This is a genomic window from Acinetobacter chengduensis, from assembly GCF_003664645.1.
Taxonomy (GTDB): Bacteria; Pseudomonadota; Gammaproteobacteria; order Pseudomonadales; family Moraxellaceae; genus Acinetobacter; species Acinetobacter chengduensis.
Genome location: NZ_RCHC01000010.1, coordinates 57,672 through 115,342, shown reverse-complemented (window position 1 = coordinate 115,342; position 57,671 = coordinate 57,672). Strand labels below are relative to the sequence as shown.

Annotated in this window: 48 protein-coding genes and 8 tRNA genes (2 of these 56 cut by a window edge); 38 read left to right on the top strand and 18 right to left on the bottom strand. The window is 40.3% G+C overall.

What is annotated here, in order from left to right:
- Positions 1–1,702, top strand: partial view of a DUF6160 family protein gene (locus D9K81_RS10650; protein ID WP_120375123.1) — the 3' portion only. The gene continues 596 nt to the left of window position 1, outside the view; the window shows 1,702 of its 2,298 coding nt (coding positions 597–2,298); the start codon falls outside the window, past its left edge; the stop codon is at positions 1,700–1,702.
- Between the two features lie 63 nt (positions 1,703–1,765).
- A complete protein-coding gene (locus D9K81_RS10645) occupies positions 1,766–3,127 on the top strand; it encodes a hypothetical protein (protein WP_328587675.1) in 1,362 nt (453 codons plus the stop codon).
- 54 nt (positions 3,128–3,181) lie between these two features.
- Here the strand turns inward: D9K81_RS10645 and D9K81_RS10640 are convergent, their stop codons facing one another.
- The 4 genes from D9K81_RS10640 to D9K81_RS10625 all read right to left on the bottom strand — a co-directional run bounded on the left by D9K81_RS10640 (position 3,182) and on the right by D9K81_RS10625 (position 9,943).
- Positions 3,182–4,897, bottom strand: coding sequence for a proline--tRNA ligase (locus tag D9K81_RS10640; RefSeq protein ID WP_120375125.1), 1,716 nt, complete (start codon positions 4,895–4,897; stop codon positions 3,182–3,184).
- Positions 4,898–4,993: 96 nt separating this feature from the next.
- On the bottom strand, positions 4,994–8,098 hold the full coding sequence (locus tag D9K81_RS10635; RefSeq protein ID WP_120375126.1) for an efflux RND transporter permease subunit: 3,105 nt from the start codon (positions 8,096–8,098) through the stop codon (positions 4,994–4,996).
- Between the two features lie 23 nt (positions 8,099–8,121).
- The gene (locus D9K81_RS10630; RefSeq protein WP_120375127.1) at positions 8,122–9,249 is read right to left on the bottom strand and encodes an efflux RND transporter periplasmic adaptor subunit; all 1,128 of its coding nucleotides are present in this window, start codon (positions 9,247–9,249) and stop codon (positions 8,122–8,124) included.
- Between the two features lie 49 nt (positions 9,250–9,298).
- Positions 9,299–9,943: a hypothetical protein gene (locus D9K81_RS10625; protein ID WP_120375128.1), complete on the bottom strand. Its 645-nt coding sequence runs from the start codon at positions 9,941–9,943 to the stop codon at positions 9,299–9,301.
- 289 nt (positions 9,944–10,232) lie between these two features.
- On the opposite strand from D9K81_RS10625, the gene pilG reads away from it, so the two are divergent.
- From pilG to D9K81_RS10595, 6 genes are all read left to right on the top strand, one after another.
- A complete protein-coding gene (gene pilG / locus D9K81_RS10620; protein ID WP_106985073.1) occupies positions 10,233–10,616 on the top strand; it encodes a twitching motility response regulator PilG in 384 nt (127 codons plus the stop codon).
- Positions 10,617–10,644: 28 nt separating this feature from the next.
- Positions 10,645–11,013, top strand: coding sequence for a response regulator (locus D9K81_RS10615; protein WP_120375129.1), 369 nt, complete (start codon positions 10,645–10,647; stop codon positions 11,011–11,013).
- Between the two features lie 6 nt (positions 11,014–11,019).
- Positions 11,020–11,556: a chemotaxis protein CheW gene (locus tag D9K81_RS10610; protein WP_120375130.1), complete on the top strand. Its 537-nt coding sequence runs from the start codon at positions 11,020–11,022 to the stop codon at positions 11,554–11,556.
- Between the two features lie 46 nt (positions 11,557–11,602).
- Complete coding sequence (locus D9K81_RS10605; RefSeq protein WP_120375131.1) at positions 11,603–13,675, top strand: methyl-accepting chemotaxis protein; 2,073 nt, start codon at positions 11,603–11,605, stop codon at positions 13,673–13,675.
- A gap of 174 nt (positions 13,676–13,849) precedes the next feature.
- The gene (locus D9K81_RS10600; RefSeq protein ID WP_120375132.1) at positions 13,850–18,391 is read left to right on the top strand and encodes an Hpt domain-containing protein; all 4,542 of its coding nucleotides are present in this window, start codon (positions 13,850–13,852) and stop codon (positions 18,389–18,391) included.
- Positions 18,384–18,842, top strand: a complete 459-nt coding sequence (locus tag D9K81_RS10595; RefSeq protein ID WP_120375133.1) for a hypothetical protein — start codon at positions 18,384–18,386, stop codon at positions 18,840–18,842. The genes D9K81_RS10600 and D9K81_RS10595 overlap by 8 nt, the downstream gene beginning before the upstream one ends.
- 60 nt (positions 18,843–18,902) lie before the next feature.
- On the opposite strand, the gene dapE is transcribed toward D9K81_RS10595, so the two are convergent.
- The 3 genes from dapE to D9K81_RS10580 all read right to left on the bottom strand — a co-directional run bounded on the left by dapE (position 18,903) and on the right by D9K81_RS10580 (position 21,319).
- The gene (gene dapE, locus D9K81_RS10590) at positions 18,903–20,039 is read right to left on the bottom strand and encodes a succinyl-diaminopimelate desuccinylase (protein ID WP_120375134.1); all 1,137 of its coding nucleotides are present in this window, start codon (positions 20,037–20,039) and stop codon (positions 18,903–18,905) included.
- Between the two features lie 130 nt (positions 20,040–20,169).
- The gene (locus tag D9K81_RS10585) at positions 20,170–20,319 is read right to left on the bottom strand and encodes an entericidin A/B family lipoprotein (RefSeq protein ID WP_120375135.1); all 150 of its coding nucleotides are present in this window, start codon (positions 20,317–20,319) and stop codon (positions 20,170–20,172) included.
- A 136-nt stretch (positions 20,320–20,455) separates the two neighbouring features.
- The gene (locus tag D9K81_RS10580) at positions 20,456–21,319 is read right to left on the bottom strand and encodes a DUF1853 family protein (protein WP_120375136.1); all 864 of its coding nucleotides are present in this window, start codon (positions 21,317–21,319) and stop codon (positions 20,456–20,458) included.
- 120 nt (positions 21,320–21,439) lie between these two features.
- Here D9K81_RS10580 and D9K81_RS10575 point away from each other — a divergent pair, with 120 nt between their 5' ends.
- The 11 genes from D9K81_RS10575 (at position 21,440) to D9K81_RS10525 (ending at position 24,225) form a co-directional block, all read left to right on the top strand.
- Positions 21,440–21,841: a YbaN family protein gene (locus tag D9K81_RS10575; RefSeq protein ID WP_120375137.1), complete on the top strand. Its 402-nt coding sequence runs from the start codon at positions 21,440–21,442 to the stop codon at positions 21,839–21,841.
- Positions 21,838–22,338, top strand: a complete 501-nt coding sequence (gene elsL / locus D9K81_RS10570) for a cell wall-recycling L,D-carboxypeptidase ElsL (RefSeq protein WP_120375138.1) — start codon at positions 21,838–21,840, stop codon at positions 22,336–22,338. The genes D9K81_RS10575 and elsL overlap by 4 nt, the downstream gene beginning before the upstream one ends.
- A 416-nt stretch (positions 22,339–22,754) precedes the next feature.
- Positions 22,755–22,830: transfer RNA gene (locus tag D9K81_RS10565), tRNA-Val, on the top strand.
- Between the two features lie 26 nt (positions 22,831–22,856).
- Positions 22,857–22,933, top strand: a tRNA-Asp gene (locus D9K81_RS10560).
- Positions 22,934–22,983: 50 nt separating this feature from the next.
- Positions 22,984–23,060 (top strand) — tRNA-Asp (locus tag D9K81_RS10555).
- 22 nt (positions 23,061–23,082) lie between these two features.
- Positions 23,083–23,158: transfer RNA gene (locus D9K81_RS10550), tRNA-Val, on the top strand.
- Positions 23,159–23,171: 13 nt separating this feature from the next.
- Positions 23,172–23,248, top strand: a tRNA-Asp gene (locus D9K81_RS10545).
- A gap of 23 nt (positions 23,249–23,271) precedes the next feature.
- Positions 23,272–23,347: transfer RNA gene (locus tag D9K81_RS10540), tRNA-Val, on the top strand.
- 43 nt (positions 23,348–23,390) lie between these two features.
- Positions 23,391–23,467, top strand: a tRNA-Asp gene (locus D9K81_RS10535).
- Positions 23,468–23,571: 104 nt separating this feature from the next.
- Positions 23,572–23,647: transfer RNA gene (locus D9K81_RS10530), tRNA-Val, on the top strand.
- Between the two features lie 116 nt (positions 23,648–23,763).
- Positions 23,764–24,225 (top strand): DUF2750 domain-containing protein, encoded by a 462-nt coding sequence (locus tag D9K81_RS10525; RefSeq protein ID WP_120375139.1) that lies wholly within the window; start codon positions 23,764–23,766, stop codon positions 24,223–24,225.
- 26 nt (positions 24,226–24,251) lie between these two features.
- Here the strand turns inward: D9K81_RS10525 and D9K81_RS10520 are convergent, their stop codons facing one another.
- The 4 genes from D9K81_RS10520 to yccS form a co-directional block, all read right to left on the bottom strand.
- Positions 24,252–25,022 (bottom strand): YdcF family protein, encoded by a 771-nt coding sequence (locus D9K81_RS10520; RefSeq protein WP_227601949.1) that lies wholly within the window; start codon positions 25,020–25,022, stop codon positions 24,252–24,254.
- A gap of 119 nt (positions 25,023–25,141) precedes the next feature.
- On the bottom strand, positions 25,142–27,766 hold the full coding sequence (locus tag D9K81_RS10515) for a PepSY domain-containing protein (protein WP_121523276.1): 2,625 nt from the start codon (positions 27,764–27,766) through the stop codon (positions 25,142–25,144).
- Positions 27,767–27,947: 181 nt separating this feature from the next.
- A complete protein-coding gene (locus tag D9K81_RS10510; RefSeq protein ID WP_106985059.1) occupies positions 27,948–28,508 on the bottom strand; it encodes a hypothetical protein in 561 nt (186 codons plus the stop codon).
- An 85-nt stretch (positions 28,509–28,593) separates the two neighbouring features.
- Positions 28,594–30,768, bottom strand: coding sequence for a YccS family putative transporter (yccS, locus tag D9K81_RS10505; protein ID WP_120375141.1), 2,175 nt, complete (start codon positions 30,766–30,768; stop codon positions 28,594–28,596).
- A 142-nt stretch (positions 30,769–30,910) separates the two neighbouring features.
- Between yccS and D9K81_RS10500 the strand changes: the two genes are divergently transcribed.
- Positions 30,911–32,122 carry a multidrug effflux MFS transporter gene (locus D9K81_RS10500; protein ID WP_120375142.1) on the top strand — a complete coding sequence of 404 codons (1,212 nt, stop codon included), beginning with the start codon at positions 30,911–30,913 and terminating at the stop codon, positions 32,120–32,122.
- A gap of 51 nt (positions 32,123–32,173) precedes the next feature.
- Here D9K81_RS10500 and D9K81_RS10495 read toward each other — a convergent pair whose 3' ends face one another.
- The gene (locus D9K81_RS10495; RefSeq protein ID WP_120375143.1) at positions 32,174–32,881 is read right to left on the bottom strand and encodes a nitroreductase; all 708 of its coding nucleotides are present in this window, start codon (positions 32,879–32,881) and stop codon (positions 32,174–32,176) included.
- Between the two features lie 717 nt (positions 32,882–33,598).
- Here D9K81_RS10495 and D9K81_RS10490 point away from each other — a divergent pair.
- The 9 genes from D9K81_RS10490 (at position 33,599) to D9K81_RS10450 (ending at position 43,890) form a co-directional block, all read left to right on the top strand.
- A complete protein-coding gene (locus D9K81_RS10490; protein WP_120375144.1) occupies positions 33,599–34,912 on the top strand; it encodes a DcaP family trimeric outer membrane transporter in 1,314 nt (437 codons plus the stop codon).
- Between the two features lie 478 nt (positions 34,913–35,390).
- Complete coding sequence (gltS, locus tag D9K81_RS10485) at positions 35,391–36,632, top strand: sodium/glutamate symporter (protein ID WP_120375145.1); 1,242 nt, start codon at positions 35,391–35,393, stop codon at positions 36,630–36,632.
- 68 nt (positions 36,633–36,700) lie between these two features.
- Complete coding sequence (locus tag D9K81_RS10480) at positions 36,701–38,176, top strand: alanine/glycine:cation symporter family protein (RefSeq protein WP_120375146.1); 1,476 nt, start codon at positions 36,701–36,703, stop codon at positions 38,174–38,176.
- Positions 38,177–38,517: 341 nt separating this feature from the next.
- Positions 38,518–39,495: a patatin-like phospholipase family protein gene (locus D9K81_RS10475; protein ID WP_120375147.1), complete on the top strand. Its 978-nt coding sequence runs from the start codon at positions 38,518–38,520 to the stop codon at positions 39,493–39,495.
- Between the two features lie 344 nt (positions 39,496–39,839).
- Entirely contained in the window at positions 39,840–40,049 is a 210-nt protein-coding gene (locus tag D9K81_RS10470; protein WP_120375148.1) for a hypothetical protein, read from the top strand.
- A 279-nt stretch (positions 40,050–40,328) separates the two neighbouring features.
- A complete protein-coding gene (locus tag D9K81_RS10465) occupies positions 40,329–40,850 on the top strand; it encodes an acyl-CoA thioesterase (RefSeq protein WP_106985050.1) in 522 nt (173 codons plus the stop codon).
- Positions 40,851–41,172: 322 nt separating this feature from the next.
- The gene (locus tag D9K81_RS10460; RefSeq protein ID WP_120375149.1) at positions 41,173–41,748 is read left to right on the top strand and encodes a TetR/AcrR family transcriptional regulator; all 576 of its coding nucleotides are present in this window, start codon (positions 41,173–41,175) and stop codon (positions 41,746–41,748) included.
- Positions 41,749–42,987 carry an MFS transporter gene (locus tag D9K81_RS10455; protein ID WP_120375150.1) on the top strand — a complete coding sequence of 413 codons (1,239 nt, stop codon included), beginning with the start codon at positions 41,749–41,751 and terminating at the stop codon, positions 42,985–42,987.
- Positions 42,988–42,990: 3 nt separating this feature from the next.
- Positions 42,991–43,890 (top strand): LysR substrate-binding domain-containing protein, encoded by a 900-nt coding sequence (locus D9K81_RS10450; protein ID WP_120375151.1) that lies wholly within the window; start codon positions 42,991–42,993, stop codon positions 43,888–43,890.
- A 442-nt stretch (positions 43,891–44,332) separates the two neighbouring features.
- Here the strand turns inward: D9K81_RS10450 and D9K81_RS10445 are convergent, their stop codons facing one another.
- Entirely contained in the window at positions 44,333–45,940 is a 1,608-nt protein-coding gene (locus D9K81_RS10445) for a bifunctional 3-(3-hydroxy-phenyl)propionate/3-hydroxycinnamic acid hydroxylase (protein ID WP_120375152.1), read from the bottom strand.
- Positions 45,941–46,281: 341 nt separating this feature from the next.
- Positions 46,282–46,497, bottom strand: coding sequence for a hypothetical protein (locus D9K81_RS10440; protein WP_120375153.1), 216 nt, complete (start codon positions 46,495–46,497; stop codon positions 46,282–46,284).
- Between the two features lie 535 nt (positions 46,498–47,032).
- Here D9K81_RS10440 and D9K81_RS10435 point away from each other — a divergent pair.
- The 5 genes from D9K81_RS10435 to D9K81_RS10415 all read left to right on the top strand — a co-directional run bounded on the left by D9K81_RS10435 (position 47,033) and on the right by D9K81_RS10415 (position 51,973).
- Positions 47,033–48,046 carry a CobW family GTP-binding protein gene (locus tag D9K81_RS10435; RefSeq protein WP_120375203.1) on the top strand — a complete coding sequence of 338 codons (1,014 nt, stop codon included), beginning with the start codon at positions 47,033–47,035 and terminating at the stop codon, positions 48,044–48,046.
- Positions 48,047–48,222: 176 nt separating this feature from the next.
- Complete coding sequence (locus D9K81_RS10430; protein WP_120375154.1) at positions 48,223–48,753, top strand: YaeQ family protein; 531 nt, start codon at positions 48,223–48,225, stop codon at positions 48,751–48,753.
- A 159-nt stretch (positions 48,754–48,912) separates the two neighbouring features.
- Positions 48,913–49,536 carry an MgtC/SapB family protein gene (locus tag D9K81_RS10425; RefSeq protein WP_120375155.1) on the top strand — a complete coding sequence of 208 codons (624 nt, stop codon included), beginning with the start codon at positions 48,913–48,915 and terminating at the stop codon, positions 49,534–49,536.
- A 102-nt stretch (positions 49,537–49,638) separates the two neighbouring features.
- Complete coding sequence (locus tag D9K81_RS10420) at positions 49,639–49,977, top strand: FKBP-type peptidyl-prolyl cis-trans isomerase (protein ID WP_106985042.1); 339 nt, start codon at positions 49,639–49,641, stop codon at positions 49,975–49,977.
- A gap of 148 nt (positions 49,978–50,125) precedes the next feature.
- Positions 50,126–51,973 carry a GGDEF domain-containing protein gene (locus D9K81_RS10415; protein ID WP_171406914.1) on the top strand — a complete coding sequence of 616 codons (1,848 nt, stop codon included), beginning with the start codon at positions 50,126–50,128 and terminating at the stop codon, positions 51,971–51,973.
- A gap of 23 nt (positions 51,974–51,996) precedes the next feature.
- On the opposite strand, the gene D9K81_RS10410 is transcribed toward D9K81_RS10415, so the two are convergent.
- Positions 51,997–52,443 carry a GNAT family N-acetyltransferase gene (locus D9K81_RS10410; protein ID WP_120375204.1) on the bottom strand — a complete coding sequence of 149 codons (447 nt, stop codon included), beginning with the start codon at positions 52,441–52,443 and terminating at the stop codon, positions 51,997–51,999.
- Positions 52,444–52,715: 272 nt separating this feature from the next.
- Here D9K81_RS10410 and D9K81_RS10405 point away from each other — a divergent pair, with 272 nt between their 5' ends.
- On the top strand, positions 52,716–53,195 hold the full coding sequence (locus tag D9K81_RS10405) for a hypothetical protein (RefSeq protein WP_120375157.1): 480 nt from the start codon (positions 52,716–52,718) through the stop codon (positions 53,193–53,195).
- Between the two features lie 91 nt (positions 53,196–53,286).
- On the opposite strand, the gene D9K81_RS10400 is transcribed toward D9K81_RS10405, so the two are convergent.
- On the bottom strand, positions 53,287–54,177 hold the full coding sequence (locus tag D9K81_RS10400; RefSeq protein WP_120375158.1) for an alpha/beta hydrolase family protein: 891 nt from the start codon (positions 54,175–54,177) through the stop codon (positions 53,287–53,289).
- Positions 54,178–54,391: 214 nt separating this feature from the next.
- On the opposite strand from D9K81_RS10400, the gene pnuC reads away from it, so the two are divergent.
- From pnuC to D9K81_RS10385, 3 genes are all read left to right on the top strand, one after another.
- Positions 54,392–54,970, top strand: coding sequence for a nicotinamide riboside transporter PnuC (gene pnuC, locus D9K81_RS10395; protein WP_120375159.1), 579 nt, complete (start codon positions 54,392–54,394; stop codon positions 54,968–54,970).
- A gap of 20 nt (positions 54,971–54,990) precedes the next feature.
- Positions 54,991–55,302 (top strand): hypothetical protein, encoded by a 312-nt coding sequence (locus D9K81_RS10390; RefSeq protein ID WP_120375160.1) that lies wholly within the window; start codon positions 54,991–54,993, stop codon positions 55,300–55,302.
- Between the two features lie 246 nt (positions 55,303–55,548).
- Complete coding sequence (locus tag D9K81_RS10385; protein ID WP_120375161.1) at positions 55,549–56,040, top strand: DUF2505 family protein; 492 nt, start codon at positions 55,549–55,551, stop codon at positions 56,038–56,040.
- A gap of 152 nt (positions 56,041–56,192) precedes the next feature.
- Here the strand turns inward: D9K81_RS10385 and D9K81_RS10380 are convergent, their stop codons facing one another.
- Positions 56,193–57,482, bottom strand: coding sequence for an MFS transporter (locus D9K81_RS10380; RefSeq protein WP_120375162.1), 1,290 nt, complete (start codon positions 57,480–57,482; stop codon positions 56,193–56,195).
- Between the two features lie 160 nt (positions 57,483–57,642).
- On the bottom strand, positions 57,643–57,671 hold the final stretch of the coding sequence (locus D9K81_RS10375; protein ID WP_120375163.1) for an amino acid transport protein. The gene runs 175 nt beyond the window's last position; the window shows 29 of its 204 coding nt (coding positions 176–204); the start codon falls outside the window, past its right edge; the stop codon is at positions 57,643–57,645.

The following is a 57,671-nucleotide window of genomic DNA, read 5'->3' as shown; positions in this document are numbered from 1 at the left end:
TGATGGTTATATGTACATTGATCCTAAGGATGGCATTGTACTGACGACCAAGTCTGCGGATGGTAAATCGGATAATTTTGTACAACTTGTACGAGCGACTGATAAAAGTAAGAATGTAAATCCTACGCGTGCGGGCAATGCAACTAAGCCAGGCGTTAATATTGATGTACGTTATGGTAAGGATGGTGAGCAGGGTAACGTCATTCGTTTAGGGGCTTCGGGTGCCTTAACCAATGGCCGTATTATGTTGAATGCGAATCAGGCCGATGTTGCAAAATTTAATACAGTAAATAAAGGTTTAGAAAAAACAAATACTGCGACAACGGGTTATGGTTTTGCAGAAGCTGGTGGCTTGCACATGGCAATGTCTGCAGATTTTACACGTGCTGATAGTGGACAGACGACAGTTTCGGGTAGAACGCCAACCACTTTTGAGCTCGGTCATACGGGTACAGGAAGTTATGCAATTGAGTTCTCAAATTTAACACGCTTGAATGTGCGTAATTCTACTGTGCAAGGAACACCTGTAAGTAATCAAAATGCTTATATTGATTTCGGTGATATTTACATCAATACCGTAAAAACCAATTCTTTGGGTTTTATGATTAATGACCAAATAAAATCAATACTCAATGCCAGCAGTAACGAGTTGGTATATAACCCTTCGCCAAGTGTAAACCCACAAACGATGGCTTTAATTGCTGTGCGTGGTATGGACTTTCAAGCCATTGCACGTACTGCAAGATTTATCTCTGATAATAGTTTAGCGGTAAACGATGCACCTTCAGGGACTTGGGGCTTAGGTTTACCCATTTATAATCTAAATGCGAATTTAGGCATATTTTCTAAGCAGTATGTCAATAAACTTGGTGTGACTAAAAATGGTTTAGGTTATGACCTTGCCATGACTACAGATGGATATCGTTATGACAGCACAACAGGAAATGCATATACCACATCTATTTTAGTGTTAGATGGGGAAAAACGTACGCTCGCAGATGGTAGCAAAGGTGAGGAAGTTAACTATTATGCCGGTTTGCGTAATATTGATTCTTACATTAAAGCCAATGGTGTAATTGGGTTTGAAGACAAAGAAATTTTTATCAAGGCAGATAGTTTATTAGTTGCAGCAAGAGCAGAGATTGCGATTGGTCAGTTACCGGGTTCTTTATATAATTGCTCAGGCACTTGTGGTAGTAAAATTGTTCCTATTGATAATTTTGGCCGTAAAGATGATGTACTTGCATCAATTGCGTTTAAACTCGATGGGAAAGGCGAGTTATTCATTATTCCTGGCTTAGAAACCAGCGATGGAACGCCAGATACAAATTTTTTATCGCTACAAGCCAATTTTCAATTTAAACAGTTAACAGATAAAACTGATCGCGGAAGCTATATCAGTTTAATTAATGAAGATGTAAAAGCTGATGGTACTGTGGCAAATGAATCAAGTATTAACTTGAATCGCTTGCAAGGGGATATAGGCTTAGAAACGCGTATTCACATGCAAAAAGACAGTGTGGTATTGGATAATCAAGTTAAATTTAACCGTTTAGCTACGCCGACTTCTACAATCACAAATAATGCGAAAGTCTTTAGCGCTGAATTGGCAATTGCACCTATAGGAACAATGCAAAAAATCGCAGATATTGCAATTCCTGGAGGGGTAATGCGTAGTTCTATGGGTATCACACCAAGATAATTAGAGATGTTACAGGGAACGACAATAATGAAAAAAATTTTAGTGGCTACTCTCGTGAGCAGCATGTGGGTTTCAGGGAATGCAGCAACGTTTCAGGCGCTATCCGATTCAGAGCTAGCTGCGGTTGATGGGCAAGCCCTACTTAATTTTTCGAAAGACAATTATACCTATACCAATGCCAACAGCGAAAAAGTTGAATTCTTTAAGCTTGGTCTAGGTGCTGAGTTGGAATTAAACACCAACATTAAATCACTACAGTTGGGTTGTGGTGGTGATAAAGGCGCGGGTAAATGTGATATTGATATTTCAAATCTGTCTATCAGTGGTTTACCTTCAAGCTATGATGCAAATGGCGTGCCGGTTTATGATGCAGATGGACGTGCAAGTACCAGTGCAAAAATTACCAATCCATTCATTGAATTTGCGATTAAAAACGGCGGTAAAGCCTCAACACGTGAAGTGGTTGGCTTTCGTTTAGGTGCAGCTGAAATTCTAGGTATGTTAACCGCGGGTACAGAAAATACAGCTAATCCAACAGATGGTATTCAGTCATTTTCAGGCTATATGAAAATGGCAGCCACCCAAGGTGATGTAAATACCAAACAAAGTACCTTTGGTGATTCAAAAACAGAAGAAATTAAGGGGAATCTTACAGCATCCATCTTAGGATTGAAATTTCCACGACAATTTCAAAGTGATTCTACAGCAGCAGATAATAAAGGCGTGACGGTTCCAAGTATTAATGTAAAATTTAATATGCCTGAAACTGTCGTATCGGGCTCACGTTTGACAGAGGCTAAAGTACCAGGAATTACGGCTAGCATTGCATCTATTCCTTTAGCAGCCAATTCAAGCATGACACAAGCACAAAAAGATTTGTTTAAAAATGATCAGTTGTTAGTGACCTTTGATCCGATTTTGGGATTGGCCAAAAAAGCAATTTTCAAAATGGGAGAAGGTTCAGATATTCAAAACCTCAACATGGAAATTACCTTTAATCAGGCTTTAAGCATGGTACACAATATCCCACTCACAGGTACGGGGGGGTATTTGTCACTACAAAGTGAAACGCTGAAATGGGCAGGAACAGAAGTACAAGACACAGCACAAAAAGGTTGGTGGATGTCTTTTAAAGATCCAATTCAGTTAGGTTATTTACAGGCACAAGAGCAAGTAGATATTTCGGCCGTCTTACCTCAAGTTGCGAATTTAGTTTCAGACTTTTTATTGGATGAAAAGAATCGTATTACGACAGGTACAGGTGAATCATTAGGGACCCTATTTAATACTCCGGTTGTAAAATTATTAAATATTGATTTAGGCAATTATACGCAAGCGAAACCTGCAACTATTGCTTTAGCCTCACAAGTTCTACAAAACCAAAAGGTTGTTTCGAACTGTTTTGGCGGTCTGAAGTTCTGTTAATTTGAAAGTATAAAAAATCCCGCATAAAGCGGGATTTTTTATACAAAGAAAAACTTATTTAGCAATTTTTGCCAATAATTCTTCTTTTGTGATGTTTACAGATTCTGCATCACGGCGACCTTTATATTCAAAAGTACCCGCATCCAAACCTTTTTCACCAATCACGATACGGTGTGGAATACCTGTAATTTCAAGGTCAGAGAATTTCACGCCTGGACGTTCATCTCGGTCATCTAAAATCACGTCATAACCTGCAGCTTGAAGTTCTACATAGAGTGCTTCAGCAGCTTCAAGGGTGCGAGGTGATTTATGTGCATTCATTGGAACAATAGCGACTTCAAATGGTGCAATGGCAGCAGGCCAGATAATCCCTTTTTCGTCAAAGTTTTGTTCGATCGCAGATGCAACAACACGTGTAACACCAATACCATAGCAACCCATAGTGACAACTAAAGGTTTGCCATCTTTACCTAAAACTTTACAACCCAACGCTTCAGAGTATTTTTGGCCCAATTGGAAGATGTGACCGACTTCAATACCACGTTTAATTTGTAGTGTGCCTTTACCATCTGGAGATGGATCACCTTCAACAACATTACGTAAGTCATAAACTTCAGTAAATTGAGCATCACGTTCCCAGTTCACACCGACTGCATGTTGGTCAACGATATTTGCGCCAGCAACAAAGTCAGATAATACAGATGCTGCACGGTCTACAATAACAGTAAGACCTTTTTCAACCAAACCTTGTGGGCCACAGAAACCAGCAGTTAAGCTGTATTGTGCCAATTGTTCTTCGGTTGCAAATGCTAAAGGTGAAGCAATTAATGGATGTTTTTCAGCTTTAATTTCATTAAGTTCATGGTCGCCACGAAGGAATAGAGCAACTACGGGGGCTGCTTTACCTTCTTCTGCCACGCCTTGTACAAGCAATGCTTTAACCGACTGAGCAGGATCTGATTTTAAGAATGCAGATACATCTTCAATGGTTTTTTGATTTGGCGTTGCCACCAATTCTAATGCTTGGGTTGGTGCAGCACGTTCGCCAACCAGTACCGCTTCAGCCATTTCTACGTTAGCAGCATAGTCTGATTCAGTAGAGAATGCGATATCGTCTTCACCACTTGATGCAAGAACGTGGAATTCGTGTGAACCTGAACCACCAATTGAACCTGTATCTGCTTGTACTGGACGGAAATTTAACCCTAAACGTGTGAAAATACGGCAATATGCTTCATACATATTGTCATAAGTTTCTTGTAGTGATTCTTGGTCTACATGGAAAGAATAAGCATCTTTCATGATGAATTCACGTGAGCGCATTACACCAAAACGTGGGCGAATTTCGTCACGGAATTTGGTTTGAACTTGGTAGAAGTTTGCAGGCAATTGCTTGTAGCTTTTCAGTTCATTACGAGCAAGGTCTGTGATCACTTCTTCGTGTGTAGGGCCAAGCACAAAATCGTTAGTATGGCGGTCTTTAAAGCGAAGTAGTTCTGGGCCATACTGTACATAACGACCAGATTCTTCCCAAAGTGCTGCCGGCTGTGTTACTGGCATTAACACTTGAAGGGAACCAGCACGATCCATTTCTTCGCGAACAATCGCTTCTACTTTATTTAATACGCGAACGCCAGTAGGCAACCAAGTGTATAAACCAGAAGCTAACTTACGGATCATTCCCGCACGAAGCATCAATTGATGAGAAATAACTTCCGCATCGTTTGGAGTTTCTCTTAACGTTGCAAATAAAAAGCGGCTTGCGCGCATGAACGGTGTCCTAAAAAGATTAAGCGTTAAAGCTGAGATTATACAATAAAAAATGAGGTGTACATTTTTCAAGTCACCTCATTGTGTTGGATAAAATTATGACATGATTTTTTTAAATTGGCGCATCATAAAGTTTTTAAAGTCATCTAAATAAGTAAAGATAACGGGAACGACCACTAATGTAAGGAGGGTAGAGGTAATTACACCACCAATCACAGCATGTGCCATTGGGGCACTTTGTTCACCACCTTCACCTAAACCGAGTGCTAGGGGCACCATGCCCATCACCATGGCGCTGGTTGTCATTAAAATGGGGCGCAGTCGAGTTTTACCTGCAACTATAATTGCTTCATAGCGCTCAGTGCCTTCATCCATAGACTTTTTAATAAAGTCGATCAGTAAAATCGCATTTTTGGTGACCAGTCCCATCAGCATAATAATGCCAATAATGGAAAATAAGTTCATGGTGGATTTAAATAAAAATAATGCTAAAAATACACCTATGAGTGATAGAGGCAGTGAGGCCATAATGGCTGCTGGGTGAATGAAGCTATTAAATTGTGAGCCCAACACAATATAGATAAATACAATGGATAGCGTAATCGCGGTCATTGCATATCCTGCAGATTCAGCCATATCTTTATTGGCACCTTGGGTGGCAAAGCGATAGCCCGGCGGTAAATCAAATTGATCTTCTACTTTTTTAATATCTGCACCAATGTCACCCGCTGGTCGGCCTGCTGTATTGGCTTGAACCAAAACTTCACGTGCCAAATCACGACGGTTAATCTGCGAAGCTCCTAAGGTTTCTTCAAAGCGTGCCACCGATGATAGGGGCACCAGTATAGACACACCCGTAGCATCTGCTTTTTGCGAAGTGATATACATATTTTGTAAATCTGTTGGTAAGCGACGATCATCTTCGGACAATCGCACATTCACATCATAAGTTTCACCCTTAGGGTCTTTCCATGTGGTGATGTTGTCCCCAGCAATCAATGGACGAACTACATTGGCAATCTGATTGACCGACAAGCCTAAATCACTGGCTACAACCCGATTAATATGCACACCTAAAGTTGGCTTAGGTTCTTTTAGAGAACTTTCTAAATCGACAATGCCATCAATTTTTGCAATTTCATGCATAAAGCGATCGGAAATTTTTTGTAGCTCATCAAGGTCAGGCCCTTTGATAGAAATCATCACAGGTTTTTGTCCGCCAGAAACCGTTTCATCCGCAGATGCTACTGAAGTAATGGTAATGCCAGCAACGCTTTGAAGGCGTTGGCGGAACTCATTGTTCAGCTGTGTGAGGGTTTGCTTACGTTCAGTGCGAGGGGTGACACCCACGCGAATACTAATATGGTTTTTGCCACGATCTGTCACACTATTGATCGATCCATAGGTTGATCGAACCTCAGGATGCTCACGAATAATGGCATCAACCTGTTTTAATTTTGCCTGTGAGTATTGCAAACTAGCATCTACAGGGGTTTCAAACTTAATGCGAATTTCACCTTTATCGGGCACAGGTACAAACTCTGTCCCAATCATCTTAGATAAAGCCAATGCGCCAAATAGTGAAGCAACGGCAACTAAAATAGTCACAAAACGGAATCTTAAAGCAAGCTTGAGGAGTTTTTCATAATGGTGGCTTAAATTGTCGAGCTTGCCTGAAATCCAGTTGAAAAAGCGTTGTAGCGCATTCGGTTTTTTATTTGGATTGTGCTTTTCGGCCCAATGTGCAGAAAGCATTGGATCGAGCGTAAAGCTGACAAACATTGAAATGAGTACTGCCGTACTTACCGTTACACCAAATTGATAGAAGAAACGCCCAATAATACCGCCCATGAAGGCTACAGGTAAAAACACTGCCACAATGGTGAGAGTAGTTGCCAATACTGCCAAGCCAATCTCTTTGGTTCCATCGAGGGCAGCGGTCACATGATCTTTACCCATATCGGCATGACGCACAATATTTTCACGCACCACAATCGCGTCATCAATTAGCAGACCAATACTGAGTGAGAGTGCCAGTAATGTCATCATATTGATGGTAAAACCGAACGCCCAGATAAAGGTTAAAGTACCCAATAAGGCAATGGGTAGCGTTAGCCCTGTAATGGCAGTGGAGCGAAATGAACCTAAAAATAGCAAAACAATAAATATGGCTAAAATTGCACCTTCTACAATCGTGCGCGCGACATCTTTAATACTGCCTCGAATGCCTTTAGACGAGTCGACGACCACTTCAGCTGTTGTGCCTTCAGGTAATTGGGTTTTAATACGTTCCAATGTTTTGCGGGTATTATCGACAACCTGAATCACATTGGAATCTGAGCTCCTTAAAATATCAATGGCAACGGCTGCTTTACCATTTAAAAAAGCACTCGATTCCATCTCTGCTTGGCTATCTTCAATTTTGGCCACCTGCTTTAAAAAAATTGGTGCACCGTTTTTATTGGCAATGACTAAGTCGCCAAAAGATTGGGGGTGAATCACCCGCGATTTAATTTCGACCACCAGTTCAGATGTGGCTTGATCGAGTGTGCCCCCGGGTACTTCAATATTTTCATTTTTTAAAGTATTGAGCACCTGATCAATACCAATGCCAAAACTTTGTAGCTTTTGTGGCTCAATTTGAATGCGAATTTGGCGCTGTGAATCGCCCAATAAATTGACTGTACCTACACCACTGACTGTTCTGAGCTGGGGGACGATACGCTGATCTAAATAGGAGCTCAGATTACGCAAAGACATATTTTTAGATTCAAACACAATCGACATGACTGCACTGGCAGTGGGGTCATAGCGTTCGACAATTGGATCATCAATTTCATCACGAAATTGAGCACTTACGGGTGCAATTTTATCGCGAATATCTTGTGCCGCGACAGAAGAGGGAACATCTAAATTAAATTCAACAATAATTGTTGATAGCCCTTCGCTGGATTTAGAAATGACCTGCTTTAAACCGGAGATGGTATTGATCTGATCTTCCATCTTTTTGGTGATTTCAGATTCAACTGATTCTGGCGATGCGCCTGGATAGTTTGTATAGACCACCACGAAAGGAAAGTCGACATCTGGAAATTCTTCGACGCCCATGCGTTGCCATGATGCGAGCCCCAATACCATTAGACAGAACATCATCATAATAGTGAATACAGGGTATTTGACGCTAATTCGGGTGAACCACATAACCGCTATCCTGCTTTGTTATTTTAGTTTTTGCTGATCATGACATCTTGTCGGATTTGATTGTCGCTAAACTTGACGCGACTTACGAGGTCGCTATCTAGTAAACCTGTCACCACAGCAATATTGTTGCTATAGCGTTGCTCTAATACTTGTATGCTGACTTTAGCAATTTTATTTTGGCGCACGACCCAAACATAAGGCTTGTTATCAATGTCTTGTACAGTATTCAGTGGAATGAGTTGTCCTGACACTTGATCTGAACCCAAAATTTGCCCTTCAACAAAAGTGCCAATACTTAAAGAGGTAATGGCTTCTTTAGGTTGAGCAAAAAATTCAATTTGTCTGCTGGTAGGGTCAGCAATTGGTGAAATTCGGCTCAGTGTTGCATGGAGTAGGTTATTATTGCCTTGAATACGATATTCAATGGCTTGACCGAGTTTTAATGCTGACTGAGCGTCGCTAGGGAGCTGTGCCTGAATTTCTAAATGTGCTGGATCAATAATTTCAAATAGTGTGGTGCCTGCAGCTACCGTTTGACCGGGTTCAACTTGGCGCTTGGTAATCACACCGTTAATTGGACTGGTGATGGTTCCATCTTGATCTGCTTTACGTGCAATGTTAACACTGGCTTGTTGGGCGTTGGCATTTTCGACTTGTGCTTGGTAATCAACTTTGCTTTGTTCATATTCTACTTTTGATACAAAGCCTTGCTGTAACAAACGTTCTTTGCGCTGTACCATAAGACGAGCCTGATTGGCCTGGGCTTGAGCTGAAGCTAAATTCGCCTGTGCTTGAGCGAGTCGAGCAGCATTATCTTGGTTGTTTAAGCGGACTAACACTTGACCTTTTTGCACGGTTTGCCCCACTTGGGCATTTACTGAGGTGGCTGTCGCCGTAACCTGAGCCTGAATGGTGCTTTGGTTGACTGCGCGAATCGTGCCTGTAAATGTTGTCTTACTTACAGAAGATCCATGCTGAATACGAACTAAATCTTGCTGAATAAGTTCAACCTTTGCAACTGGTTTTTCAGTGGCAACGGGTTCACTTTTTTGACATCCTACGAAAGCAAGACTTAAACAAATTAAGCCAATTGAAGCTAAGCGCGCTTGTGGTTTAAGTGGGATATACGTTGAATGCTGTGCTGATTGCATGATCGTCCTTTATATTCAGCTGTCAACAGAAGCAATTGAATAGGTGGAATTATTCCATCGCTTTTAAGCGGGCTATAATTCTGTCGTATTCGGCTGCTGTATTTCGATAGCGCGTTTGTAAAGATTGAATATCTTGTTTTTTCGCTACGATATTTTTTTGGTTGTTATTTAAAGTACTTTGTAATGGCGCAGGTACAGGCTGACCTTTGCGTGAGTATTCACGCTCTTGTCGAACAAACATAATACGGTCTTCCTGTAATTGCTTTAATTGTTCTTGTTGGAAAACAAGTTGTTTACTAATTCCAGTGAGCATTTCTTTCTTTTTTTGACTTGCTACACTGCTGTTATTATAAGCCCTTTTCAGTTGTGTGTCTGCGGCTAATTTTTGGGCTGCAACCGCACGTTGTGGCGCTTGCTTAATATCTGCTTCTGCATTATAAGGTCTATTACGCTTAATCACTTGCATATTCTGATCAAGTGCTTCGTAACCATATTTAATATGGTTTGGCGTCACATTGGTGCTCACATTTGCAACACCTTTATTATCATAATAACGAAACCAAGTCGGTTTTTGAGGAGAATTAGTCGCAAAAGTAAGAGGGGTAAGTGATAGCAATACTAAGAGTGCAATGAGTTTCTGAGTCATTTTTTTATCAGTAACATAAATGTGATTTGCGCTAAACTTACTTCGCATTGGGCTCCCCAATATAAAGTTGACTAAATTACTTATTTTTAAGTAATAATAGTGCTATATTAGACTTAAAATAGAGAATTAAAAACTATTCCAAGCTAAAAATAAATTGTTGGTCATCGGAAAGTGTGAAACTGTTAATAGTATTGAAAAATACTGTGCGCTTGAGCAGAAAATGTTCATTGAAAATGAAAGTAAATATATGTTAAAAATGTCAACAACTGTTAACTAAAAGTAACTGCGAATAAAATTCCAGCATTCTATCTATCCATATTTTGGGAAGGGTCTTTAAATGGACGATAAATTTCAAAATCTAAAAGTCATGGTCATTGACGACTCAAAAACCATTCGTCGTACAGCAGAAACTCTTCTTCAGCGTGAGGGGTGTGAAGTTGTGACTGCAGTAGATGGCTTTGAAGCATTATCAAAAATTGCAGAAGCAAATCCAGACATTGTATTTGTTGACATTATGATGCCTCGCTTAGACGGTTACCAAACATGCGCATTAATTAAAAATTCGCAAAATTATCAAAATATCCCAGTCGTAATGCTGTCGAGTAAAGACGGTTTATTTGATCAGGCGAAAGGCCGTGTCGTGGGTTCAGACGAATACTTAACAAAACCATTCAGTAAAGATGAATTATTGAATGCGATTCGTAACCACGTAACTGCTTAATGAGTTTTATTTTTTATTGGGGAAAGGCATGACACGTATTTTGATTGTAGATGATTCACCTACAGAAACATTTCGATTCAAAGAAATTTTAGGCAAACATGGCTTTGAAGTTCTTGAAGCGTCAAATGGTGCAGATGGTGTAACAGTCGCACAAGCAGAACTTCCGGACCTCGTCCTCATGGATGTGGTCATGCCGGGTGTGAACGGTTTTCAGGCAACGCGCCAAATTGCACGTGGTTCAACAACAAAGCACATTCCAATTGTGATTGTGAGTACAAAGGACCAAGCAACTGACCGTGTTTGGGGGAAACGTCAAGGTGCATGTGATTATTTAACAAAGCCTGTAGACGAAAAACAATTAATTGATGTGATAAAACAGCACCTCAATGTAGGATAAAGCTCTATGGCAGCAAATGGATTTATCGAATTGCTTCGGATTGCGAAACGTGGAAATAAAAACTACGTTTCAACCGAGAATGAAGTCAACCGATGGTCAGGCATTGCTTTTGAGATGATGGGGCAATATTTTGTTGCTCCTTTAGGCGAGGTATCCGAAGTGATCTATCCGCCTAAGTGTACGCCAGTTCCAAACACCCAATCCTGGGTGCAAGGATTGGCGAATATTCGGGGACGCTTACTTTCAGTTTCAGATTTGGCTCAATATGTAACGGGCCATAGAAGTAACTATACCCCGACTCAAAAAGTTTTATGTATTAGTCATAATGATCATTATGTTGGTTTAGTCGTTGATCAGGTTTTGGGTATACAGCATTTTAATAAGAAGAGTTATTTTTCTAAAGACACTGAATTAGGCAGTAATTTACAAGAATATTGCCAAGGATATTTTCACCAGCATAATCAGCAGTGGCATGTCTTTTTATTCAGTCGTTTATTGCAAAATCCAAAATATATGAACGCATCTATAAAATTTATAAATTAACTGTCACGCATTTAACGAATGAAGACGTAAATCGGGGAGAAGCTGAATGGGCTTTAAACTTAAGAAGAAAAATACAGGTGAAAGCGCAGGCCGTTCAAGTGGCAATGCTTTATTAGCTAAGATTCAATCACAAACAGATCAGCTATCGCGTGTATTTGGTGATAGTGAAAAGTCAAAGCCATTGATTTACGGTGCTGTTGGTTCACTGGTACTGGCAACTCTGATTTTATTTTACCTTTTCTATAGCGTGCCACGTAATAACGAACTTACGCGTAGCTTAGGTGAATTGCGTCTTCTTTCACAAACGATTTCGCGTCAAGCGACGGAAGCAACAGCTTCTGGTACGCCTGAAGCCATGAAAAAATTAACTGAATCTCAAGAAAGTTTTGCTAAAAACTTAGACACAGTAAATGACATTCATGCGAATACAGACGAATTAAAAGCTGTAGAATCACAATGGAAAACAGTATCGTCAAATATTGATTTGATTTCTTCACAACAAAAAATCATTAATCAACTTTATGATACGAACATTGCAATCGGTGAAACGATTCCAGGTATTCAGGCTGAATATAACTTGATGGTCGACCAAATGGCTCGTCAAGATATGCCGTCTAACCAGGTTGTAATTGCAAAAAACCAGGTATTTATTGCAGAACGTATTTTACGTTCGATCAGTTCGGTACTTACAGGTTCAGACAGTTCACGTGAATCTGCGGATGACTTTAGTGCCGACACCGAAACATTTGGTTCTTACCTAAATGCACAGTTAAATGGTAGCGCAGAATTAGGTGTACAACGTATTGAAAATGCTGAATTGCGTGAATCACTAAAAGGCATTAAGTCTGAATATGATGACGTACTAAAATCAGCAGCTGCGACAATCTTGCAGAACTCACAACAAATTGTGAAAGTACGTCAGGCGTCTTCATCAATTTTTGCTGAATCTGACAAACTGTTAGACAACTTAAATGGCCTTAAATCTGGTTCAGGTTGGTCAACTGTTCTTCCAGCATTGCTGTTAATCTTAACCCTAATTGCTTTCTTGATTTGTGTATTCAAATTATTGTCTTTACGTGGTCAATCGGATAAACAACGTGTGGGTCGCTTACAAGAAGAATATGATCGTAACCAAAACGCGATTTTACGTTTACTTGACGAGATTGCTGACTTAGCGGACGGTGACTTACGTTCATACGCGACAGTATCTGAAGACTTCACAGGCGCAATTGCCGACTCGATTAACTTCGCGATCGATCAGTTACGTGACTTGGTATCTCGTATTACAGAAACTTCAGAAGAAGTTGCACAATATACTGCGAACACGCAGGGTATTACTAACCAGTTAGCAGAAGCATCAGAGCATCAGGCGCAAGAAATTGCAGGTGCATCTGCCGCGATTAACGAAATGGCGCTTTCAATTGACCAGGTATCTGCCAATGCTGAAGAATCAGCGGTCGTTGCGGAACGTTCGGTACAAATTGCTGCCAACGGCGCAGACGTTGTAAACCGCTCAATTGAGGGTATGGACACGATTCGTGAACAGATCCAAGAAACATCAAAACGTATTAAACGTTTGGGTGAGTCTTCTCAAGAGATTGGTAACATCGTTGCCTTGATTAACGATATTGCCGACCAAACGAACATCTTGGCATTGAACGCCGCGATTCAGGCATCGATGGCAGGTGAAGCAGGTCGTGGTTTCGCCGTGGTTGCCGATGAAGTACAGCGTCTAGCTGAACGTTCAGCATCTGCAACGAAACAGATTGAAGGCCTTGTAAAAACTATTCAAACAGATACCAACGAAGCTGTAATTTCGATGGAGCAAACAACTGCCGAGGTTGTACGTGGTGCGAACTTATCTAAGGATGCTGGTGTAGCCCTAGACGAAATTCAAACCGTATCGAACAGCTTGGCAAAACTGATTGCAAACATTTCGGATGCTGCAAAACTTCAGGCTGCATCGGCTGGTCATATTGCAACAACAATGAACGTTGTACAGGAAATTACGTCGCAAACAACGAGTGCAACATTTGATACTGCGCGTTCGGTTTCTGAATTGGCAAATATGGCCGAAACATTACGTGACTCTGTATCTGACTTTAAGCTTCCAGACTAAAGTTAGAGCGCTTTGGGGAAATGGCATACCATGCATTTAAGCAGGGTATGCCAAAAAGAAACAGACTAAGCATCGGCAAGATGAACTTAACTTTTTCTAAAGTTAGGTCTCGCGTGATGGTCACAATTAAGTTTGAGCACCCTTCTTGGTGGCAAAACGTAAGAAGCCTTAGCTATGAAAGAAATATTAAAAAATTTAGTCGAAACGACAACGCTTCCTGAAGATAGCTATCTCGATCAAGACTCAGAAATTCTAGAGATTTTTGTAGAAGAGATTGAGGAGATTTTTGGCGAGCTCGATAATTTATTGTCTGATTGGCTGGACAAACCGCAAGATAAAGATCTACTCACGACGATTCGTCGCCATTTCCATACCCTTAAGGGTTCTGGTCGTATGGTCGGCGCAAAAACTGCAGGTGAGGCGGCGTGGACAGTTGAAGACACTTTGAACCGCGTAATTGGTGGTTCGCTTACGCTTAGCCCAACGATTCAACAGTATGCTCAAACAGTTTTAAATATTTATCAATATAAGCTTTATCCAAGCTTTAAAAATGTCACCGAGCTGACCATTGATTTGCGTCCAATTGTATTATTGGGCCAACAAATACAACATGGCCAAAGCCCTGAGCCAGCCTTGCAAGAGCTCTTAGCTTTGGCACATAGCTTAAAGTCTTCTACTGATGTAACAGGTTTAGAACTTGATACAGTTGAGACGACTGAAGCGACGGAATTTGAAATACCAGATTTGGTGGCAATTGAACTTCCTACTGAAGATAATTTGCTCCAAGAAACAGTTGCTATCTTTATTGAAGAAGCAGAAGAGCATTTACAAACAATTGAAAACTTCTTGAAACAAGAAGACAGTAAATCTCAGGATTATAACGGCCTAATTCGTGCACTCCACACTTTGCGTGGTAGTTCATCAATGGCACAAATAGATCAAATTTTTGAAGCAAGCTCTAAAGTTGAAAATCTATTTAAAACACAGCTTCAAGAAGAAATTGGCTCGACCTCAAAAGAAACAGCATTGTTAATTCAGTACTCTGAATTTGTGCGCGATTTCTTGCATACCTTACGTCAGGGCGAAACAAGCCAGCTGGATGCTATTTATAATACCTTCAATGATGCATGGAATGATTATGGCTTTGCTTCTGAAGGTGTCGAATCCGATATTCAACCGCAAGGTTTAGTCTCTAAGTTAATCGAATTAAATATTGATTTGCTATTAGATGCTGAGTTTGAATTTGATACACGTGCTAAAGCTGAGTTCCCAGAGTATTTACAAACACTGAGCACGCAAGCAGACGAGTTACTTGCGCATACGGACAATCGTGCATCTGTCGGTATTCATCAGTTTACCACTGAGCTAAAATCAGGCTATGACAACCTACGTCAAAAACCGCAACTATTAAATCTTGATTATGCTTACGAGTTATTTGCTCAAGCGCATCAAGAATTCATTCATCTTTTTGACACGTTGGCTGCAGGTCAACGTGTGGTATTGTCAGATGAAGCACAAAAGCTTCTGAGTGATTTAACTGCATTTGTACAGCAAGATATTGAAGACACAGCTGAAGCAAGCAATGTATTGCCGACTTTAGCTACTCATCTTGAAGTGGTACCAAATATTGCATCGATCGCTGTTGAGGCGAGCAATACAGAGCCTACTGCGCAAGCAGAAACCAGCACGACAGGTATCGATTTTGCGACATTAAGTCAAAAATTGGCAAAAGACCGTTCGAAGCTTCAATCTGCAGATTCAAATACTGATTTTGATCCAGACTTGCTTGAAATCTTCCTTGAAGAAGCTGATGAATTATTGGCAGGTATTGATAGTGATTTAAATACTTGGAATAAAGATCTGACAGATACTCGATCTTTAAATAATTTAATGCGCTATTTGCACACGCTCAAAGGCGGTGCAAACATGATTTCAGCAACGCATATTGGTCTGATTGCACATGAGCTTGAATCAATTTATGAACGTGTAATTCGTGGTCAAATACAAGCCACTGTGCCATTGGTACAAGTGATCCGTTTGGTACAAGATGATATTTCTGACCGTATTCAGACGATTCGTGAATCGGGTATTGATTATCCTGCCACTGAAGCGGTGGACATCCTCACGCATATTCATGGCATTGTGCAAGGTCAAGTTGAATCGGGTACAACAGTGGCTTCTACGCCAGAAGCTGTGGAAATTGAGCCAAATGTTGCACCAGTTGAGGAGCTTCCAACTGTTGAAGTTGAGTTTGAAGCACCTACTGTTTCAATTGAGGCAATTGAATTTGAAGCGCTTGCGGACATTCAACCAGTAGTAGAAGCGGTGGAATCAAACACGACTGCTGAGCCTAAAGCTGAAGACGATGAACTTCGTTCAGTGGTTGAAGAAACATTTCTGGAAGAAGCTGAAGAAATTCTGGAACAAGCTGCTGAATTATTAATTCAATGGTTTGATCAGCGTAGTGACCGTAGTATTTTGCTTCAATTACAACGTGCAGCCCACAGTATTAAAGGTGGCGCGCGCATGGTTGAAAATGAGCCAGTCGCAGCTGTTGCTTATCAGTTGGAAACAACGTTTGAGCAATTCGCGGTTCATCATTTTAACTCGAATGTTTACGATGACTTACTACAAACTACGCTCAGCTGGTTGAAGCAAGGGATCTTTGAGAAAGATTACAGCAACTTCGATAGTATTAAGCGTAGCTTAGAATCGATTGAATATGTCGATGTTACTGCTCAGTTACCAAGCCGTCGTGGTATAGAGGGTCAAGCATCTGGTACGCGTAGCTTTGAATTTATTCAGGGTGATGGTTTTGAGCCACCTTCAATGCAAGGTGAGTGGACAGATACATTAGCGACCGATAACAGCAATGAAATGATTCGTATCTCAGCTGATTTGGTTGAGAAGATGATTGACTTGTCTGGTGAAAACTCAATTAACCGTTCGCGTATTGAGATGGATCTGGGACAACTTGGTAATACGCTCAACGAGATGGAATTGGCCATTAAGCGTTTGGCCGATCAGTTGCGTCGAATGGACGGTGAGCTTGAATCACAAATTCTTGCTAAGCATGGGACAGAAAATTCACGCTATGCAGACTTTGACCCATTGGAGATGGACCAATATTCGTCCTTAAACCAATTGTCAAAATCATTGGCCGAGTCTGCATCGGATTTGGTCGACTTCAAGAGCACTTTGTCAGAAAAAATTCGTGATACCGAAGGCCTGTTATTGCAACAGTCACGTATTCAGGCAGAAATTCAAGAAAGCTTGATGCGTACTCGTTTGGTTCCATTCTCACGCATGTTACCTCGTTTACAGCGTATTGTGCGTCAAACGTCGACCACCTTAAACCGCCCAGCAGAGTTGGTTGTACAAAACACCGAAGGTGAATTAGACCGTACGATCTTAGAGCGTTTGGTCACACCATTTGAACACATGCTACGTAATGCAATTGACCACGGTTTGGAAGAAACGACGGATCGTATTGCACTGAATAAACCAGAAGTGGGTCATATTGTTCTGAATATCAGCCGTCAAGGTACGGATGTCCTTGTTTCATTTAGCGACGATGGTAAGGGTATTGATGAGAGCAAAATTAAAGAAAAAGCACTTAGCCAAGGTTTAATTAAGGCTGATCAAGTGCTCGACAAGCAAGAAATCTTACAGATGATTTTCCATCCTGGTTTTAGTACCGCGAAGGAAGTGACTCAGATTTCTGGCCGTGGTGTCGGTCTGGACGTTGTACAGAGTGAAATTAAAGCTTTAGGTGGTCATGTTAGTGTTGAATCAGAATTAGGTAAAGGAACCACCTTTACCATTCGTGTACCAACCACGGTTGCTGTAAGTGATGCCTTAATGGTGAAAGTAGGCGATCAACAATTTGCGATTTCTTTGGCGCAAATTGACCGTATTGTCCGTATTTCACCATCTGCTTTAGAAAGTTACTTCAACAGCAAAGCAGATACATTCAAGATTGATAATGAAAACTACAAGTTGCGTTATTTATCTGAATTTGTATCGAACCAACCTGTACCGCGTTTAAGTAATGTTTCGCATTCATTGCCTGTGCTTTTAATTAAAGGTAACAGTGGTCAAACCATTGCATTATTGGTTGACCAATTAATTGGTTCACGCGCTCAGATTGTTGTAAAACCAATTGGTCAGCAGTTCTCAACTATTGGTGCGATTGCGGGTGCAACTATTTTGGGTGATGGTCAAGTCTGCTTGATTTTGGATGGTCAAAATATTGCCCGTCAGATTCAAACCACGCAGCGCCTTAAAAACGTTTCTGATTCGCGTGAATTGGGTCGCCATGGCAATGCGCGTCGCCTCGTAATGATTGTCGATGACTCCGTAACGGTACGTAAAGTAACTTCACGTCTGCTTGAGCGTCAAGGTTATGACATTATTACTGCTAAAGATGGTGTAGATGCGATTGAGCAGCTTGAAAATGTAAGACCAGATTTGATGTTACTGGATATCGAAATGCCACGTATGGATGGTTTCGAAGTAACCAACTTGGTTCGACATCACGAGATCCACAAAGAGTTGCCAATTATTATGATCACATCGCGTACGGGTGAAAAACACCGTGAGCGTGCGTTCAGTTTAGGCGTCAGCCACTATATGGGTAAACCATTCCAAGAAGCGGAATTGCTTGCCAACATTGAGGCATTGATTGCCGAAAAACAGGAGTTGATCTATGACTGAACAAACTTCGGTAAGTGCAGTAGCTGATAAAATTAACCAGCAAGAATTACAGCATTTAATTACTGTTTCTACAGGGTTTATTGATGCGTATATTATTGAATGTCACGGTAAAGAGCCGATGCTTTTACCTCAAAACATCATTTTGTCTGCACTGGATAGCGAAACCAAAGTTCAATTCGTGCAATGGCATGAATTAAAACTACCTGTATATGCTGTGAACCAACCAGAACGAAAATCTGGTGTAGCGTTGGTGATTGAAGGTGAAGACGTACAGCAACGCTTTGCATTGATGTGCGACGAAATGCCAAAAACTATTCGTCTACGTATTTCTGAAATTGTAGATGAAGATCAAGCATTAACGGATCCTGCAATTTTCCAATATGTGCGCATGGGCGAGAAGGTTTTTCATATTCCGAATATGAACTACATCCAAAGTCAGCTTCAATCGTAATGTTATGAAGCATAAAAAAAGGAATTCTACGGAATTCCTTTTTTGTTTTATAAGCTAATTTTAAACAGCCAATAAACCTTCTAAAATTTGTTCATAAATTTCTGCTAGTGGCTCAAGGTCAGCGACATTTACATGTTCATTGATCTGATGAATGGTGGCATTTAACACGCCTAATTCGAGTACCTGAGCGCCAGTCGGTGCAATAAAGCGACCATCTGATGTACCGCCACTGGTTGAAAGCTCAGTTTCAACACCCGTCACATTTAAAATGGCTGTTTTTGCAGCATTCACTAACTCGCCAACAGGCGTGAGGAAAGGTAAGCCAGACAAAGTCCATTCAATATCATAGTCGACATTGTGACGGTCTAAAATTTCTAAAGTACGTGCTTTTAACTGCTCAGCAGTCACTTCTGTTGAATAACGGAAGTTAAATAATGACGTCATGGTCCCAGGTACAACGTTGGTTGCACCTGTACCAGAGTTAATATTTGAAATTTGGAATGTCGTAGCGGGGAAGTATTCATTGCCATTGTCCCAAACCGTTTCACACAGCTCAGCAATGGCTTTAGATGCTGTATGAATTGGATTGATTGCAAGATGTGGATAAGCCACATGGCCTTGTTTACCTTTGACCGTTAATTTTGCATTGAGTGAGCCACGACGACCATTTTTAACAATATCGCCTAAAGTGTTTGTGCTGGATGGTTCACCCACTAAACACCATGTCATTTTTTCTTGACGTGCTTCTAATGTTTCAATGACTTTGACTGTACCGTTAATAGATGGGCCTTCTTCATCAGAAGTAATTAAGAACGCAATCGAACCTTTGTGGTTTGGGTGTTTTGCCACGAAGCGTTCAGAAGCTACCACCATAGCCGCCAATGCGGTTTTCATATCGGCACTGCCACGACCATATAGCTTGCCGTCGCGAATTTCTGGTTGGAATGGATCTGAACCCCAAGCATCTAAATTACCTGTAGGTACAACATCGGTATGTCCTGCAAAACAAAATACAGGAGATTCAGTGCCTTTACGTGCCCAAAGATTATCCACGTCGTCAAAACGCATATTTTCAATCTTAAAGCCAATATTTTCCAAACGCTCAGCCATAATGTTTTGGCAGGTATGGTCTACTGGCGTTACTGAGGGTTGACGTAAAAGCTCTAGGCTTAGATCGAGTGTCGCTGATGAAGTCATGCTGAATCTTTAAGTCAAAAATGTCGCAATATAATAGGCGAATCGAAACGATAAGGAAAATTTAAACATAAAAAAACCCTATTTAAATAGGGTTTTTAAAAATTAGCTTAATACGCTAATTTTGTGAACATTACTTGCGACGAATTTCTTCAGAAGTTTTTTCTGCTGTACCTGTTACAGCCTGCCCCGCCTTAGATACGTCTTTACCTACACCTTTTACAGTATTACAACCAGCTAAAGCAAATGCTACGAGAAGTGAAGCAGCAATAATTTTTTTCATGTGTTTCTCCAGTTTTACGAATAATAAATTTTTTCCGTAAAATTAGATTAAAAAATACACTGCGTGAAAAGTATGCATTTTTTATAGGTGTTCGGTAAACAAATGTAATAAAAGCAAATCTTGGCCTATTTAAAATTCAACCTAAATAGGTTTGTAACAAATTTGGCTGACGATACATATAATAATTTTCTTGATGCGACTGCTTATAAAGACCGTCAGTCCACCATTTAGCAGGTGTGCTACTAAGCTGTGCGTGAGCACAGATCCATTCATGACGTTGTAAGCGATAGTACTGATCCGTAGCATGAGGGATGTGATGACCCCAGAGACCCACTCTACGTGCTGTATTCAACCAAGCAGGTAAATCGTTTGGTTTATGCACAGGCAGATAAAGTTGTCCTTTAAGCATGCAGTATTTGTGCTGTATGCGATGCTCTAAAGCATCGTCAAATTGAAATTGTTTTTGTGTAAAGTGGTTTAATTTTCTATTGAGTGTGTCACTACGGTTGAGGCCATACCAAGAGGGCAGTGAATAATCATCTTCAGCAAGATAGTACTTTAGTGCAATTTCCCAGTGTTCAATTTCTTGGGTTTCCAAGTTGCGCAGTACAAAATCGAGCTCACCTAGGGTTTTAGGGCCATCAATTTTTTGAATGCTGTGTCCAATCAGTTCGTAATGATGATAGTCACGGTCGAGTAACCAAAACCAAATCAGCATTTCAAAGCGAAGGCCAAGGCGGGTACTTTTGAGTTGATGAATAAAATCTAATAACTCAGTTGGGTTTTGATCTAAAGCCTCTAAGCGCGGTATATATCGCAGATAATGTTGTTGCCAGAGCAGATCATCATGCAATTCAAAATGGTGTTTAGGTACAAGCTCTGGTGGGAGTTGAGTTAAAATATTGGGACTGGCAATACTAAAAGCCAGTTGTCTGACACAAGGCTGTTGATAGTTTAACCATGGCTCAAAATAGCAAGAAGGCAATGAAATGTGAGTCATGGTGGCCTAAGCCTCAATTCAAAAATGAACATCAGTATGCCATGACAATAATGCAGAATTGCAACGGTTCAAACCGAAAAACACTTTATACTAAGGGCACTGTACGAATTGGGTCTGGGTATGAAAACGTTGTTTTGGCGTAGCTTAGTGGTGATCTTCGTCCTATTGGGCTTTATCGGGGCACTTTTACCTGGAATGCCAACAACAGTATTTTTAATATTGGCAGCATGGGCTGCCTCAAAAGGCTGGCCACAGATGGATGCATGGCTGTTGAACCATCCCAAATATGGTGCAACGCTTCGCGCATGGCGTGAAAATGGTACGGTGCCACGTAAAGCAAAGTGGTTCGCATCCATTATGATGTTTGTAAGTGGCGTTGTGATGCTATTTACTACTGCACCTTTAGCCGTGAAAATATTTACTGATTTAACAATGCTAGCTGTTGCCATTTGGTTATGGCTACGCCCAGAACCTGTATTGGGCTCTGAAGCTACAAAAATTGAAACAGAGAAAGCACCATGATGGAATTCACTTTAGACCAAGCTGATATTGTGATCGATTTAGATCAACAGCGTTTAGATTTACCTAAACTGAATAAAAGCTATGTTATTTCGAGTGGTAAAAATGGCATTGGTGAAACTGAAAATAGTGGTAAGACCCCACGAGGTTGGCATCGTGTGGCTGAAAAGTTTGGTGCAGACATGCCACAAAATACAGTATTTAAAGCACGCCAATCCACAGGTGAAATCTATAGTCCTGCTTTAGCAGCAGAATACCCTGAGCGTGATTGGATTTTATCGCGCATTTTATGGTTAGCAGGTTTAGAGGCCGGTTTTAATCAGGGCGAGGGCTGTGATACTTATCAGCGTTATATTTACATTCATGGTACGCCAGACACAGAACCGATGGGAATTCCTATTTCGCATGGTTGTATTCGCATGCGCAATACAGATGTGATGGAATTATTTGAATTGATTCCTGTTGACGCGACTGTGTATTTAAAATCAGAAAAAATCTGACTGTAAATACAAAACTAAGCTATACATGAAATAATTAAAAGATGCAGAACAACCGCTATAGCATGTAGCAATAGCGGTTAAAACAGAATGCTTAAACTCAAATTACAAATCAAAAAAGCTTTTTAAAAACAACAATGCTTAAAATTGATGCGATTTCACATTAGAAATCGCAAATCAACTTAAATAAATACGTTATGAAGGCTGACAGATCTAAAATAAAAAGTATTTTTATGCGGGTTTATGGCATTAAATGAATGCATTGAATTAAAAAACAAACAGAAAATGTTGATTTTTATAGCGGATTACTTATTTTTTAATCAGTCAAACATAAAAAGTGGAAAACTGGCATAAAAGCGTTTGACACTGGGTGAGGATTCTCTATAATGCACCTCATCAAGCGATGAAGTGCTTTGAAAGGGCGCTTAGCTCAGTTGGTAGAGCGTCTGCCTTACAAGCAGAATGTCGGCGGTTCGATCCCGTCAGCGCCCACCAAACTCTTTCATTGTTAGATTTATAGTGCAGCGGTAGTTCAGTTGGTTAGAATACCGGCCTGTCACGCCGGGGGTCGCGGGTTCAAGTCCCGTCCGCTGCGCCACTTTAAATCTAAAAACATCGTTTGATCCGCAATAGCGATATTGTGTAAGTGCAGCGGTAGTTCAGTTGGTTAGAATACCGGCCTGTCACGCCGGGGGTCGCGGGTTCAAGTCCCGTCCGCTGCGCCATTTACACAGTTTAGCATATTGAGGGCGCTTAGCTCAGTTGGTAGAGCGTCTGCCTTACAAGCAGAATGTCGGCGGTTCGATCCCGTCAGCGCCCACCATATTCTTTGTGATGCAGCGGTAGTTCAGTTGGTTAGAATACCGGCCTGTCACGCCGGGGGTCGCGGGTTCAAGTCCCGTCCGCTGCGCCATTCCTAGAATCAAAACCCTTAAAGGGCGCTTAGCTCAGTTGGTAGAGCGTCTGCCTTACAAGCAGAATGTCGGCGGTTCGATCCCGTCAGCGCCCACCATATATCATTAAGATATAATGTACTTCCTCGGAAGTAACGTGATGCAGCGGTAGTTCAGTTGGTTAGAATACCGGCCTGTCACGCCGGGGGTCGCGGGTTCAAGTCCCGTCCGCTGCGCCATTTATCTTAAGAAGTCTTAAATTCCTGAGATTTAAGATGTTCAAATACCAAGACTGCACACTCCGTTTGTCTTGCGTCATAAAGCAACGATGTTGTTTTACTCAGGGCGCTTAGCTCAGTTGGTAGAGCGTCTGCCTTACAAGCAGAATGTCGGCGGTTCGATCCCGTCAGCGCCCACCATATTCTCTTTATATCTCAATTTAAATATTAATCAGCGCATTGCTTTAATATTGCCTATTGCAGAAATTTTCCATAAAATCCTTGATGTATAATAATTTTAATTTGCATGGACAATAATGAGAAATCCTTATCAGCGCAAGGCCGCATCTAAAACACAAAATACGCCCTTTAATCCTCAAGACATTTATAAACAATTTATTGAACACCTTGTTGGTCAAGGTAATTTAATCGCGCTGTATCAAGATGGCTGGGCTTTATGTGCAACACCCACAGGTCAAAAAGCATTTTCCGTATGGCGTAATAAAAGTTTGGCCAAACTCCTAATTAAGGACAATTGGGCAAATTACGAAATCCAAGAAATTTCACTTAAAGATTTTATTGAAAAAGTCATTCCTTTTTTACGCCAAGAAAATACGGCTTTGTCTCTGGATTTAACACCAGAGGGGCAAAATATTTTGGTGGCACCTGAAAAAATGCTCTTAGATTTAAAAAATTATTTATATCAGGTCTATACACAGCGTCCAGAAGTGTTTAAAGAAATGGATTTTCCATTACCACGTAATATCCGTTTAAATTAATTGAATATCAGTACAGACTCTCATTTTTAATATTCATCTAATACATAACCGCTGATATAAGCAAAATATTCTCTTAACCAAGCGTTATAACGTAAGTAAAGTGGTGTTGGCGCGCTTATGGCATAAACCTGAGTATAAGCTTGGTGTTGTGCGATCCCGATGGCTCGAGGTAGATGAAAGTCATTGCTGACGACTGCAACGGGCTGATTTAAATGAATTCCTAATTGTGCTAACACGGGCTTACTATAGGCAAAATTGAGTTCAGTGCTTGTACTTCTGTCTTCTTGGTAAATTTGCGAAGCTGGAATATGGTGCTGTATTAAGTAGTGATGCATTACTGATGCTTCAGAGTATTTTTTATGAGTGCCAATGCCACCTGTTACAATCAACGGGGCATGAGGATGTTCCTTTGCCAAAAGAATGGCGGTATTTAAGCGCTCAATAACTGCGGGTGCAGGTTGGCCATTTGTACTCCCACCTCCAAGTACAATAATGGCTTTTATGGGAGGGATTTGTGCCATTTGGTGGCTGTAATTCTGCATATAAACAAAAAATCCCAGCAAACTGGCCAACCAAAGCCAAAAAATGCCCCATAAGCTGATCCAAATACGTTTAAAACAGCCTTGTTGCTGAGATAAGGCCTGAATTTGAGGGCTTAATATGGCAAGGACGATAAAAAATAACCCAAGTAAGAGCGGTAACAGTACGCCAAAATGGTCTTCGCCTAAACACAGTAGCCAAATGCTATCGATGCAAAGGAGGAGGCCAATGATTAATACAAGTATTCTTTTCATCATGGGTTGCGGATTTTACAGCTAAGATGTCTGGGGCAAGTGTACTGGGTTTTACGTGCATAAAAAACCGAGCAATGATGCTCGGTTTTTTTATTCAACGAAGTAATGTGTCAGGGATGGATTTAATACACATCTCGACGATAACGTCCTTCTTGTTTTAACTGATCAATGCTTGCTTCACCCAAGATGTCTTGTAGTGCTAAGTCAACATCTGTGGCCATACCTTGAATGCTACCGCACACGTAGATGACAGCACCCTGTTCAACCCAAGTACGGAGTTCATTGGCTTGTTCACGAAGTTTATGATGCACATATACTTTTTCTGCTTGATCGCGTGAAAAGGCAAGGTCAAGGCGTTTAAGCATGCCAGTATTTTGCCATGCTTCGACTGTGCTCTGGTAGAAGAAGTCATGTGCACGCTCACGCTCACCAAAGATCAGCCAGTTTTCTGTAAAGTCCGAGCGGATACGTGCACTGAGTAGGCTCATGAGCCCGGCAATACCTGTACCATTACCAATTAAAATGACAGGACGGTTGTCCGAAATTAAATGGAAAGATTCATTGGTACGAATACGCATAGCGATGTGTTGCCCAACTTCAGCATGTGCAGTTAACCAACCCGAACCAAGACCTAATTGCCCATGAGAGTCAGATTGCTGGCGTACTACCAAGCGTAGAACGTGTTGCTCTGGAATACTTGCAATAGAATACTCACGTGATGGTAGAGGCGGGAGCTGTTCTACTAAATGATCCAAATTGGCAAATGGTTCAATATCGACAGTTAAATCGCGATCCCAAAGCATCTGTTCGATGCTGAGCTGGCTAGAATCGACAACTACAGATGGTGCAATTTGATGTTGTTGTAAGAAGCGTTGAATACGTTCTGGGCTATTGGCTGGTTGTATTTCAGCAATATCACCAGCTTGCCATGTTGCATCATGCGTGGCGTGTAACTCAATATTAAAAGCAGGTGCACCTAAGCTATTTGGGTTGAGTAAAGTACGTTGTTTCAGTTGCCATTGATCGAAAGTTTTCTCAATGTTCATGGCTTGAAGCTCAAGTTTCGTACTTTTCGCAAGTGACTGATTCCAATGTTGAATAGCTTGCGGATGTGCATTGTCGACTTCAATGACAGGGAACAAAGCTTGAGCAGCATTTTGCTTAAACCATGCGTCTAAACGATGACCAAAGCTACAGAATGTGTCAGGGTATTCTTGCGAACCCAAAGCTAAAACGGCATAACGAACATGGCTTAGATCCAGCTTTTGCGTCATAAGTTTTTTCTCAAAACTTGCCGCTAAATCGGGTGCTTCACCAGTGCCATAGGTACTTGCAATTAACAGAATTTGAGTATTTGATTTGAGGTCTTCCACACTCAGCTGCTGTAGCGCTTTCACCGTTGTCGGTTGGCGTGCTTCTTGTAAGCTGGTTGCTGTACGCCAAGCCAATTGCTCAGATACACCAGTTTGCGATGCGTAGACCACCAACCAAGGTGTTGCATTTGGATCGAGTTGTACCGGAGCTAGACTTTGACGTGCAAGTTGTGTCAGCTTTTTTTGCTTGTGACGTTTTAGGTAGAGCATCCAACCCGTCACAAAGAACAAAGGCATGATAAGTGATGACAGCATGGCAAAGAACTGATAAACAGGGCCAAAGAAACTGCCACGATGCACAGGCAGCATGCTGGTCATAATTTTTTCATTCAGTTTTTTATCTTCATACAGCTCTAATTTTTCAATTGCTGCAGTTTGATAGTTGTAGCTGGCTTTGTTACGCGCACGTTCGTGCTGTGGTACAGCATCTACAAATGTAAGTTCTACAGTCGAATTTGGTTTTTTAGGGATATTCAGCGTTAAGCTCGAATATTCACGCCCAATCTTTTGGTTAAAGCCAGTCCAAGTTTGTGTCAGTGCATAACTAATTTTTTCTGGCGCTAAGCCTTTCTTCTCAGATGAATTCTTTTTCTGCTCAGAAGATGGGCCTGTGTTTTCAGCTTGTTGAGCATCTTTCGTCGTGCCTTTGCCTTCGGCGCTTTGTGCTTTCGGACCTGCATTTGCTTGCATTTCAGGTTGTGGGCGTTCCACACCTAAAACTTTAAACATGCCATCACGCCACCAGCCATAAGACCAATACAATCCAGTACAGGCCAAGATTAGATAAAAAATAACGACCCATGTGCCAATAACCGCATGTAAATCCCAAATAAAGTTACGGCCTTTTAATTGGGGTTTAACAGCAAACCATTGCTTTATAGAGTGTTTTTTTGGCCAGCGTAAGTACAAACCACTGAGTAAAAAATAGATCAGAATGAGTGTACACGCGCCTGTAATTTGTTTACCCACAGGGCCCACTGTTAAGTTACGGTGCAATTGCTGAACAAATTGGAAGAATTCTCGGCCTTTGACTTCTGGAAGTAACGTCGCATCATAAGGGTTCACCATCATGTTGTAGCCACGACGTGCGCCTTCTTTAACAATATTCACCGTAGATGATGCAGTAGCTTCTGATTCAATCGTGATGCTATTAATTTTAATAGAAGGATCTACGCGCTGAAAATGTTGATAAATTTCAGCTGGCGTCATTTTGGCTGTATTGGGGACTTGAACCGTATAGCTGTCTGGATTGAGCCATTTTTGAATTGGTTGTTCGTAGGAATACAGAGCGCCCGTAATACCCATCAGGGAAAGAATAAGGCCAGCACTGATACCGAAAAACCAGTGCAATTGGAAGAGGATCTTTTTAAACATGCGAAGGAAGGGGTAAGGGATCGAAATGAGAACTATTATAATCTGAGAAAGTGTAAAAATAATGTGGATTACAAATAATATTTATTCTCATTTACAATTTTAATCATTTATTTAAATAAGATGGATACGAGCCGTAAAAAAAGCCTCCAAGGAGGAGGCTTTTATCATTCAAAGTCGTGAATTAAACGGCTTTCGCTTCGCCCACTGTTTCTTTTAAGTGTTTACGAATCGTGTTGAATGAGAAGTTTTTGCTGTCTAGGCGGTTGGGTAAAATATACGCACCTTGTTGGCCTTTAATTTTAAAGTTCACCAAGATAAATTCAGGCGTGTTGTACCATTCATAGATGTCTTTCCAGCCAACAGTCATATTGCCCATTTGTAGGCCAACTTGTTGTTGCATAGATAAACCATGTGGTTGTACACCTAAGCGTAAGCCTTTGATTTCTTGAACAGGCGTTTCTTTCAACTTGCGCTTAACATACCATTCGATACCAAATTTGCGTACCAAGAAGTAAATCACAACACAGACGATAGCAACCCAACAGAAAATCGTTGAATAGTTTTTTAATAAAATGATACCAGCCATCGCAAGCACTAAAATAGCGCCCATAATGATCCATGCTTTGGTGCCAATTTTGAAGTTACTACGTGAAAGAACCAACTGCGCATTACGCTGTTCTTCTTCAGAAACTTCATAAGGTATAGGCTGTAAGGTATAGGCGTATAAATTTTTCGCGGTCATAGTGAAACTAACAGATTTTTAACTTCCAAAAGTTTAGCATTATTTATGCCGATTCAGGGAGCATATTGTGTCAAAAATACTCAAATTATAATGAGCCCAATTCAGTCGACTTTTGATCGCGATCATGACTTAAGTTTTGCTTTAACTGACTGAGTTGTTTCAAAATACTAAACATCAGAGATAACTGCTGCAAAATAATCAGTGACTTATGGTCTTCATCATTTTGCAGTGCTAAACGCTGACGAATCTCACCAATCATATTCTGTGCACTTAAGTCTGGTACTTCGTCTCTTAACAGCGCACCTTGAATATCATCAAGCGCTTGTTCCATCAGCTGTAAAATTTCAGGGTCATCAATTTTTGCACGATGTGCGCCCAAAGCTGCAATATAACTAATGAAAGTATGATTCAGACATAAAAATTCAAAAGCGAGTGTTTTTTGATGCTGGTCAAAATCAGGCTCAGTGGCGAGCGTTGAAATTAAAGAGGCCACATCTGCATCAGTATTATGCGCCGCACGACGCACAATACGATAATTCAAACCATTGTTTCTGCCATTTTTGTATTGCTCGACCACTTCGCTTAAGTAATCACACTGTGCTTGTAATGAACGATTGATGGTTCGACCCAAACGGCGGAATTTCCAATCGGGGAAAATAAAACTCACCCCAAACCAAGCCAAAGCACAGCCAATTAAGGTATCAATCATGCGAGGCATGGCTGCTTCAAAGCCCAAACCATCTAGGTTAAAGTTAATCAGTGCTAGAATCGTAATAAACGCGGTGGCTTGTGCATATTGTTTACTGCGAAGCTCAAAAAATAAAATACCGCTCAAAATCAGTAGGAGCAGTTGCCCTTCGATCGACGGGATAAAATACAAAATCGCATAACCCAATATAATGCCAATGAGTGTGCCTACAATACGTAAATACAAGCGACGTTTGGTGGCGTTAAAGTTGGGTTGGCTGACAAAGAGGGCAGTGAGCAAAATCCAATAGCCATATTCGATATCGGTTAACTGCACAAATACGTACCCAATAAACAGCACAACGGATAATCGAATTGCATGGCGGAACAATACAGATTCAGGTGTCAGGTGCTGTTTTACCCGTACCATGACGTCATCCCAACCTTTTAAATCATCATCTTTGAGTTGATTTTCAACGTGTTTAACTTTATCAAATTTAATATGTCGCTCGGTTTCGACGTTTTGTAATTGTGAGTCAATAGCTTTTAAATTTTGATACAACGAAAATAGGGCATTAACCCAAACTTGGTCGTAGAGTTGTTCCTCGCGTAATTTGTCCAAGGAGTGGCGCAAATTACGAAACGCATGTTTGAAGCGTTTATTATGATGATACGGTTGGCGGTGTAAAATGCTAATGCTTAGGTCTTTACATGCCTTGGCTTGAATTGAAAGTACGCGCTGAAAACGAAATAAAATATCGCTATGTTCAAAAATCTTAGCGAGTTTTTGGTAGTCGATATGTGCAGAATCGGCCCGCTCATGAATATCTTGCGCCACAAAATAGTATTGCAAACTGCGACGTGTATCTTTTTGCCCACGGTCGCCTTTGAGTCGGGTGAGCAGAGCAGTTTTCATGTCATTAAAAATCGCAATCAATTTGCCATTTTCTAAGGACAGTTCAATCATACTTTGCTGGTAACTTTCTGGTGTCATATCGACATCAAATAAGTTGGATTTGGCAAACAGGAAATCCCCTAAAGATGAATAGCTTTGGGCTAATTTGTCTTGTGCTTGGCGGACAGGAAAAAGTAAAAAGCTAATGGTTGAGATTAAGCCATACCACATTGCCCCTATAACCAGCAGGCCAGCTTGAGTGTACCAATGCTCAAATAAATGTACACCCAACATGGAATACACAGAAATGACTAAGCAACCATAAGAGATAGTGGCATAACGTCGCCCCAATGAACCCAGTAAAATCCAACCAATGCAAGAGACAATTAGCCCGATTGCAAACAGGATGGGATAAGGAAACAGCACATAAATAGAAACAGCGGTAATGAAAAAGCCAATATAGGTATAGAGCTGATTCATAATGCGCACAGAGAATCGATCGTCAATATCACTGAGGCCAGCTGCCACCACACCTAAAGTGAGGGGAATGGTATACAGTTGGTTGCCATAAAAATATGGCACAAAAGCAGTCCCTGCAAATGCAATAAGCATACGCAGCGTGTACATAAAAGTGGTGTTATACGTTGCCTGCTGAATGCGGCTAAGCCAAGAGTTCAATATCGATCCTTTGCGCAGCGAAAGACTGAGTTACAGTACTGAGATTGTGTGAATTTTCACGATGGTCTTAGCGAAATCATACTATGAGCAGTGTAAACTTGTCTTCATAGACCCTATTTAAAAATGAAATACCAATATCAATATGCATAAAAATATCGCTACATCCACTGGCTACTCTAAATCTTGGATTTTACTCTTAGCACTCCTGACGTCTTTAGGCCCACTTTCTATTGATATGTACTTGCCCGCATTGCCTGAAATGGCCATGGATTTGGGGGTGAGTACACAAATGATTTCCAATACTTTACCCGCATATTTTTTGGGTTTAGCGTTGGGGCAGTTAATTTATGGACCAGTCAGTGATCGCATCGGACGTAAAAAACCGCTGTACTTTGGCTTGAGTCTGTATGTTATCGCCAGTTTGATGTGTTATTTCGCACAAGATGAATGGAGTCTAATTGCAGCACGTATTTTACAAGCTTTGGGTGGCTGTGTTGGGGTGGTGATTGCGCGCGCAACGATTCGTGATCGCTTAGATGTGCAAAGCTCAGCACAAGCATTTTCAAGCATGATGATTGTAATGGGTGTTGCACCTATCTTAGCGCCAACAATAGGAGCTTGGATTCTAAAGTTTTTTAGTTGGCATGCTGTCTTTGGTTTCTTGGCTTTGATGGGCTGTATATGTCTGTTCTGTGTGCACTTTTTCTTTAAAGAAAGCTTGCCTACTAACCGACGTTTGGAACTCAGTTTTAAGCAAGTGTTACAGTTGTATGCCACGATTTATCAAGATAAACGCTTTTTATATCCAATGCTGATTGGTTGTTTTTCGGGCGGGATATTATTTTGCTATATCAGTGCATCTGCAGGCATTTTGATGGTTGACTTTGCCATGTCACAGCAACATTTTGCTTATGCCTTTGGTTTTAATGCTTTCGGCATTATGTTGCTTTCCACACTGAATAATATCTTGGGAAGCAAAACCACGGTATATGCACGCTTAAAATTAGGATTGGGCATTCAAGGTTTTGGTGTGCTGGTTTTATTGCTAAGTGCGGTGTTTGTACATAGCTTGCCATGGGTGATGTTGGGCATGTTCTGTGCGGTGTCTGGCATTGGTTTAACAGGGCCGAATGCAATGGCCTTAGCCATGTCACACCAAGGTGCACGTGCAGGAACAGCCAGCGCCATTATGGGTAGTATGCAATTTGCATGTGGTTTGTTAGGTGGTGTTATTCTCAATTTCTTAATATGGAGCGCACAGCTCAATATGGCTATGCTGATGCTTGGTTTTGTTGCTGTGGCATTTATGGCCTACCGATGGATGCGTATCGATCAGCAACTAACCGTGAGCTAAATGATTGCTGGGTAACGGGTATGAAAGTACGATGAAATACCCAGCACTGGCTTATTCATCTACAAATACGGCAAATTCTTCGACTCCAACACGTGGGGTTAAAAACTGATTCACAATCGCATCAGGATCAGCGTAGCCGAGTGCCATGCCACAAACCAATTCTTCATCTGCGGGCGCGCCAATGGTATCCAAAACCAGACGATGGAAATGATTCCAAGCGGCTTGAGGGCAAGTGTCTAGGCCACGTGCTTTGGCTGCCAACATGACATTTTGAATCATCATGGCGATATCCATTTTAGAGCCGACTGCCAAAGATTCGTGCGCCGTAAAAAATAACCCGACAGGCGCATCGAACAATTTATAGTTACGCAATTGTTGCTCTGCCATTTTTTCCTTTTCGCCTTTTTGGATATTGAGTAAGCCATATAACCCCCAGCCATTTTCACGACGGCGCTCAATAAATGGCGAAAGCCACTGCTTTGGATAATAGTCAAAGGTTTCTTGGTATTGTGCTGACAGAGCAGGATTTGCAAATAATTCATTTTGGGCCACACAAACACGTTCTATTAAAAGCTGACGCGTTTGACCACGTACTACATACACCTTCCATGGTTGGGTATTTGTCCCCGATGGTGCACGACTGGCAACATGTAAGATCTCTTTAATTAGGTCAGTAGAGACAGGTGTGTCTAGATAAGCACGTACAGAATGGCGTGAATTGATGACCTGATCTACAGCTTGAGTGAGAGATAAATTCATGGATGTCCTTTTATTTTGAAATCTTGATTTTTTATTGCCTTATTGGCTGAGTAGTATGTGAACTACATCTTTTATTTACTGTGCTGCACTGAAATTTGCAAGATTGGGTGCAACTTTTGCTCAAACTAAAAGAGAGTAGATGAATGGCTTGATACCTTTTAGATATAAAAATATATCTAAAAGGTTGGTTGTGATGCCTAATGTGCAAGCACTAGCGGATATTAATGACAAAGAGATGACAGCGGATCAAGGTCTTAAGGTCAGATAGGCAACAATGAAAACATAACAATGAGGCTTTATGCCAAGCTTCGCAGAAATTTTGCATAAAGCTAAGACTAAAGCAGCGATAGTCAGCTTGTATAAATTTAGCTCAAATATCAAGCATCTTCGATGCAATACCGTTGTATCGGTGGAAGGGAGTAGGTTGTTTGTATGGATATCAACCTATTAAACATAAAAATGGACGAGCTTCACGCATAATGCGGAAGCTAATTTTTTTAAGATTGATTCCTTATTTGCTCGATTAGTTTATATGATTAAATTATAAAGCAAGGCGTTAATGCTTAGAAAAATTAATATAGAATCTGCACATTACCTGTAGGGGAATGGGGTTTTACTGAAATTGTAAAATTTCAAAAAATAATCGTCTTTCAGCATAATTTTTGCATGTGATGTATGCAATTTAAAATTTAAAACAAAGATTTCTTTGGAGGAAATATGAAACTTGTACAGCTTAAAGCGCCAGTACTTAAATTGAGTTTAGCAACAGCCGTAACAGCAATTATGTTGAGCTCGGCGCAAGCAGCAAGCACTGAACAAAAAGAAATTGCACAATTACGTGCAGAAGTTGCAGAGCTTAAAGCATTAATCCAACAACAACAGCAAGTACAAGTTCAGCAACAAGCTGACATTCAGCAAGTTAAAGCGCGTCCTGCACCAGTGGCTGCACCAACTGCATCACCATTGTCTGGTTTTAAATCCAAAGCAGGTGCAGAAGTGAACCTATACGGTTTTGTACGTGGCGATGCTAACTACATTATTGAAGGTGCGGACAGTGACTTTGGTGGCGTAAACTCATCTAAAAATGATGTGAGCGACAAACTACGTTCTACTGCAAAAACAACACGTTTAGGCTTAGACTTTAATACACCAGTGGGCGATGGCAATAAAGTTGGCGGTAAATTGGAAGTTGACTTTGCTGGTACAAACGACGCACTACGTATTCGTCATGCATACTTAACGTATAACAGCTGGTTGTTTGGTCAAACAACATCAAACTTCTTGTCAAGCCATGCGCCTGAAATGATCGATTTCAGTACCAACATTGGTGGTGGTACAACACGTGTACCACAAGTACGCTATAACGTAAAACTTGCGCCACAAACTCAATTATTTGTAGCAGCTGAAAAAGGTGATAGCAAATATTCATCTTATGATAAAGATGGAAAACTTGTTGATACAGCGACTAAATATAGTGCACCAAACATAACTGCAAAAATTACACAAGGCTTTGCGGATGGCAAAGGTACAGCTTCTGCACGAGCATTGGTTGAAAACTACAAGTCTGCAGATGATAGTGCTGTGGCTTGGGGTGTAGCAGCAGGTGCGAGCTATGCGGTGAATGAACAGCTTAAATTGACTGGCGATGTATCTTATTCACAAGGCAATAGCAACTACTTATATGGCGCAAATTCAGCATATATTGTTGATGGTAAAAACATTGAACAAAATGAATTTACAGCTGTACAAGTAGGTGCAACTTATAAATTTAACGAAAAACTTCGTTCAACTTTAGGGTATGGCATTATTTTAGCGGATGATGATACAAAATATGCTAAAACGCTTAAAGCAAGCGCAGATGTAAGTGCTAATGCCAATAAAGAAGTTCAACAAGCATGGCTGAATATTATTTATTCACCAGTAAAACCTGTTGAGCTTGGTTTAGAATATGTAGACGGTAAGCGTGAAACATTCGCAGGTAAAACATTTAACGATGACCGCGTTGGTTTAATGGCGAAATACAGCTTCTAATACTGAAGTATTAGATGGTTGATTTAAACCAATAAAAAACAGGAGCTTGATGCTCCTGTTTTTGCGTTTTTTAGACTATAAAAATTTAAATTGAGTAAAAAAACAGCGTAATTTGAAAGCTTTATTGTAAATATTAAAGCAATGTTTAAAAAAAACTGCATAATGTCCGACTTTTATTCATATTGAACTTTTGGCAGTGATATTTCTGCATCAATATGAAATGGAGTCTGTGCTTTACATTAGCCAATTCCATAATTTGTGCCCTAATTTCTGTTTTGTGGGTATTGTGATCATTCCAGCGGGCTTTACATCAGTGGCTGTGGATGGGAAATCTAACTCAAGAATGCACTCAGTTTATATGATCTAAGCTTTTGGATTTGCCGTACTTTAAGTTACTAAAATGAGCTTGAAGTGATGGCGCATTACATGGCTTATTAATCATATAACAACAACTAAGTGCACCTTAAGGATAATGATGATGGAATTAACATTTAACGCATTTTATACCTTGATTGCGGCGGTAATTGTTTTATTGCTCGGTCGCCTTTTAGTGAATAAAATCGATTTTCTTAAGCGCTATAATATTCCAGAACCTGTTGCAGGTGGTTTAGTCGCGGCAATTCTCTCGCTTGTTGTGCATAGTATTTGGGGATTTAGTATTTCCACCAGTGCACAGTTGCAAACCAGCTTTATGCTGATTTTCTTTGCCTCTATTGGTTTAAGTGCAAACTTTGCCAAATTAAAAGAAGGCGGTGTTGGCCTAGTCGTATTCTTGGTGGCGGTATCTACTTTTATTGTGCTGCAAAATGCCGTAGGTATGAGCTTAGCAAAGCTTCTTGGTCTAGATCCTTTGATTGGTTTAATTGCAGGTTCAATTACCTTAACGGGTGGTCATGGTACAGCGGGCGCTTGGGGTGAAATCCTTGAAACTCAGCATGGCATTCAGGGTGCATTGGCTTTAGGTATGGCCAGTGCGACTTTTGGCTTGATTATTGGTGGCATTATTGGTGGTCCATTAGCCAAATTACTTATTAACCGCCACAATATTTCAGCACCGCGTACCCAAGAGCAAATAGCACAAAGTGATGAAACGCCACTGACAGATATTAACTCGACTGAGTATGTGCCATTTGAATATCCACACCGTGTTCGTTTGATTACCGCAGATAATGCAATCACAACACTGGGGCTGTTTGCTGCATGTTTGGCTTTCGCAGACTTCATGACCGCTTATAGCAAAGGTACATTCTTTGAATTGCCAACCTTTGTTTGGGCACTTGCAGGCGGGGTTATACTGCGTAATGTGCTCGAAGGTATTTTTAAAATTCAGATCTTCGACCGTGCGATTGATGTATTTGGTAATGCTTCATTGTCTTTGTATTTGGCGATGGCACTGTTGTCTTTAAAACTCTGGCAATTGGCCGACCTTGCTGGTCCACTGGTTGTGATTTTGGGCGCACAAACCTTAACAATGGCCTTGTATGCAGCTTTCGTTACCTTCCGTGTGATGGGTAAAAACTATGATGCCGCCGTATTGGCTGCTGGTCATTGTGGTTTTGGTATGGGAGCAACACCAACTGCCGTTGCAAACATGCAAGCCATTACCAATATGTATGGACCTTCGCATAAAGCCTTTTTAATTGTTCCACTGTGTGGTGCGTTTTTCGTTGACTTGATTAATGCGACAGTCATTCAGTTGATTCTTAAATTCTTTGTCTAAGAGATAGAAAAAAGCCTCTATGTAGGCTTTTTTCTTTACAGAGTCGCTAAAAAAATTGGATATTCAGAATGAACGATCAACTGAACGAAAGCTTGTTGAAGTGGATTAATACCATAAATACCCCATTGTGGGATTTTTTGGTGGTGTTTTTAGTTACTGTCGGTATTTTTTATACTGTGGCGACCGGTGCAGTACAAATCCGATTATTTGTACACAGTATTAAAGTGATGAAGGGAAGCCGTAAGGCAGGTGATGATAAACATGGCATTACTCCTTTTCAGGCATTTGTAACTGGCCTTGCTAGCCGTGTGGGTGTAGGTAACGTTGCTGGTGTAGCCATCGCGATTGCAATTGGTGGCCCTGGCGCCGTATTTTGGATGTGGTTAACCGCATTTTTAGGCATGAGTTCTGCTTTTGTAGAATCATCACTTGCACAACTGTTTAAAGTGCGTGATAGCCAAAATAAACAATTTCGTGGTGGTCCAGCATATTACATTAGCCAAGGCTTGAAACAGAAATGGTTAGGGATCATCTTTGCCATTACCCTCATTTCGACTTACGGTTTTGTATTTAATGCGGTGCAGGCCAATGCAATTACTGGTGCAACCTCACATGCGTGGGGATGGAATAAAGCTGATCTTGTTTTAAACCTGGGTGGCTTTGATTTAGTCATTTCATGGGTAGGTCTTGCTTTAGTACTCATGACAGGCGTACTTATTTTTGGTGGTATTAAACGTATTGCCAAAGTTGCTGAAACCTTTGTCCCTGTAATGGCACTCTTGTATTTAATCGTTGCGCTTTATATTGCAGTGATTAACTACGATATTTTACCATCAATTTTCCAACTTATTTTTAGTAAAGCCTTTGAGTTTGATGCAGCTGCTGGTGGTTTCTTTGGTGCCATGGTATCTATGGCTATGATGATGGGCATCAAACGTGGTTTATTCTCTAACGAAGCGGGTATGGGTTCTGCGCCAAATGCGGCTGCAGCATCTGATGTAAAACATCCTGTGAATCAGGGCTTGATCCAAATGTTAGGCGTATTTGTTGATACATTTGTGGTGTGTACGTGTACTGCGATTATTATTTTGGCATCAGGTTTGTATGAAAATGCGGGCTTTGAAGGCGTAACTTTGACTCAAATGGCCTTAGAAAGCCAAATTGGTTCATGGGGCGATGACTTCCTTGCCATTATTCTGTTTATGTTCGCGTTCTCTTCTGTGATTGGTAACTATGCTTATGCAGAGGGCAATGTACAGTTTATTAACAACAGCAGCCGTATAATGTTTAGCTTCCGCATAATTGTACTCATGATGGTCTATATGGGCTCAATTATGAGCGTGCCAGTGATTTGGAACCTCGCAGACTTATTTATGGGTGTAATGGCAAGTATTAACTTATTTGCAATTCTATTGTTAACACCATTCTTATTAATGTTAATGAAAGATTATTCTGGTCAGTTAAAGAAAGGCGTGAAGGATCCTGTCTTTAAGTTAGATGATCATCCTAAATTTAAAGACAAAGTAGACTCTGATATCTGGTAATGTTGCTAGTGATTGCGACGACTGTATTGTAAAAAAAGCCCCTGTATTGGGGCTTTTTTTATGAATATAGCACCGTGAATGTATATTTTTTTAGTGCGAAATATGTACAATTTTTCAGCTTTATAGGGCAGGAATTCATTCATTTTTTCCCCGCCTGTCATGATTCTCTATAGTTTCTACATGATTCAAAGCAGAGAGTGACTTATAATTTTATGGCTAACATCTTAACGTTTCATAACAATGAAAATGGGATGATCGTTTTAGACTGAGCATCTTTATAAAATGAATAAAATGTTGGATCAAGTGTCGTGAATATAAACACAGTTTTAATAACGTGTCTGATGATAAGTGTTGTGGGTTGTCAAAGTATTGGTGCGCAAGCTACACAGGCAACCGATCAAGTCTTGGCTTTTGCCTCAAAGCCAACAGAAGAATCAGGTGCGATTGCTGAAGCCCATGTGGTCCCGAATCAAGTCGATTTTAAAAAATTAAAACAGCAAAATAATCGTCCCATCGTAGCTTTGGTATTGGGAAGTGGTGGTGCGCGTGGCTATGCACATATTGGCGTCATTCAAGTTTTAGAACAACACGGCATACGTCCAGATTTTATTGTAGGCACCAGTGCAGGTAGCATTGTCGGCTCTATTTATGCATCCGGTAAATCTGCAGATGAACTACGAGATATTGCATTAAGTATGAAGCCTGCGGATGTACGCGAAATTCGCCTCGATAAAAAGGGCGTATTGGATGGCAAAAAAGTAGAAGATTATGTAAATGCTCAAGTGGATCATCTGCCTTTAGAAAAACTGAAAATCCCAATGTATGTGGTGGCAACAGAACTGCAAGAAGGCCATAAAGTGGTATTTAATGCAGGCAATACAGGGCAGGCTGTACGTGCTTCTGTTTCAATTCCAAGTATGTTTATTCCTGCTGTCATTCAACAGCAAGAATATGTGGATGGTGGGTTGGTCAGTCCTGTGCCTGTAGATACCGCACGTGAGCTCGGTGCAGATATTATTATTGCTGTAGACATTTTGGCAAAACCAATTCATACAGAAACCAGCAATGTATGGGGCTTGTTTAACCAAAATATCAACATTATGCAGTTTTATTTGGCTAAAGAAGAAATGAAGCGCGCAGATGTGGTGATTCAACCTGATTTGCGTGAAAAAGCACATATCTTTGATGTCAAAGGCCGTGAAGCGACCATGCAGGCAGGTGTGGAAGCAGCCGATGAAAAACTTAAGGATATTTCATTGGCTTATGCTAAACATCACTATCCATTAAATCAAAATATTCAATATACAGTGCAACAATAAGGCCTAATCTGTATAAATCAGTAAGGTGAATTGATAGAAAAAAGAGTGGGTAAATATCTGCTCTTTTTTTTTCATCATGCAAAAAATTATATTCAACTGAAGTGTATAGCCTTCATATATTTTGGTTCATAAAACTTAAAAATTACTGGATATTTTTCGTTAATGCATTGAATCATATTCATTATTTTTGATTAATCTGTAAAACATTTCGAATAAGACGATTTATATATTTAACTTATATATTCACAGATTTAAGTTTACCAGTGCACTGAATTTCTCTAGACTAAAATCCAAAGTTTAATACTTTAAATCAATAAAACTGAGTTCAGAAAAAAGAGTGTTGTATGCAAAAATTTCAAATCGGCGACCGCGTAACTTTGGCCTCTATGCCAGAATATGTTTTCGTGGTGATTAAGGCCAAAATTGATGGTTCTTATGTGATTGAGTCACTTGAAGGCAACAACTCTGTACTAAGCTATGACAATGTTTCAGCCGAAATGTTAAAAAGCTTTTTCGACAAAAACACCGTTATAAAATCATCTATTTTGTGGTGATTAAAACAGCATACTGTCGTAAATATACAGAATGCATATTTGAACAGATGACTTAAAGTATTTCTTCAAACGCCTAAGGTACATAAGAAATTGTTAGGCATCATGCATATTATTGATCTATAGTGATTTATACCTGTTGATATATATTTTCTTGAATGATGGTTAAATCACTATAAATAATAATGATGGTTTTTTTGCCGATTTGAACATTTTATTTGGCTTAAAAAAGTTATAATAACCTCAATAATCTTTGTTCTATCACGAGTCTAGAGAAACGCGATGTCCCCATTAGATCAAATTGCTCCAGCATCAGATGATCAATCCGAATTAACAATGTCGGTACTAATGACGCCAGATATGGCGAATTTTTCCGGTAATGTTCATGGCGGTACCATTCTGAAGTTACTGGATCAAGTTGCATACGCTTGTGCGAGCCGTTTTTCAGGTAGTTATGTAGTGACCTTATCTGTAGATAAAGTCAATTTTAAAGAGCCGATTCATGTGGGTGAGTTGGTCACTTTCTTGGCTTGTGTGAATCATGTGGGACGTACTTCCATGGAAATTGGTATTCGTGTTGAAGCACAAAATATTCAAAAACGTACTGTGCGTCATACCAATAGTTGCTACTTCACCATGGTTGCAGTAGATGAAAATGGCAAACCTAAGCCAATTCCACAATTAAATTTGGACAATGACTGGAAACGTTGTCGTTTTGAAGCGGCTGAGCAACGTAAAATTGCACGTTTACAAGAAAATCATCATCCATCTTGCAGTATCTACAAAAAATCGATGCACAATTAAGTGTAAGGTTTTAAAAATAAAAGGTCACTTATGTGGCCTTTTTTTATGCGCGGATGATGATGGTAAATAGCCTTTAATATGCATAGATGTAAGAAAGTAAAGCTTAAGATTCCTCGTACTCGGCTGGGCAGTTACAGCATATTAATTTAATCCGAGTATTCCACTAAAGTTTAAGCTCGATTGGTCGATTAGCAGTAGTACATGCATTAAATTCGGCATAAAATAAAACGATACGTATCGTTTCGATATTCAGAAAAATTCACTTGATCGCATAGCACCCATACACAAAAGTGCGATGTGATGTATACCGGATAAGCGTGTTATGAATGATGCAGAAAAAACATCAAGGCGTAAGCAATGCATACTTAAAGCAGTGAATGAAGCGTTACTTGAGGTCGATTACAGCAGGCTTAGTATTGAAGATATTGCAGCCCGTGCAGGTGTAGGCAAGTCAACTATTTACCGCTGGTGGAATCATAAGTCTGATTTGGTTTTTGATGCGTTTAAAGAAAATACGGAGTCGGTTTTTGATTTGGACTTTAGCCAAACGATGCAATACAACTTAACGCAGCAACTTGTGAAGTTATCTGTTGCACTTAATCATCAAGTTGGGCGTGCACTGTTGGTGGTGATGGCTGAGCATCGCGAAGCGGCGGGGAGTTTTTTTAAACAATATTTATTGCCTCGTCGCGAGCAAACACGAAAGTTAATTCAATTGGCCATCGAGCGTGAAGAGATTCGTGCCGATTATGATTTTGAATCGATGCTCGACATGCTGTACGGCGCGATTCATTATCAAATTATTTTTTTTAATGCCGTGCCCGATCAGTCTTATATTGAAAATATTATCAAGGTTGCGCTGACGCCAGTTTTGCTATCCGAGCAGGGTGTGCCATAAATGACTCAACATGTACATGAGGCACCAGAGCATTTATGGAATCGCTCTTTTATATTGTGCTTATGCAATAACTTATTTCTGTTTATTTATTATTTTGCCACGCTCACCGTATTGCCCATTTACATCATGCAAGATTTGGGTGGCAGTGTAAAAGAAGCGGGTTTAGCCCTCACGCTATTTTTAGTTTCCTCCATTGCGATTCGGCCATTTTCGGGCTTAATTGTACAAAAATGGGGGAAGAAACCATCACTGCGTTATTCAGGTTTGCTATTTGTTCTCTTTACTTTCAGTTATTTACTCATTGATAGTCTGTGGAGCTTGTTGTTAGTTCGCTTCCTACACGGCTTTTGGTTCAGTATTTTGACCACAGTGAATGTGCCTGTGGTAAATGATTTTATTCCTGATCGCCGTAAAGGTGAGGGCATGGGCTATTTTGTGATGTCGACCAATTTAGGTGCGGTGTTTGGCCCATTGCTCGCACTCAGCATTATTCAGTTTTCTAATTTTACAGTGTTATTTGCATTGCTCACTGGAGTGACATTTATTGGTTATGCATTTTGCTTAACGCTTAAAGTAGAAGACAATTCAGTACGAAAGACTGTTGAAAAGAGTTCAGCTGAAACACCAACACAGCAGCCCAGTAAAGGCATTGGTTTACACGATATTGTGGAAACCAAAGTGTTGCCGATTAGTTTTGTGGCCATGTTAGTGGCGTTTTCATATTCGAGTGTTACCAGTTTTATTACGGCATTTGCAGACAGTAAAAACCTGTTGGCCTATGCCAGTTTATTTTTCATTGTTTTTGCAGTCTCGATGATTACTGTGCGTCCATGGGTGGGCAAGCGCTATGATCAGAAAGGGCCGAGCTCTGTGATTTACCCGTCATTTATTGCATTTTTTATTGGTCTGATTATTGTAAGCTTTATGCAAAACCAGTGGATTTTATGGCTATCTGCGGTCTTTATTGGCGTGGGATATGGGTCTTTATTTCCATGTATGCAAACTATGGCGATTCAGGCTGTGTCAAAGCAACGAATGGGGCATGCAATTTCAACTTTTTTTGCTTTATTCGACATTGGATTGGCGGTAGGCTCAGTGATTATGGGCTTCCTGATTGCCAAATTTGATTATCAATTTACCTATTTATTTTGTGCTTTGATGGTACTGTTTACTTTACTGATTTATCGCGTATTGGCAGTGCCTGCAAGTGTACAATCTCAAACATTCAACAAGGGGTAAAATGTGGAATTGCGTCATTTACGTTATTTTGTAGCAGTTGCTGAAGAGCTCAATTTTACCAAGGCTGCCCAGCGCATGTGTACGGTGCAACCATCGTTAAGCCAACAAATTAAAGACTTAGAACATGAAGTGGGTGTGCAGTTATTAATACGTTCAAACCGTAAAGTTGAGCTGACTGAAGAAGGGAAAGCTTTTTTAAAAGAAGCGCATTTAAGTTTAGAACATGCCGAAAAAGCGATTATTGATGCACGTCAAATTGCCCAGTTGAATAAAGAGCAATTAAATATTGGCTTTGTGCCTGTGGCGGAAATGAAGGTGTTTCCGTATATCATGCCGAATATTCGTGCGAAGTTCCCTGAGCTTAAAATTCACTTTCATAGCTTAACCGATAGTGACCAGCTTAAAGCCTTACAGCGCGGTGAAATTGATATTGCCTTTACGCGATATGCTGCAGACTCGGCAGACATCGAAACGATTCAAGTATTTACTGAACCATTGGCCTTAATTATTCCAAAAGACTGTAGCGCTGCTCAGCAACGACACATCAGTATTAAAACGTTTAATCAGCAAGATTTTATTGTGAGTGATGAACATTCATCACCTGAGCTATATCGGATTATTCAGGGTTTCTTTAAGCAATCAAAGCTGGATGTAAACGTGGTTCAGTATTCGACCAATATTTTGCTGAATGTTAACTTGGTGGGTATGGGGGTCGGTTGGAGTTTGGTCCCTTCTTATGTAATTCCTTTATTGGGGGATAAAATCGTGGTGAAAAGCACGATTGAACCTTTGCCAATGATTGGGCTGTATGCGAGTTACCATAAAGAAAAACGTAATGAGGCGATTGAGCTGATATTGAAAGTGCTAAGAGAGCAGTTCTATATGGATTTCTCACCGCTTTAAACAAGCGGTGATGTTCATTTTAAAATTAAAAGCCAGTTCTAGAGACTGGCTTTTTTGTACTTAAACTTTCTCAGATCAAGATTGAATCTAATTTAAATAGGCAATGATCTAAAACGTGGTAATTAAATAAGCTTAGGAAATGATTTTGATTTCTCTAGTCACTGCTAATCCTTAGGCAAACGCTCTCCATGATTTTATTCGAGATATACAACAAGATCTGAATATGAAGTTACCGTGGCTGATCTACATATCTAATCATCCATTCATCTGTATTGAAATATTCGCTCCACCCGTTACAGCTATGACTCAAGAGTATCCGCTCATCTGAATTTAAATGAGTTTATATATTGAACTCAATTTTTGTGAATGTATAAAAAAAGCCACGCTAATGCGTGGCTTCTTGAACTGTGATCCATAAGAAGTGGATCAGCAATTTAGTGCATTATTTTGCATGCAATTTAGCGAATAATTGTTCGCTTACTGCGTTCATGCTTTGTGGAATAGCCAAAGCTGCTACAAAACGGTCAGGACGTAAAATTACGATAGAATCTGAAGTTTTGCCGAACCAAGTACGAATATCTGTACCGATATCACCAATGGTAATCACACCATCAAACTTCTTACGGTTTTCATTGCCCAATTGAACCGCTGGAATCACTTGGATGAATTTAACACCCAGTTTTTGCCATTGTTTCATATTTGCTTCAGACAGACCCCATTGTGGATCTACACCCCAAGCGATGACAGCAAAATCATTTCCAATCACTTCATCGAGTAAAATGGTTTCACCATTTTCAAGTTTGACCTGTGGTTGAATAAACATTTTGCCTACAGGGCTGTCTTTACTGTTGTTTGTCACCAAAGCGCCGTCATTGTATTTAGGCATTGGTTTAAAACGCATTTCAAGTAAGTACTGTTTGATTGGCTTGATGTAATTTAAGGCATACGCAATACCATCACGTACAAAACCTTGCCATTTTTTAGGTGGTGCAAGTACATGACCCGCCATCACAGATAGATCGATCATGGCTTTTGCATGGTCTTTACGTTCTACTTGGTAGGTATCTAGTAATTCAGGGCCAGCATTGCCTTTAACAACCAATGCGACTTTCCACGCCAAGTTGAAAGCATCACGCATACCGCTGTTATAGCCTTGACCTTGCCATACTGGCATGATGTGCGCAGCATCACCTGCAAGTAAAATACGGTCTACACGGAATTTATCGGCAATACGCGCATTGTGTGTATAAACACGTTGACGAATTACTTCAATACCATCTGTATTTGGCAATACTTTAGACAATAATTTTGCAATGTTTTCTGGTTTGCTAAGTTCTTCTTGAGTTTCACCTGGCATCACCATGAATTCGAAACGACGGATACCGTGTGGTAATGCAGCCGATACGTATGGACGAACAGGGTCACAGCATAAATAAATATGTGGTGTCGCTAATGGGTCGTTTTCAATATCAATAACGATCCATTGGTTTGGCGCAGTTTCACCTTCAAAAGGAACACCTAAAGTACGACGTACAATAGAGTTACCGCCATCACATGCAATGAGATATTTTGCAGTGATCACTTCTTCAACGCCGTCTTTATTTTTAACATTTAAAGTCACGCCATCAGCGTTTTGGCTAAAGTGTGTTAAATGACGTGCAAAGCGAACATCAGTGGTTTTGTATTGTTTTAAGCCTTGTAGTAAAACATTGTCCACTTGTGGCTGAATAAATGCGTTACGACGAGAGAAACCAAATTCACGTGTTAATGGCTGAATATCAGCAAAACAACGGCCTTTAGGTGTTAAAAAGCGCATTGCGTGATTTGGTGTAGTATGAGGAAGTACTTGGTCAACTAGGCCCAATGACTGAATGGTACGTAAAGATTCATCATCAATACCAATTGCACGTGGGTAATCAATTAGACTGTCGAGTTGCTCAACCACAGTGACTTGAACACCTTGTTTGCTCAAGTAGTTTGCAATCGTTAAGCCGACTGGGCCAGCACCCAAAACAGCGACTTCAGTAGTGTAATTTGCTTTATTGCTCATGTGCAAAGATCCAATCATTTGACATCCGTTGAGCGCTATTAAGGTCTAAGTGCTGAGTCTAAACAAGCTATGCATAAGTAGAGACTATGTATGCTATTTGTGACTTGTGAATTAAATTATTTAATTAAGATTATGATATAAAACAAAATAATTAAATAATGGGTATAGGTTTAGCTAATTTATCTATTCTTTTTTTCTATGGTTGATAGGCATTTTTGATCAAAAAAAGCGGAATAACCGTCATGATTATTCCGCTTTGAAAGTTGATTTGAGTTGTTGATTCAGCAGTCATCAACACAACCAACTTTATGGCAATAAATCTTTTTCTGGAGTAAAAAGAATTATTGTGCTGCAGGTGTTGGCGTTTCAGCAGACGCTTCAGAAGCAGGTGCAGCTGAATCAGTTGTTGCAGTCGCTTCAGTGTTTACAGGTTGTTCTTGTGTGCTCACAACCACTTTTTCAGTTTGTGTTTCAGTTGCTTGGTCTTGTGTGGCAGCAAAAGTTGTTAATGCTGTTGTTGATAAAAGTGTTGCGAATAATACTTGAGTTAATTTCATGATAGGGCATCCTTCAATTTAATTTAATATCTCCCAAACCAATGCATCACCATTCGTTTGGATGAAGAACATCCTAAAAGCTCAAACCAAGATGATCAATGTAGCTCACAAAAGTCGCGTGTAAGCATTACTTGTTGTCACATATCCATACGCTTTGTAGGGTAATTGTTGAAATAACGACTAGAAAATAGGCAAATGTTAATTATTGGTCTTCTGATCAGCTTTGAAACGATGATTTATATTCACAGTTGGGTTACATCAAATCGCCAAAGTGCTTGTTTTGAGAGAATATTCACATAACCATGTGTAAGATTTTATTTCAAATATGAATGATCTCAATTGATATTGATAAGTCCATCACATAAATGCTGTGTCGCAAAATTAGGCGCTACATAACCTCATATTCTAAGTCTTTGGACATTGAGCACATCAACTGCTTTGAGCTAGGGGGTCTCAAAAGCTTTGCACTTGCAAGGTGAGATCTGAGCAGTTATAAGCAGTATGTCTTGATGAAAAATCTGCCATGGGTGAAGTTTTGAAAATTATCGCAACGCCAAAAGTGATTCCCGTCCATATTATTTCTGGTTTTTTAGGCGCGGGAAAAACCACTTTACTCAAGCATTTGCTGAGCCAAAAGCCAGATGGTGAAGTGTGGGCGGTGCTGATGAATGAATTTGGTCAAATTGGGGTCGATCAGGCCTTGCTCCCACAAGACCAGGGCTATGCGGTCAAAGAGCTATTAGGAGGCTGTTTGTGCTGTAGTAGCCAAATGCCCATGCAAATTGCTTTATCGCGCTTATTAAGCGAAAACAAACCAGACCGCTTATTTATAGAGCCCACAGGTTTAGGTCATCCTGCACAACTTTTAGAGCAATTAACTGAGCCACATTGGCAGAGCCATTTAAACATGCGCGCGTTGGTGACAGTGGTGGATGCATCACGTTTGCATGATCATGAATGGAGCAAACAGCATTTATATGCGGATCAATTAAAAGCTGCTCATATTGTGGCATTGTCTCATGTGGATTGCATGTCGGATGAAGATCAACACGCCTTGGAGGCTTTAAAACTGGAATATCAACCTTATCAGCAGTTGTGGTTAGATGCGCCATTTGGACAGCTCAGCTTAGCTCAGCTAGATGTTGGCTACCAATACGGGACTCGAAAAATGCAACCGCTATTACAGCGTGTGAAACAGCAACCTGAGTTGGCCCAACAAGTAATCAAACAATTGCCTTATCATTATGTTGAAACTACGCAGGAATACAGCGTTGCAGGTTGGAAGCTACCAAAAAGCTGGCATTTTAATTTTATGGATCTGCTAGATTTACTCTGTGAACAGCAGGATTGGCTACGTATTAAAGGCATATTTTCTACAGATGCAGGTTGGAAAAGCTTTAACTTCAACCCTGCGCAGTTTAATTACCAATCTGTAGAAGAAGGCATAGATAATCGAATCGAGATGATTTACCGAACCAGCACAGAAGTGCGAGATTGGCTGGCTTTTGAAACTGCCCTGATGCAATGTCGTATTGTAGAGACTGAATAAGTGGATCTTTAACCATAGGGGGGTGAACAGTGTGCTCGACAATCTATGCTTAAGATTAGGATGAGCCTGCCGACTGAAAGTGAATCATCCGCTTTAGGTGAAGTTTAATCATCAGCAAAGCCACATTCAAACAGCGAAATCGAGTATGCTAAGCGCGAAATTTGAGGACTCAATGTATGGCGCTTAAAGCTACGATTTATAAGGCAGACTTGAATATTGCCAATATGGATGTACACCAATATGGTGACTTTCAATTGACCATGGCGCTGCATCCATCTGAAACCATTGAACGTCTTATGGTTCGTATTTTGGCTTATGCGCGTTATGCAGATGAAGCGCTAGAATTTACCAAAGATCTTTTTGAAACTGATGAACCAGCACTATGGGAAAAGGACCTCACTGGCCAGCTGATTAAATGGATTGAAGTGGGTTTACCAGATGAAGATAAAGTAAAAAAAGCCTGTGCGCGTTGCCAACAAGTGGCTGTGATTGCTTATGGTAGTTCAGTGGATGAGTGGTTTAAGCGTAACAGTAAGTTAAAAACGCTTAAAAATCTTGAAGTTTGGCAACTTTCAACTGCAACTACAGAAGCAATTCAAGCATTGTGTGAACGTACTATGCAGTTACAGCTGAACGTGATGGATGGTGAATGGACTTTAATTGGCGATTCAGCACAAGCGGTGATTGAGTGGGAACAATTAAAATAAGGTCAGTTTTATTGTAATTGCCCATATTGATATGGCCAGCTTGTTTCCAAGTTGTTCTATATAAAATGAAGAAAGATGCGGTTTAGGCTGCATCTTTCTTTTGTTTTTGGGTATATCTCAGGAATCTTCTTTGTATAAAAAATAACAATAGGTCAGGTCATGCCAGATGAGATTTATCATTTGCTGATTGCACTCGGTATTGGTGCAGTGATTGGTGCAGAGCGTGAATATCGCAGTAAATCCGCAGGCTTAAGAACCATGATTATGGTGAGTCTTAGCGCATGCTTATTAACCATGCTATCGCTGAAAATTGGGGTGGAAAATCCAGATCGTTTGGCAGCCAATATTTTAACGGGTTTAGGATTTTTGGGCGCTGGGGTAATTTTTAAAGATGATAATCGCATCTCTGGCATTACCACGGCCACCACCATTTGGATGACTGCAGCGCTTGGCATGGCGGTTGGTGCGGGATATATCGTGCTGAGTTTATTTGCTACCTTCGTGGTATTGGTCGTGCTGGTTTTACTCATGTATGTGCAAGAGTGGATAGAGCAACACCATCAGGCACGTAAATACCGTATTGTGTGCATGTATCAGCAAGAAACTTTAGATAAATATGAAGAGTTATTTAAGCGTTATGGCATGCAAGTGATTCGCAATGAACAATATAAAAGTGAACAAAAAATCGTTGGAAAATGGGTGCTCATTGGTTCCGCACAGCATCATCGGCAGTTAACCGATTATTTGTTGGATGACCGCGATATTTTAGAATTAAGTTTTTAGATCTATATCATGCAATATGAAGACACATAAGCGCTTTGACAATATCAAGTCGATGAGCTGTTATAATAGGGCTATCTTGTTATATGTGATTAGGCAAAGACGATGTCAAACGAACTCGAAATTATTGATTTAAAAATTGGCGAAGGTAAAGAAGCAGTTAAAGGTGCCTTAATTACCACGCATTATACGGGTTGGTTAGAAGATGGAACCAAGTTTGACTCTTCAATTGATCGTGGGAATTATTTTGAAACTGTAATTGGTACTGGCCGTGTGATTAAAGGTTGGGATCAAGGGATTATGGGCATGAAAGTTGGCGGTAAACGTAAACTTTTAGTACCTGCACATTTAGCGTATGGCGAACGTAAAATGGGCAAAATTATTCCTGCTAATTCAAACTTAATTTTTGAAATTGAATTATTTGATGTAAAAACACGTGATTAATTGCGGAAAATGATGCTGGTGATAAGCAGTGCATGCTGTTTATCACTAAATAGAAAAAACATTTGTCGATTCAGTAATTTAAACGTACATTAAGTTTGGTGTGCAAAATATCTAAATAAATTGGATGCTCAAATTAGTGTCGATGGTTATGAATTTTCTGTGCAAATTAAAAACAGGGTTGTTTTTAGGCTGGTTGCTCATCTGCATATCACCTGTGGTTTTTGCACAGTATGAACCAGAGCCAGAGTCCTATTATTCAAACCATCAGGTCCATTATCTTAATTTTAATTCTGACAATACCATTGCCTTAGGTGGTGACTGGTTATTTTATCCAAATCATTTATTACGTGACCCCAATAGCGTACTGCGAGCAGAAGCAGTACAACTTCCTAGTGCCTTGGAAAAAGTTCTCGGTTCAAATCGTGGTTATGGCACTTATGTTGCGCATTTTCGCTTACCTCAACATGCTATAGGGCGCCGTGTAGCTATTAAAATTCCGCATCAATATGGCGCCTATAAGATTTTTTTAAATGGCGACTTGTTGATTCGCGCAGGTGAAGTCAATGCAGATTTGGGTAAAATTGAAGTCGAGAAAGCCCCTAAAATTGCCTACTTTGTCGCGAATCATGCGTATTTTACGCTCAGTATTCAGGTTGCCAATGCATCTGAATTACACGGTGGTCTAGAAAATCCACTACGAATTGGTTTAGCTCGTAATATTAATCGGCAGTTTCAACAGCAACAAATGAGTATCGCCGCGGTATGTGGTGCAGTGCTGGGGGTGAGTTTATTCACTTTATTATTTTCAATTTTTCGTGGCCCATTAATACGTGAAAGTCAAAAGCAATTTGTTTTCGGTCTGTTTATTCTATTTTTGGCCTTACATAATCTTTTTACAGCGCCGTATGCCTATACCACGTTTACTACATTGGATTGGAAATTAGGCGCACGCTTAGAATATTTATTTAGCTACATCGCGATTTTATTTTTCCTCAGCTATATTTTTATGCTGAACCGTAAATATTTACATCCCTATATTTATGGGGTGTCCGTTGTCCTCCTAAGTATAAATATGGGTGCGGTCTGTGTGCTAGAACCAGAGCAGTTTGGTCAATTGGGCATGTATTGTGCGGTCTTTTGCTTGCCGATAATTATTAATTTTATTTATGGTTTTACGCGAACTTTAAAACTCAAACAAAGTTATTCGGTGTGGAATCTTTGGGCCGTTATTTTCTTGTGTAGTGCATTTTTAAATGACTTCTTGCTGATGGCCAATGTGATTGATTCGGTATATTTATCATTTGTGGCGACCAGCTTATATGCCTTGTTAATTATGTTCCAGCAATCCAGAAATTATGCGTTTTATACATATCATACCGAGCAATTAAATACGCGTTTGCGTGAGCTCAACAGTTCACTCGATCAAAAAGTAAAAAGCCGTACTGAAGAATTGCATAACTTAAATGCGAAGTTAGAGTTGCAAGTCAAAACTGATGCGCTTACAGGTGCTTTCAATCGTTATGCATTAAATCTTGAGATTCAACAGCTCTTTGATTTAACGCCAACGTATTCAGATAAAACTTTGATTTTTGCTATGTTGGACGTCGATTATTTTAAAAACTATAACGACTATTATGGACACCTTAAAGGCGACGTGATTTTACAAAGTTTGGTGAAGGTATTAAAGATGAGCCTGCCTGACACTGCATTTTTGGCACGCTATGGTGGTGAAGAATTTGCTATTGTCATGCACAACGTACCCATTCCAGTGGCAGAGCAGTATTTACTGCAGGTTTTGGATGCGGTGCGTCAGCAACAATTTGAGCACCTGAATCGAACTGATGGCAAAAACTACGTCACATTAAGCGTTGGAGTCGCCTATAAAAACCGTGAACACCCTTATGCAAATATTCATGAATTAATGAAAGCTGCGGATGTTCAATTATATGCTGCAAAACAAGCGGGCAGGGATCAACTTAAGGTGAGTCTACATTAAGGTAAAGCCTAATTTTAAAAGAATTATAGCGGGCTTAACTGTTTGACTAACAGTAAAGAATCACTATCGGAGGGTTCAGGGCGTTCGAAGCCATATTTTTGGTAAAATGGCAATGCAGTCTGCGTGCTTTCTAAGCTCAATTGAGTGATATTTTTGGTGGTGCAGGTTTCAAATAATTTGAGTAAAAGTGCTTTACCAAAGCCACGTAGTTGCATCTCAGGGGCAACGTAATTCAGTAGAATATTTCCTTGATCATTCACCATAATAACGCCCGCAATGCGGTATTCGTCTACATAGACCCAGCTGTCGTTATAGAGCATCCATAGGGTTAAGTTTGCTTGACTCATTTCTTCAAGTAGAATCTGAATGCTACTTTCATCACGTTGATGATCGTCTATACAGGTACGAATACTTTCGTGAATAATCCTTAATATATGCGGTATATCTTCAATCCTTGCTTCGCGTATCATATTTTTTTCTAATTGATCCATCTGAAAATAATTTTAATTTCACAAGAAAAAGGTTAAACATAAAAGCCAAGAACTGTTGCATTGTGATGCATTTCTGAAGCATTTGTGCCAGAGTTTTATGTTGTATGGCAGTTATGTTGTGCTTATAAGGTGACTTTGTTTTGAATATGTGATTTCACAGCAAGATAATATGGCTGGGTGATAGCGGATTTGCATGCGCCAACCAGAAGAATAATAATGAGACGAGTACATAGATCTACAGGGGAAAAATAATGCTCAAATTTTTATTGTGGATTTGTGTTGTTATTGTCCTGAGTGTGCTCTGGATGGTAATTAAAAAGATTGCTAAAAAGCAGCGCTATGTTGAACGGTTACAGCGTTATCAAGCACCAGAAAAACAGGCCAATATTAGCTCACAAACTACGGCACAAAACGATAGCCTGACGCATGTGGTGGATGAGTACGAGCAACAATTGTTTGATGATATTGCCACTATGTTTTGTGAAAGCCATTATGAGGTGAATACAATGGATGAGGCCAAAGCTTTGCAGGCAGAGATCCTACGTAAAATGCCTGTGAGCTGCAAAACTCAGATTCGCGCCTTAGATTTAAATGAGTACTCAATTTATTGGAATTTTTACGAGCAATCTTTGGAATATTATATAGGGCAATATGGTGTGTTTTATACGCATGTAGATCGCTTAGGAACAGAGCATAAAAGAGAAATCACCAAGGCCACATTTGTAGAATGATCTCAAGTTTGCCCTGAGATCATCTTTACTGTATGTGCTAACGCTAGACATAAAACCAGTTGTTCCAATCTAATTCATTTTACTGACAAATTTAAGCGGATTTCTGTGCAGATACATCTTGAGTAAATGTATTGAGCATATCATCCCACAGTTTTTCTGCGCCTTTGCGGAAATACCCCATGTGACCAATGGCTTTTAAGCCTAAATCTTTGGCTTGCACATCAATATAATGTAATGGTGCCTGACGATAATGTTGCATAAATGCCTGTCGTGATGTTGGTAAAGCCCAATCATCGTCTAAGGCTGCAACTGCATAAATTGGGGTTTTGACTTGTGCATATTGTGCGTGCAAATGCTGTTGCTCAGGATCTGCAAAGAAGTAGTGCGGATGCTTACACCACTGGCGCCATTGACGATAAACATCAAGAGGTAGATCGGCCCCCATATTAAATTTACTCCATGGTAAATACCCATGGACAGCCACAACGGGTGGGAAAACAATATTCCAAATAACTTGCACCTGAATTTTAGTTTTGAGGGGCATATAACCATGCCAGCCAGCACCTGTGCCAAAGCAGTACATCATTCTGACTTGCGCATGATTGCGTGTTAGTCCAAGCGCTTGTCCACCGTAAGAATGCCCGACCATATAAATGGGTAAGTCATCATTGGTCAAATAGTCGATAGCTGCAGTTAAGTCATATTCGCCCCAATCTAAATAGGACATACGAAAATTTTGGAGTTGAGCAGGTGCAGACTGTGCGATACCTCGGTAGTCGAAGGTGAGTACTTGAAAACCCTGTGTAGTTGCATAAGTTGCAAAACGGCGATAAAAGCCTTGGGGTACACCTGTTGCACTGGCCACAACAATACTGGCTTTGGGCTGTTTGCATGTGTATAAATGTGCACAAATACTGTAACCATCTGCTGTACTGATATACACAGGTTGAACGTTTTCATCGGTCTGGGTGTTTTGTGTCATAGAAGGCTCTTATTGTTTTATGCGTTTCAAAGATAATATCAGCTGTTTTCAAGTTCCATTTTTGTACTTGATTGCTCATATTGTCAAATGATCGCTGTAAACGCATGGGTTCACATCACACATTAAAAAAACTTGAAGCGCACAACATAAAGAGGATTGCAGTTATTGTATTTTTTTCCATAATAACGCTTTCAAAATAAAGTAGGCGACAGGCATGTCGGAGCTTGAAATCATTGCCGTAGTGGTGAGTTGTATTGCGGTTGCGTTGACGGTATGTCGCCACATGTTGTGTTGGCCTTTTAATTTATTGGCTTATGTACTGTATGCATTTATTTTCTTTGACTATAAATTGTATGGCGAAACCATTCTGCAAGTCTTATTTATGGGTTTGGCGGTATATGGCTTTTTACAGTGGAAGCAAGGCAAAGCCACAGATCATGATATTCGTATCGAAGTATTATCGCAGCACAAGCTCTGGCTACAAATCATTGCGACTGCAATTTTTGGTGCAATTTTTGGCGCATGTCTAAAATATTTAACCGATGCGGCTGTACCGTGGTTAGATGCACAATTGGCTGCTTTTAGCTTATTGGCTACTTATTGGACCAGTCGAAAATATATTGCGACTTGGGTACTTTGGGTGGTGGTCGATATTATTTATGTGGGTATGTTTATTTATAAAGACTTATTACTCACGGCAGCTTTATATGCGCTATTTGTGTTGTTGGCAGTATATGGTTGGTATACATGGTTGAAGGTGAAACATAAACAGCAAGTCATAACGAGTCCTTAAGCTTTATAACTGGAGGACGTATGTTAATTGATTTCAAGCTTGAGCAACAAAAGCAGTTTGACATGATGGCTGAGAGAATTTACCAAGCCCCTGAACAGTACTTAAGTTTTGCTCAGTTGAGCGATGCTTATTCGAGCCCATGGTTAAAGGTATTTCCCAAGACAACGCAGGTGATGGTGTCGGGTTTGGATGATGGTGCTGAGCAATATTGCATGAAACTACAATTCTTAGCCCAATATCTACAGATTGATTATGCAGAGCAAATGACTGTGCTTTGGTGTGATCGTTTTGGGAAAAAGCATGTGTTAAAACTGGATGAATCTACATTTTAAGGCATTAAGCTAGGCAATTTTATATTGCATGATCGGGTGCTAGTGGAGGAATAACGTGAGTTCAAACTATGACGGATCATCCTGTTATAGGCCTGTGTGCCATTGAAATGTGGATTTGTAGTCAATGTAAAGTCTAGCCTTAGATTGTTTAATAGTATATGTTATTCAATAGCATAAGCTATAAATCAAACTGTAATGCTACAGTGATGAATACAACAATAAAACGAAATATAAAAAGGGTATAACATGGCGCATCAATTTACTGTGCAAGCTTCAATTCAAGGCATTTCTTTACAAGACTTTAAACGTTTAGCGGCCCAAACAGAATTACACGAAGCTGTGTGTAAGCGCATTCCAGGTGAGCAACTGGAAATTATTCAATCTGAAAAAACTGGGGATATTTACACCCTTAAACGTGCTTATAATTTAGATGTCAAAATTCCGGATACCGCGAAGAAATTTTTGAAAGATGCTTTTCGTTTACATCGTACGGATGTGAGTAATTTGGAAGCAATGACCTCTGAAGTGACTTTGAACCCTAATTTGCCTTTGAAAGCCAATTGCCAGCGACGTGTAACTGGTGATGATTCACATGTCGCTTTTCATTTGGATTGGAATATTAATGTTAAAGTTCCATTGATTGGTGGGATGTTAGAACGTCATGCTGAAAGTGAAATTCGTCGTTTTAGCCAAGTAGAAATTGAAATTATTGAAGATGAATTACGCAAGCATTTATAAGTCTAATGAGCCGAGTTAGCTTAGAGCGAAAAATGCAGTTGAATTTAAGTCTGATCTGTATTTTGTGATAAAAAAAAGAGCAGTTGAACTGCTCTTTTTTTAATTTTCAGATATTCGCAGTGCTGGAAAAAATGTGCGAGCACATGGTTGATTTAGCTGGGGCGAAAGTTATTTTTTTCAAACCGCGTACGATAGAGCATTGCGGTTAAGAAGGTCACCATACACACGACCCAAATATAATACAAAGCACCAATCGGGCTAAACGCGCTTAACCACTGTACCAGTGGTAAAGTAATACCCCCTGCAATGGCATAGGCCAAATTATATGAAAATGAAATACCCGTAAAACGGATTTGTGCAGGGAACATTTTTACCATGCTATAAGACACCATACCGACCGTACCTGAGCTAAAGCCCAGTAGCATATACAGTGCAAAGACGGTTGAAGGTGCAACATGGCCTAAACTGTTGTAAAACACAGTTGCCACTACGGCTACGAGCAAAGAGCCACATAGCATGACTTTGCCAGCCCCTAAGCGATCTGCCAGTAAGCCCGCAACTATACAGCCAGCCATTTGCATAATAATGGCCGCACTTTGCATTTTAAACGCATCAGCACGCTCATAACCAAAGCCTGTGCTGAGTAAATTTGGCATGGCTAAAATGAGGACGACCACACAGCCAGTTAAGAACCACGTAAATAACATGCCAATCACAACAGCAGTTTTATGTTTGGCAAGTACTTGCTTCACAGGCAGCTCTTTTGCAAGCGCTTTTTTCTCTTGCATGGCTTTAAATACTGGAGTTTCTTTGAGATAGCTACGTAAATACAAGGCAATAAAGCCAAAAATACCGCCCAAAATAAATGGAATACGCCATGCCCAGTCGTGTATTTCAGCTTCAGTAAATTTAAGCGAAATAAACAGAGACATTAATGCGCCCAATAAAATTCCCAGAGAAAGCCCAGCTGTAAGTAGACCATTGGCAATCCCAATTTTCTTTTCTGGTACATGCTCCGATACAAACGTCCATGCTGCTGGAATTTCACCACCAATGGCAATCCCTTGGATCATACGCATAAGGAGTAACAACAATGGCGCTGCATAACCAATACTTTCAAAGGTTGGCATTACACCAATGAGCAAAGTAGGTAAGGCCATCAGTAAGATAGACAAACTAAATAAGCGTTTGCGGCCGACTAAGTCACCAAAGTGTGCCATCACGACACCACCCAATGGGCGGAAGAAGTAACCCGCTGCAAAAATACCGTAGGTATTGAGCATGGCCCAAAAAGGGCTCAGCGTACTTGGGAAAAATAGTTCAGAAATAATTTTGGCGTAAAAAACATAAATCACGAAGTCATAGAACTCAAGTGCGCCACCTAAGGAGGAGAGGCCGAGTGTCCGTTTGTCTTCACGAGTTAAGCGTGGATGAGCGTCCATGCAAAAAATCCAAGTTAAAACAGGTCAGTATTCGTGGATTGTAGATAAGCGATATATTGATGAATAATCAAACTTTATTGGTGGTTTTATAACTTTTAATTATATAATTTTGTGCTACTTATCATGTAAATACTAAAATTTTTTGTGCTTTAGACTTCGTTTATAACCGAAGAAATTTTGGAATAACGC

Coding starts and splice junctions, on each gene's coding strand:
- D9K81_RS10645 (WP_328587675.1), top strand. CDS start 1,766: ATGTGGGTTTCAGGGAATGCAGCAACGTTTCAGGCGCTATCCGATTCA.
- D9K81_RS10640 (WP_120375125.1), bottom strand. CDS start 4,897: ATGCGCGCAAGCCGCTTTTTATTTGCAACGTTAAGAGAAACTCCAAAC.
- D9K81_RS10635 (WP_120375126.1), bottom strand. CDS start 8,098: ATGTGGTTCACCCGAATTAGCGTCAAATACCCTGTATTCACTATTATG.
- D9K81_RS10630 (WP_120375127.1), bottom strand. CDS start 9,249: ATGCAATCAGCACAGCATTCAACGTATATCCCACTTAAACCACAAGCG.
- D9K81_RS10625 (WP_120375128.1), bottom strand. CDS start 9,943: ATGCGAAGTAAGTTTAGCGCAAATCACATTTATGTTACTGATAAAAAA.
- pilG (WP_106985073.1), top strand. CDS start 10,233: ATGGACGATAAATTTCAAAATCTAAAAGTCATGGTCATTGACGACTCA.
- D9K81_RS10615 (WP_120375129.1), top strand. CDS start 10,645: ATGACACGTATTTTGATTGTAGATGATTCACCTACAGAAACATTTCGA.
- D9K81_RS10610 (WP_120375130.1), top strand. CDS start 11,020: ATGGCAGCAAATGGATTTATCGAATTGCTTCGGATTGCGAAACGTGGA.
- D9K81_RS10605 (WP_120375131.1), top strand. CDS start 11,603: ATGGGCTTTAAACTTAAGAAGAAAAATACAGGTGAAAGCGCAGGCCGT.
- D9K81_RS10600 (WP_120375132.1), top strand. CDS start 13,850: ATGAAAGAAATATTAAAAAATTTAGTCGAAACGACAACGCTTCCTGAA.
- D9K81_RS10595 (WP_120375133.1), top strand. CDS start 18,384: ATGACTGAACAAACTTCGGTAAGTGCAGTAGCTGATAAAATTAACCAG.
- dapE (WP_120375134.1), bottom strand. CDS start 20,039: ATGACTTCATCAGCGACACTCGATCTAAGCCTAGAGCTTTTACGTCAA.
- D9K81_RS10585 (WP_120375135.1), bottom strand. CDS start 20,319: ATGAAAAAAATTATTGCTGCTTCACTTCTCGTAGCATTTGCTTTAGCT.
- D9K81_RS10580 (WP_120375136.1), bottom strand. CDS start 21,319: ATGACTCACATTTCATTGCCTTCTTGCTATTTTGAGCCATGGTTAAAC.
- D9K81_RS10575 (WP_120375137.1), top strand. CDS start 21,440: ATGAAAACGTTGTTTTGGCGTAGCTTAGTGGTGATCTTCGTCCTATTG.
- elsL (WP_120375138.1), top strand. CDS start 21,838: ATGATGGAATTCACTTTAGACCAAGCTGATATTGTGATCGATTTAGAT.
- D9K81_RS10525 (WP_120375139.1), top strand. CDS start 23,764: ATGAGAAATCCTTATCAGCGCAAGGCCGCATCTAAAACACAAAATACG.
- D9K81_RS10520 (WP_227601949.1), bottom strand. CDS start 25,022: ATGATGAAAAGAATACTTGTATTAATCATTGGCCTCCTCCTTTGCATC.
- D9K81_RS10515 (WP_121523276.1), bottom strand. CDS start 27,766: ATGTTTAAAAAGATCCTCTTCCAATTGCACTGGTTTTTCGGTATCAGT.
- D9K81_RS10510 (WP_106985059.1), bottom strand. CDS start 28,508: ATGACCGCGAAAAATTTATACGCCTATACCTTACAGCCTATACCTTAT.
- D9K81_RS10500 (WP_120375142.1), top strand. CDS start 30,911: ATGCATAAAAATATCGCTACATCCACTGGCTACTCTAAATCTTGGATT.
- D9K81_RS10495 (WP_120375143.1), bottom strand. CDS start 32,881: ATGAATTTATCTCTCACTCAAGCTGTAGATCAGGTCATCAATTCACGC.
- D9K81_RS10490 (WP_120375144.1), top strand. CDS start 33,599: ATGAAACTTGTACAGCTTAAAGCGCCAGTACTTAAATTGAGTTTAGCA.
- gltS (WP_120375145.1), top strand. CDS start 35,391: ATGGAATTAACATTTAACGCATTTTATACCTTGATTGCGGCGGTAATT.
- D9K81_RS10480 (WP_120375146.1), top strand. CDS start 36,701: ATGAACGATCAACTGAACGAAAGCTTGTTGAAGTGGATTAATACCATA.
- D9K81_RS10475 (WP_120375147.1), top strand. CDS start 38,518: ATGATAAGTGTTGTGGGTTGTCAAAGTATTGGTGCGCAAGCTACACAG.
- D9K81_RS10470 (WP_120375148.1), top strand. CDS start 39,840: ATGCAAAAATTTCAAATCGGCGACCGCGTAACTTTGGCCTCTATGCCA.
- D9K81_RS10465 (WP_106985050.1), top strand. CDS start 40,329: ATGTCCCCATTAGATCAAATTGCTCCAGCATCAGATGATCAATCCGAA.
- D9K81_RS10460 (WP_120375149.1), top strand. CDS start 41,173: ATGAATGATGCAGAAAAAACATCAAGGCGTAAGCAATGCATACTTAAA.
- D9K81_RS10455 (WP_120375150.1), top strand. CDS start 41,749: ATGACTCAACATGTACATGAGGCACCAGAGCATTTATGGAATCGCTCT.
- D9K81_RS10445 (WP_120375152.1), bottom strand. CDS start 45,940: ATGAGCAATAAAGCAAATTACACTACTGAAGTCGCTGTTTTGGGTGCT.
- D9K81_RS10440 (WP_120375153.1), bottom strand. CDS start 46,497: ATGAAATTAACTCAAGTATTATTCGCAACACTTTTATCAACAACAGCA.
- D9K81_RS10430 (WP_120375154.1), top strand. CDS start 48,223: ATGGCGCTTAAAGCTACGATTTATAAGGCAGACTTGAATATTGCCAAT.
- D9K81_RS10425 (WP_120375155.1), top strand. CDS start 48,913: ATGCCAGATGAGATTTATCATTTGCTGATTGCACTCGGTATTGGTGCA.
- D9K81_RS10420 (WP_106985042.1), top strand. CDS start 49,639: ATGTCAAACGAACTCGAAATTATTGATTTAAAAATTGGCGAAGGTAAA.
- D9K81_RS10415 (WP_171406914.1), top strand. CDS start 50,126: ATGAATTTTCTGTGCAAATTAAAAACAGGGTTGTTTTTAGGCTGGTTG.
- D9K81_RS10410 (WP_120375204.1), bottom strand. CDS start 52,443: ATGATACGCGAAGCAAGGATTGAAGATATACCGCATATATTAAGGATT.
- D9K81_RS10405 (WP_120375157.1), top strand. CDS start 52,716: ATGCTCAAATTTTTATTGTGGATTTGTGTTGTTATTGTCCTGAGTGTG.
- D9K81_RS10400 (WP_120375158.1), bottom strand. CDS start 54,177: ATGACACAAAACACCCAGACCGATGAAAACGTTCAACCTGTGTATATC.
- pnuC (WP_120375159.1), top strand. CDS start 54,392: ATGTCGGAGCTTGAAATCATTGCCGTAGTGGTGAGTTGTATTGCGGTT.
- D9K81_RS10390 (WP_120375160.1), top strand. CDS start 54,991: ATGTTAATTGATTTCAAGCTTGAGCAACAAAAGCAGTTTGACATGATG.
- D9K81_RS10385 (WP_120375161.1), top strand. CDS start 55,549: ATGGCGCATCAATTTACTGTGCAAGCTTCAATTCAAGGCATTTCTTTA.
- D9K81_RS10380 (WP_120375162.1), bottom strand. CDS start 57,482: ATGGACGCTCATCCACGCTTAACTCGTGAAGACAAACGGACACTCGGC.